The organism is Fibrobacter sp. UWR3 (assembly GCF_900143055.1).
Lineage (GTDB): Bacteria > Fibrobacterota > Fibrobacteria > Fibrobacterales > Fibrobacteraceae > Fibrobacter.
The window spans coordinates 1-57,671 of the sequence record NZ_FRCW01000007.1; the positions used below are offsets into that span (position 1 = coordinate 1).

At 54.2% G+C, this 57,671-nt stretch carries 57 protein-coding genes and 1 tRNA gene (1 of these 58 running past the window's edge); 38 read left to right on the forward strand and 20 right to left on the reverse strand.

The window, feature by feature from the left end:
- A partial coding sequence (locus tag BUA44_RS09925; RefSeq protein WP_139258098.1) for a GTP-binding protein occupies positions 1-95 on the reverse strand: 95 nt, incomplete at its 3' end.
- 544 nt (positions 96-639) lie between these two features.
- Between BUA44_RS09925 and BUA44_RS09935 the strand changes: the two genes are divergently transcribed.
- From BUA44_RS09935 to BUA44_RS09945, 3 genes are all read left to right on the forward strand, one after another.
- Positions 640-2,070: a hypothetical protein gene (locus BUA44_RS09935; RefSeq protein ID WP_072811532.1), complete on the forward strand. Its 1,431-nt coding sequence runs from the start codon at positions 640-642 to the stop codon at positions 2,068-2,070.
- A gap of 151 nt (positions 2,071-2,221) precedes the next feature.
- Positions 2,222-3,190: a D-alanyl-lipoteichoic acid biosynthesis protein DltD gene (locus BUA44_RS09940; RefSeq protein WP_072811533.1), complete on the forward strand. Its 969-nt coding sequence runs from the start codon at positions 2,222-2,224 to the stop codon at positions 3,188-3,190.
- Positions 3,190-3,774, forward strand: a complete 585-nt coding sequence (locus BUA44_RS09945; RefSeq protein ID WP_072811534.1) for a low molecular weight protein-tyrosine-phosphatase — start codon at positions 3,190-3,192, stop codon at positions 3,772-3,774. The genes BUA44_RS09940 and BUA44_RS09945 overlap by 1 nt, the downstream gene beginning before the upstream one ends.
- On the opposite strand, the gene BUA44_RS09950 is transcribed toward BUA44_RS09945, so the two are convergent.
- From BUA44_RS09950 to BUA44_RS09960, 3 genes are all read right to left on the reverse strand, one after another.
- Positions 3,746-5,149, reverse strand: coding sequence for an FISUMP domain-containing protein (locus tag BUA44_RS09950; RefSeq protein WP_072811535.1), 1,404 nt, complete (start codon positions 5,147-5,149; stop codon positions 3,746-3,748). The two genes, BUA44_RS09945 and BUA44_RS09950, sit on opposite strands and share 29 nt — an antisense overlap.
- Positions 5,150-5,284: 135 nt before the next feature.
- Positions 5,285-6,307 (reverse strand): M48 family metallopeptidase, encoded by a 1,023-nt coding sequence (locus BUA44_RS09955; protein WP_072811536.1) that lies wholly within the window; start codon positions 6,305-6,307, stop codon positions 5,285-5,287.
- Between the two features lie 86 nt (positions 6,308-6,393).
- On the reverse strand, positions 6,394-6,954 hold the full coding sequence (locus tag BUA44_RS09960) for a LemA family protein (RefSeq protein WP_072811537.1): 561 nt from the start codon (positions 6,952-6,954) through the stop codon (positions 6,394-6,396).
- A gap of 88 nt (positions 6,955-7,042) precedes the next feature.
- Here BUA44_RS09960 and BUA44_RS09965 point away from each other — a divergent pair, with 88 nt between their 5' ends.
- The 3 genes from BUA44_RS09965 to BUA44_RS09975 are packed head-to-tail and all read left to right on the forward strand — an operon-like array spanning position 7,043 to position 9,087.
- The gene (locus BUA44_RS09965) at positions 7,043-7,600 is read left to right on the forward strand and encodes a flavin reductase family protein (RefSeq protein WP_072811538.1); all 558 of its coding nucleotides are present in this window, start codon (positions 7,043-7,045) and stop codon (positions 7,598-7,600) included.
- A gap of 16 nt (positions 7,601-7,616) precedes the next feature.
- Positions 7,617-8,234 carry a hypothetical protein gene (locus BUA44_RS09970; RefSeq protein WP_255370523.1) on the forward strand — a complete coding sequence of 206 codons (618 nt, stop codon included), beginning with the start codon at positions 7,617-7,619 and terminating at the stop codon, positions 8,232-8,234.
- Positions 8,235-8,247: 13 nt separating this feature from the next.
- Positions 8,248-9,087, forward strand: coding sequence for an MBL fold metallo-hydrolase (locus BUA44_RS09975; protein ID WP_072811539.1), 840 nt, complete (start codon positions 8,248-8,250; stop codon positions 9,085-9,087).
- A gap of 30 nt (positions 9,088-9,117) precedes the next feature.
- Here BUA44_RS09975 and BUA44_RS09980 read toward each other — a convergent pair whose 3' ends face one another.
- A complete protein-coding gene (locus BUA44_RS09980; RefSeq protein ID WP_072811540.1) occupies positions 9,118-10,062 on the reverse strand; it encodes an Rpn family recombination-promoting nuclease/putative transposase in 945 nt (314 codons plus the stop codon).
- A gap of 137 nt (positions 10,063-10,199) precedes the next feature.
- Between BUA44_RS09980 and BUA44_RS15705 the strand changes: the two genes are divergently transcribed.
- Positions 10,200-10,355: a hypothetical protein gene (locus tag BUA44_RS15705; RefSeq protein ID WP_175547271.1), complete on the forward strand. Its 156-nt coding sequence runs from the start codon at positions 10,200-10,202 to the stop codon at positions 10,353-10,355.
- A gap of 151 nt (positions 10,356-10,506) precedes the next feature.
- On the opposite strand, the gene BUA44_RS09990 is transcribed toward BUA44_RS15705, so the two are convergent.
- A complete protein-coding gene (locus BUA44_RS09990; RefSeq protein WP_255370524.1) occupies positions 10,507-11,499 on the reverse strand; it encodes a hypothetical protein in 993 nt (330 codons plus the stop codon).
- Between the two features lie 133 nt (positions 11,500-11,632).
- On the opposite strand from BUA44_RS09990, the gene BUA44_RS09995 reads away from it, so the two are divergent.
- The 3 genes from BUA44_RS09995 to BUA44_RS10005 are packed head-to-tail and all read left to right on the forward strand — an operon-like array spanning position 11,633 to position 14,962.
- Positions 11,633-12,652, forward strand: a complete 1,020-nt coding sequence (locus tag BUA44_RS09995; RefSeq protein WP_143151943.1) for a hypothetical protein — start codon at positions 11,633-11,635, stop codon at positions 12,650-12,652.
- A gap of 41 nt (positions 12,653-12,693) precedes the next feature.
- Entirely contained in the window at positions 12,694-14,082 is a 1,389-nt protein-coding gene (locus BUA44_RS10000; protein ID WP_072811545.1) for a sodium:solute symporter family protein, read from the forward strand.
- A gap of 52 nt (positions 14,083-14,134) precedes the next feature.
- A complete protein-coding gene (locus tag BUA44_RS10005; RefSeq protein ID WP_072811547.1) occupies positions 14,135-14,962 on the forward strand; it encodes a hypothetical protein in 828 nt (275 codons plus the stop codon).
- Between the two features lie 85 nt (positions 14,963-15,047).
- On the opposite strand, the gene BUA44_RS10010 is transcribed toward BUA44_RS10005, so the two are convergent.
- Both BUA44_RS10010 and BUA44_RS10015 read right to left on the reverse strand, forming a co-directional pair.
- Entirely contained in the window at positions 15,048-15,626 is a 579-nt protein-coding gene (locus tag BUA44_RS10010; protein WP_143151944.1) for a M48 family metalloprotease, read from the reverse strand.
- Between the two features lie 4 nt (positions 15,627-15,630).
- Positions 15,631-17,502 carry a DUF4954 family protein gene (locus BUA44_RS10015; protein WP_072811551.1) on the reverse strand — a complete coding sequence of 624 codons (1,872 nt, stop codon included), beginning with the start codon at positions 17,500-17,502 and terminating at the stop codon, positions 15,631-15,633.
- Positions 17,503-17,532: 30 nt separating this feature from the next.
- On the opposite strand from BUA44_RS10015, the gene BUA44_RS10020 reads away from it, so the two are divergent.
- The 3 genes from BUA44_RS10020 to BUA44_RS10030 all read left to right on the forward strand — a co-directional run bounded on the left by BUA44_RS10020 (position 17,533) and on the right by BUA44_RS10030 (position 20,316).
- Positions 17,533-18,039 carry a hypothetical protein gene (locus BUA44_RS10020; RefSeq protein WP_072811553.1) on the forward strand — a complete coding sequence of 169 codons (507 nt, stop codon included), beginning with the start codon at positions 17,533-17,535 and terminating at the stop codon, positions 18,037-18,039.
- Position 18,040: 1 nt separating this feature from the next.
- Entirely contained in the window at positions 18,041-19,252 is a 1,212-nt protein-coding gene (locus BUA44_RS10025; protein WP_072811555.1) for a glycosyltransferase, read from the forward strand.
- Positions 19,253-19,359: 107 nt separating this feature from the next.
- Positions 19,360-20,316 carry a virulence RhuM family protein gene (locus BUA44_RS10030; RefSeq protein WP_072811557.1) on the forward strand — a complete coding sequence of 319 codons (957 nt, stop codon included), beginning with the start codon at positions 19,360-19,362 and terminating at the stop codon, positions 20,314-20,316.
- 20 nt (positions 20,317-20,336) lie between these two features.
- Here BUA44_RS10030 and BUA44_RS10035 read toward each other — a convergent pair whose 3' ends face one another.
- Positions 20,337-21,317, reverse strand: coding sequence for a hypothetical protein (locus BUA44_RS10035; protein ID WP_139258893.1), 981 nt, complete (start codon positions 21,315-21,317; stop codon positions 20,337-20,339).
- Between the two features lie 194 nt (positions 21,318-21,511).
- On the opposite strand from BUA44_RS10035, the gene murJ reads away from it, so the two are divergent.
- From murJ to BUA44_RS10060, 5 genes are all read left to right on the forward strand, one after another.
- Positions 21,512-23,104 (forward strand): murein biosynthesis integral membrane protein MurJ, encoded by a 1,593-nt coding sequence (murJ, locus tag BUA44_RS10040; protein WP_083579576.1) that lies wholly within the window; start codon positions 21,512-21,514, stop codon positions 23,102-23,104.
- Positions 23,105-23,147: 43 nt separating this feature from the next.
- Entirely contained in the window at positions 23,148-24,164 is a 1,017-nt protein-coding gene (nadA, locus tag BUA44_RS10045) for a quinolinate synthase NadA (protein ID WP_072811564.1), read from the forward strand.
- 37 nt (positions 24,165-24,201) lie between these two features.
- Positions 24,202-25,293 carry a tRNA 2-thiouridine(34) synthase MnmA gene (gene mnmA, locus BUA44_RS10050; protein ID WP_072811566.1) on the forward strand — a complete coding sequence of 364 codons (1,092 nt, stop codon included), beginning with the start codon at positions 24,202-24,204 and terminating at the stop codon, positions 25,291-25,293.
- A gap of 122 nt (positions 25,294-25,415) precedes the next feature.
- Complete coding sequence (locus tag BUA44_RS10055; RefSeq protein WP_143151945.1) at positions 25,416-26,225, forward strand: hypothetical protein; 810 nt, start codon at positions 25,416-25,418, stop codon at positions 26,223-26,225.
- Between the two features lie 72 nt (positions 26,226-26,297).
- Entirely contained in the window at positions 26,298-27,551 is a 1,254-nt protein-coding gene (locus tag BUA44_RS10060; protein ID WP_072811570.1) for an HD-GYP domain-containing protein, read from the forward strand.
- A 64-nt stretch (positions 27,552-27,615) separates the two neighbouring features.
- Here BUA44_RS10060 and BUA44_RS10065 read toward each other — a convergent pair whose 3' ends face one another.
- From BUA44_RS10065 to BUA44_RS10100, 6 genes are all read right to left on the reverse strand, one after another.
- Entirely contained in the window at positions 27,616-28,737 is a 1,122-nt protein-coding gene (locus BUA44_RS10065) for a hypothetical protein (RefSeq protein ID WP_143151946.1), read from the reverse strand.
- On the reverse strand, positions 28,730-29,473 hold the full coding sequence (locus tag BUA44_RS10070) for a hypothetical protein (RefSeq protein ID WP_073114817.1): 744 nt from the start codon (positions 29,471-29,473) through the stop codon (positions 28,730-28,732). Before BUA44_RS10070 ends, BUA44_RS10065 begins: the two co-directional genes overlap by 8 nt.
- Positions 29,460-30,971, reverse strand: a complete 1,512-nt coding sequence (locus tag BUA44_RS10075) for a FecR family protein (protein WP_083579577.1) — start codon at positions 30,969-30,971, stop codon at positions 29,460-29,462. Before BUA44_RS10075 ends, BUA44_RS10070 begins: the two co-directional genes overlap by 14 nt.
- A 589-nt stretch (positions 30,972-31,560) precedes the next feature.
- On the reverse strand, positions 31,561-31,959 hold the full coding sequence (locus tag BUA44_RS10090; protein WP_072811583.1) for a pyridoxamine 5'-phosphate oxidase family protein: 399 nt from the start codon (positions 31,957-31,959) through the stop codon (positions 31,561-31,563).
- Between the two features lie 85 nt (positions 31,960-32,044).
- The gene (locus BUA44_RS10095) at positions 32,045-32,428 is read right to left on the reverse strand and encodes a hypothetical protein (protein WP_143151947.1); all 384 of its coding nucleotides are present in this window, start codon (positions 32,426-32,428) and stop codon (positions 32,045-32,047) included.
- A 42-nt stretch (positions 32,429-32,470) separates the two neighbouring features.
- A complete protein-coding gene (locus BUA44_RS10100) occupies positions 32,471-32,971 on the reverse strand; it encodes an O-acetyl-ADP-ribose deacetylase (protein ID WP_072811587.1) in 501 nt (166 codons plus the stop codon).
- Positions 32,972-33,208: 237 nt separating this feature from the next.
- Between BUA44_RS10100 and BUA44_RS10105 the strand changes: the two genes are divergently transcribed.
- From BUA44_RS10105 to BUA44_RS10160, 12 genes are all read left to right on the forward strand, one after another.
- Positions 33,209-34,135: a T9SS type A sorting domain-containing protein gene (locus BUA44_RS10105; RefSeq protein WP_083579578.1), complete on the forward strand. Its 927-nt coding sequence runs from the start codon at positions 33,209-33,211 to the stop codon at positions 34,133-34,135.
- A gap of 20 nt (positions 34,136-34,155) precedes the next feature.
- A complete protein-coding gene (locus tag BUA44_RS10110) occupies positions 34,156-34,485 on the forward strand; it encodes a hypothetical protein (protein WP_143151948.1) in 330 nt (109 codons plus the stop codon).
- A gap of 45 nt (positions 34,486-34,530) precedes the next feature.
- Complete coding sequence (locus BUA44_RS10115) at positions 34,531-35,301, forward strand: hypothetical protein (RefSeq protein ID WP_072811593.1); 771 nt, start codon at positions 34,531-34,533, stop codon at positions 35,299-35,301.
- 221 nt (positions 35,302-35,522) lie between these two features.
- A complete protein-coding gene (locus BUA44_RS10120) occupies positions 35,523-36,212 on the forward strand; it encodes a 16S rRNA (guanine(527)-N(7))-methyltransferase RsmG (protein WP_143151949.1) in 690 nt (229 codons plus the stop codon).
- A complete protein-coding gene (locus tag BUA44_RS10125; RefSeq protein ID WP_072811598.1) occupies positions 36,209-36,994 on the forward strand; it encodes a ParA family protein in 786 nt (261 codons plus the stop codon). Before BUA44_RS10120 ends, BUA44_RS10125 begins: the two co-directional genes overlap by 4 nt.
- Complete coding sequence (locus BUA44_RS10130; protein ID WP_072811600.1) at positions 36,994-37,977, forward strand: ParB/RepB/Spo0J family partition protein; 984 nt, start codon at positions 36,994-36,996, stop codon at positions 37,975-37,977. The genes BUA44_RS10125 and BUA44_RS10130 overlap by 1 nt, the downstream gene beginning before the upstream one ends.
- Before the next feature lie 7 nt (positions 37,978-37,984).
- The gene (locus BUA44_RS10135; RefSeq protein ID WP_072811602.1) at positions 37,985-38,782 is read left to right on the forward strand and encodes a M23 family metallopeptidase; all 798 of its coding nucleotides are present in this window, start codon (positions 37,985-37,987) and stop codon (positions 38,780-38,782) included.
- Between the two features lie 10 nt (positions 38,783-38,792).
- Positions 38,793-39,167: a bactofilin family protein gene (locus BUA44_RS10140; protein ID WP_072811604.1), complete on the forward strand. Its 375-nt coding sequence runs from the start codon at positions 38,793-38,795 to the stop codon at positions 39,165-39,167.
- Between the two features lie 351 nt (positions 39,168-39,518).
- Complete coding sequence (locus tag BUA44_RS10145) at positions 39,519-40,250, forward strand: metallophosphoesterase (protein WP_072811607.1); 732 nt, start codon at positions 39,519-39,521, stop codon at positions 40,248-40,250.
- 58 nt (positions 40,251-40,308) lie between these two features.
- Positions 40,309-40,380 (forward strand) — tRNA-Met (locus BUA44_RS10150).
- 18 nt (positions 40,381-40,398) lie between these two features.
- Entirely contained in the window at positions 40,399-40,824 is a 426-nt protein-coding gene (locus tag BUA44_RS10155; RefSeq protein ID WP_072811609.1) for a hypothetical protein, read from the forward strand.
- Between the two features lie 93 nt (positions 40,825-40,917).
- On the forward strand, positions 40,918-42,690 hold the full coding sequence (locus tag BUA44_RS10160) for a DEAD/DEAH box helicase (RefSeq protein WP_083579579.1): 1,773 nt from the start codon (positions 40,918-40,920) through the stop codon (positions 42,688-42,690).
- 27 nt (positions 42,691-42,717) lie between these two features.
- Here the strand turns inward: BUA44_RS10160 and BUA44_RS10165 are convergent, their stop codons facing one another.
- On the reverse strand, positions 42,718-44,463 hold the full coding sequence (locus tag BUA44_RS10165; RefSeq protein WP_072811613.1) for a hypothetical protein: 1,746 nt from the start codon (positions 44,461-44,463) through the stop codon (positions 42,718-42,720).
- A 9-nt stretch (positions 44,464-44,472) separates the two neighbouring features.
- A complete protein-coding gene (locus BUA44_RS10170; RefSeq protein WP_072811616.1) occupies positions 44,473-44,793 on the reverse strand; it encodes a hypothetical protein in 321 nt (106 codons plus the stop codon).
- A gap of 214 nt (positions 44,794-45,007) precedes the next feature.
- On the opposite strand from BUA44_RS10170, the gene BUA44_RS10175 reads away from it, so the two are divergent.
- The 5 genes from BUA44_RS10175 to BUA44_RS10195 are packed head-to-tail and all read left to right on the forward strand — an operon-like array spanning position 45,008 to position 49,639.
- Complete coding sequence (locus BUA44_RS10175) at positions 45,008-45,718, forward strand: hypothetical protein (protein WP_072811618.1); 711 nt, start codon at positions 45,008-45,010, stop codon at positions 45,716-45,718.
- Between the two features lie 13 nt (positions 45,719-45,731).
- On the forward strand, positions 45,732-46,802 hold the full coding sequence (locus BUA44_RS10180; RefSeq protein ID WP_072811620.1) for an AAA family ATPase: 1,071 nt from the start codon (positions 45,732-45,734) through the stop codon (positions 46,800-46,802).
- A gap of 7 nt (positions 46,803-46,809) precedes the next feature.
- Positions 46,810-48,216 (forward strand): VWA-like domain-containing protein, encoded by a 1,407-nt coding sequence (locus tag BUA44_RS10185; protein WP_072811622.1) that lies wholly within the window; start codon positions 46,810-46,812, stop codon positions 48,214-48,216.
- Complete coding sequence (locus BUA44_RS10190) at positions 48,216-49,034, forward strand: hypothetical protein (protein WP_143151950.1); 819 nt, start codon at positions 48,216-48,218, stop codon at positions 49,032-49,034. Before BUA44_RS10185 ends, BUA44_RS10190 begins: the two co-directional genes overlap by 1 nt.
- A gap of 2 nt (positions 49,035-49,036) precedes the next feature.
- Positions 49,037-49,639, forward strand: coding sequence for a hypothetical protein (locus tag BUA44_RS10195; protein WP_072811627.1), 603 nt, complete (start codon positions 49,037-49,039; stop codon positions 49,637-49,639).
- A gap of 23 nt (positions 49,640-49,662) precedes the next feature.
- On the opposite strand, the gene BUA44_RS10200 is transcribed toward BUA44_RS10195, so the two are convergent.
- The 3 genes from BUA44_RS10200 to BUA44_RS10210 form a co-directional block, all read right to left on the reverse strand.
- Entirely contained in the window at positions 49,663-50,976 is a 1,314-nt protein-coding gene (locus BUA44_RS10200; RefSeq protein WP_072811629.1) for a type II toxin-antitoxin system HipA family toxin, read from the reverse strand.
- Between the two features lie 9 nt (positions 50,977-50,985).
- Positions 50,986-51,477, reverse strand: a complete 492-nt coding sequence (locus tag BUA44_RS10205; protein WP_072811631.1) for a helix-turn-helix domain-containing protein — start codon at positions 51,475-51,477, stop codon at positions 50,986-50,988.
- Between the two features lie 147 nt (positions 51,478-51,624).
- Positions 51,625-52,440: an ADP-ribosylglycohydrolase family protein gene (locus BUA44_RS10210; RefSeq protein ID WP_072811633.1), complete on the reverse strand. Its 816-nt coding sequence runs from the start codon at positions 52,438-52,440 to the stop codon at positions 51,625-51,627.
- Between the two features lie 141 nt (positions 52,441-52,581).
- Here BUA44_RS10210 and BUA44_RS10215 point away from each other — a divergent pair, with 141 nt between their 5' ends.
- The 3 genes in view from BUA44_RS10215 to BUA44_RS10225 are tightly spaced (at most 6 nt apart) and all read left to right on the forward strand, a layout consistent with a single transcriptional unit that may run on beyond the window.
- Entirely contained in the window at positions 52,582-54,768 is a 2,187-nt protein-coding gene (locus BUA44_RS10215) for a DUF2779 domain-containing protein (RefSeq protein WP_178348785.1), read from the forward strand.
- Positions 54,769-54,774: 6 nt separating this feature from the next.
- Entirely contained in the window at positions 54,775-56,646 is a 1,872-nt protein-coding gene (locus tag BUA44_RS10220) for an McrB family protein (RefSeq protein WP_083579580.1), read from the forward strand.
- Positions 56,646-57,671: the 5' portion of an McrC family protein gene (locus BUA44_RS10225; RefSeq protein WP_072811639.1), read on the forward strand. Its footprint extends 477 nt past the window's final position; the window shows 1,026 of its 1,503 coding nt (coding positions 1-1,026); its start codon is at positions 56,646-56,648; the stop codon falls past the right edge of the window. The genes BUA44_RS10220 and BUA44_RS10225 overlap by 1 nt, the downstream gene beginning before the upstream one ends.

The window sequence follows — 57,671 nt, forward strand, 5'->3', positions numbered from 1 at the left end:
ATTGCGGCGGTCAGGGTGGTTTTACCGTGGTCAACGTGGCCGATGGTGCCAATGTTGCAGTGCGGCTTGCTTCTGTCAAAATGTTCTTTTGCCATTTTATTCCTCTTCTTCAGCAGAAGGTTTATCGCTTCAAGTCAAGAAGCCTCAAGGACTTCCGTTAATCCGGAAAGCATAGGAAGCGGTACTCTCCGAAATTGAGCCACAAATTTAGTAAATGACATTTTTTTTGCAAGCGTTTTTTTTGTTTTTTTACGAAAAAGGGGAAAAATGCAGGGTTATCCACAATCAAAAAAGCTTCTCGCGGCACGATTTTCGACTGCGCCAGCCCGTTCCTGGCAAAATGCCGTTTTTTGCGCAATTTCAAGGTTTCAATATTTTTAACAAATGGATAGTTCCACTTTATCAACATTTAACTAACATTTATGAACCAAACCGCACGCGGGTTTCCCTTCTCCTCCGTCATTATTGTAATATTTATTTTACAATAGATTTTTTTACATTCGGTTTACATTTGCGTTTTCACCGTGTGACCGAGAACATAAAAAGAACACAATTAACGAGTTAGCGATTTTTTTACAAGGAATTCGATATCAATTAAAGTATCTTTGTCTGCGGTGTAATTAGGGTAATGAGGAAATTATGAAACATGCATTTTTGAAAGCCCTGCTCGCCGCGGGCGCAATCATGATCGCCTGGAACTGTTCCGATGAATCCACGACTGGCCCGAAGGCTCCCGAATATGCAGTAACATCTTCGGCATGGCTTCTTTCCACAGACCAGGACTACATCATCTACCTTGACGGGCGCGTCACCAACCCCGAAGGCGACATCATCGCCACCATCAAGTTCATCGATGGTTCCTCCGTGGGCGTCATCACCGACCTCGCGGGCAACGTGCTCTACGACGGAGTGGACGTGGCGGGCCTCCCCCTGCTCGAAAAGAACACCACAGTGTACGCCATTACCGGCCCGGCCTTCCACCTGGTGGACGAAACCGGCGACTACCTCATCTACCTCGCCGAAGACGGCGGTTCCATCGGCTTCGTGAAGGATTCCAACGCTACGGTCATCGGCTTCTTCAACTTCGAGACCAACACGGTTGTCGCGCCCGACGGCGTTACCGAACTCACCAAGGTCGAAGACATCCTCGACCTCCCGGTGTTGCAGCCAGGTGACAAGTTCACCAAGGAACCCGACCCGGTCATCGAATCGAGTTCCAGCGAATTCGTGCCTGGCCCCGAATCCAGTTCGGATATCGGCCCCACCCCCACAAGTTCCGCAACACCCAAGTCCAGCAGCAGCCAGCCGAAATCCTCGAGCAGCGCGCCGAAGAGCAGTTCTTCTGTCGCTCCGGCAGGCGGATGCCCGAACATCAAGGTGAAGAGCGGTGGCAGAACCGGTTCCGGCTGGGCAACCCGCTACTGGGACTGCTGTGCACCCCACTGCTCCTGGTCGGAAAATGCCGGCGGCAACACCAGCAAGACCTGCGACTCCAAGGGCAAGAACGTTGTCGGCGGCGGCGGAAGCATCTGTTCTGGCGGCTACCAGGCGACCTGCTTGAGCCAGATTCCGTTCACCGTCAACGGCTGTACCGATATGGGCTTCGCCTTCGCGGCAGTCCCGGGTGCTGACGGCGGTACCTGCGGCAAGTGCTACCAGTTGACCTTTACCGGCAAGGGCAAGTACGCAAGCGACAACAACCTGAGCGCAATCAAGGGCAAGAAGCTCATCATCATGACCACAAACATCGGCCATGACGTGGAACAGGGTCAGTTCGACATCATGATCCCGGGCGGCGGCGTGGGCGCATTCAATGGCTGCAGCCAGATGGGCTGGGGCAACCAGGGCAAACAGTACGGTGGCCTCCTCAGCGACTGCGAAGAGGAAAGCAACTACAACTCGTCCAAGACCCTCACCTGCCTCAAGAACAAGTGCAACAGCGTGTTCAGCAACGACGCGACCGCCAAGCAGGGCTGCATGTTCCTCGCCGAATTCATGCACGCGGCAGGCAACCCGCTGCACAACTACGTCGAAGTGGAATGCCCCGACGTGCTGAAGCAGAAATATTAGCAGAAAAAGCCGCAAGTTCGGCGACTCTACAAGCAATTTGATAAACGGCCCGCGAATGCGGGTCGTTTTTTGTTGTATGCGGCACACCGGCGATTTGCAAAACTGCCCGCCCGGCAAGACGGACAGGCGCTCAGGAATTTATATTATAGGCATGATGTTTGGAAAGAATAGCAAGGCTTTGGCGATTGCTTTGATGGCAGTCGCGGGAATTACATGCGCCGCAAGCGCACAGACGCGCGTGGCGTGCGTAGGCAACAGCATCACCGCGGGCTACGGGCTCGGCTGGCAAGAAGACTACCCGTTCCGGCTGCAGGAGATGCTGGGCGATAGCTACAAGGTGCAGAACTTCGGCGTTTCTTCCATGACATTCGCGAACAAGGGCTCTAGCGACAACATGAGCTACTGGAACACCGACAAGTTCAAGGCGGCCCTCGAGTTTAACCCCGAGATAGTCGTCATAGAGCTCGGGACAAACGACAGCAAGTTCTTCACGAACAACTGCATCGAGAACGGACAGCCCCAATACAACTACAACTACGGACAGTACGAGAAGGAACAGCTGTACAAGGATTACGAAGCGCTGCTCGACACCTTCATGCACCTCGCGACAAGCCCGAGGGTCGTCGCGACACTGCAGCCCTATTCCAACAACTGCGGGTGGGGAATCATGGATACCGCAATTGTGAACCAGATCAACCCCATCATCGAGGAAGTCGCGACCCGGAAGGGCGTGGAGATTATCGACCTGCATTCGCAATTCAATACGCCCGCATGGTTTTTGGCCGACAGCGTGCACCCGAACGCGACCGGCGCGAAGGAACTCGCGAGGATTATAAAGGAAGGCATCTTGAAGGTGCCGGCGGATACTTCGGGAATTACGCCCGCGGACACGGTGCCCGGGGTAAGCGATTCGACCGGGACGGGAGATTCCACGACGGCAATCCGCAGGAATGCGCAGGGTTTCGCGGGGCAGGATGCGCAGGGTTGGGGGATGCAAGACGCGCAGAGTTTGGGGTCGCAGGATGCGCGCCGGTTCGACATGCAGGGCCGCACGATGCAAAAGGAATACGGCAGGCGTAGCGCGACTCCGCTCGTGCAGAAAAGGCGCGGGGCCAACTAATGCCGAAGATCCTCTTCGTATGCCACGGCAACATCTGCCGGAGCCCGATGGCCGAATTCGTGATGAAGAAGATGGTCGCGGAACTGCAGGACGGCGCGGGTCTGGAATGTGCGGACAATGACGCTGCGGGTTCTAGAGGCGCGGACATTGACGACGCGGGTCTGAAATGCGCGGATTTTGAAATCGCGAGCGCCGCTACAAGCACCGAAGAAATCGGGAACCCGGTGTACCCGCCGGCAAGGCGCATGCTGGAACGCCACGGGATAGATTGCAGGGGCAAGACCGCCCGCCAGATGACCCTGCGGGACTACGAATACTACGACTATATCGTCCTGATGGACAGGAACAACCTGCGGAACCTCCGCTGGATACTGCCGCCCGCGATTTACGAGAGGGAAAGTGCCGGCGGACGCGCGTCGGACCTGCGCCGACCCCACAAGAAAGTTTCCCTGCTGATGGACTGGACCGGGAATTCGCGCGACGTAGCGGATCCGTGGTATACCGGAGACTTTGAGGCCACCTGGAACGACGTGAACGAGGGTTGCCGCGCGATGCTTACTTCTTTACGCAACGGACAGGCATAAAGCTCGTCTTGAGTTCGCCTTCGACCGTCTGGTCGAGATATTCCTCAAAGTGGATCTGGTACGCCTCCGCATAGCCATCTTCCGTATTGTCAGAAAGCCATACCGACGACTTTACCAGGAGCGTTTCATCGCCATCTTCCTTGTAGGGGTCGTCCACATAGTATAAGCCCGACGGCACAAACGACAGCCCGTACGCATCCGTAATTTCGAGATCGATTTCCTTGCGCATTTCGAGCGATACCACCTCGAGTACGCTGTGCGTCGCATGCCAGATATCGTAAATTTCCGCCTCGGTCGGGAGCCTCCAGCCATCCGGACACACCTCCATCGCGGCTTCCCATGTATAGAGGCGCCCCGTAGACTCGCAATTTTCTTCCAGCCCCTGCGTGCAACGGTTCGCCCCGCGGAGTTCCGGCATCGCGACAGAATCCGCATAGTTGAGGTTTTCCGCGAGCATCACGAGTCCCGCCACACGCGTCGTCTTGTAACACTGGTTATCGCGCCCGTCAATGAACACCGCATAGTTGAAATCGGGATTCAGGTGTTCCCATGACTTCTTTGCTACGGAACAGGGATTAAAGGGTTCCGAGCTGCTGGATTCCGGTTCCTCGACGGAGGAAGACGAACTGCTTACCGGCCTGAATTTCATTTCCATGAGCAGGGTATCCTTGACGCAGCGGAGCGGAGCGTAGTGCGACTTGCTCTGGTTCGAAAGTTTTACGCCATCTTCGCCAAGTATTGCATAATAGGAGTTGACACGCGTAAAGTAGTCCCTGTCCTGAATCAGGCCGTAATCCCTATCGTAATCAACATACCAGTCATCGACGGAATCTTCCACCGCCGTGTGGAAGAACGAGTAATCCGGATTATACCTGTAATAATAGATGGAATAGAAGCCCGGCTCCGTGTCCGAGAAACCGTATTTTCCTAGCGAAGAAAAACCGCCCGCATAGTCCACGAGATAGAGCCATTCGAGAGTATCGGGCACATGCCAACCTTCGGGGCAAATCCCGCGGTGACGCGGTTTCGAGACCTTCGACGAGGCGTCGCCTATAAGGAGCGACTTGTCCAGATCCATCGCCTGCGTCCAGCTATAAAGGCGACCGTGAGAATCGCAGTTGGATTCCTTGTCGTCAAGGCACCTGCTGCCATCCACATGGTACTTCAGGTTCCCCGTCATCCACACGAGGGCGCCGATTTCACTCGTTGCATAAACATTAAAGTCGCGCGTATCGCAGAACTCGCCTGCCGCAAGAGACTCCGGACATTCCGTTCGTGAGGAACTGCTCGGGACTTCCGAAGCCGAACTGTAATCATCGGAAGCGGAACTGGAGTCATCGCCACAGGCAATCAGGGCGAACGGAACCGCCAGCAAAAAAATCCTTCTTAAAATATTTACTGATTTCATGTTCCGAGAAATATAAAAAAATTTACTTTGTAGACAATATCATCCGTAAATTTGCGACAGACGGGACATTTCGGGCGATAAAGTGACCTGCGACTTCCAAAACTAGAACTGTTCCAGAAGCTTGATACGCTCCGGAGTGTCGGGGTGCGTGCAGAACAAGATGTTCGCCTTCGCGACGAGCCCCTTGAGGCCCATATCGTTGTCGAATTCCTCGTCCGGATGAATCACGTAGAGCTGCGCGATATCGTCGCGTTTTACATCGGCAAGGCCCGGATCTGCAGAAATCTTCCTGAGGGCAGAAGCGAGCGCGAGCGGGTCGCCACAGAGTTCGGCGCCACCCGCATCGGCGACGTATTCACGCTTGCGCGAGATGGCAAGGCGCGTGAGCGTGCTGAAGAGATACCCGATGGCGGCCCATACCAGCACGGCAAGCAAAATGATGATTATGCCTCCCCCGCCATTCTTGCGGCTACCCCTACTGCGCGACGAGCGCATGGCACTGCTCAGGAGCCGCAGGGAGACATTCATGAGCATCGAGAATATGCCCACGAAAACGATGCACACCACCATCAGGCGCGTATCGCGGTTCTTGATGTGCGTGAGTTCGTGCCCCACGACCGCCGAGAGTTCCGCATCGTCCAGCCTGTCTATGATGCCCGTGGTCAGCGTGACGGTGTAAGACTTTATATCGATACCGCTCGCAAACGCGTTAAGGCTCGAATCCTCGACGATGTTTATGCGCGGCATCTCGATGCCACCTGCGATGCAGAGGTTTTCTACGATGTTGTAGACGCGCACGTTCTCCTTGCGTTCCAGCGGACGCGCGTGCGTCGCATGCCGGATAATGAAGGTGTTCGTGAAGTACGCGATAACAAACCACGTTCCCGTCACCGCGAGCGTGTACGGCACCGCATCGAGGAAATACTGCCAGATGACATCCCAATGGAAGGTACCCGCCTGCAGGCCCTCGGGACAAACGCCGTTCCAGCAGAAGAACCCGAGCCAGTCCAGCAAAACGACCGTGCCGAAAACCATCCCCAGGAGGAGCAGCGGGAACATGAAAAGCAGGATAACCGTATTGCGGTTATTCCGCCAAATCTGGGTCTGGATGCCGACGTACTTCATAGCTTAGACAATAGACGAAAGACAAAGGCTTTTTTACATCGTTCCTTTCGTCTTTAGTCTATAGGACCGTAGGTCCGTTCTTTCGTCTAAAATTTCACCTCGGGAGCCTTGTTGAGGGTCTCGCGGCCTTCGGACGCCTCGTACATGGGAGCACGCCTGAAGTTGAACATGCCGGCGATGATGTTGCTCGGGAATACCTCGCAGGCGTTGTTGAACTCGCGGGTAGCGGAGTTGAAGAAGCGACGTGCGGCAGAAAGCTTGTTCTCGATATCGGAAAGTTCCGTCTGCAGCTGCAAGAAGTTCTGGTTCGCCTTGAGTTCCGGGTACGCCTCGAGGGAGACGCGGAGCCCGGCGAGCGCACCGGTAAGGGCCTTGTCGGCAGCAACCTTCTCGTCGACCGTGGTGGCACCCATCGCGGCGGCACGGGCGGATGTCACCTTATCGAGAGTTTCCTTCTCGTGGGTGGCGTAGCCCTTCACGGTATTCACCAGTTGCGGCACCAGGTCAAAGCGCTGCTTGAGCTGCACGTCGATATTCGCGAAGGCATTTTCGCGGTTGTTGCGGAGCTTCACCAGGCCATTGTACATGGAGATGAAACACACGACGAGAATGACCACGACGACGGCGATGACAATTCCGATAGTCATAAGAACTCCTTTGAAAATCGTTTTAAAGGAAAAGTATATAATTTTCGTGCAAATAGTTTTATATCTTGTAAAAAAAAGGAGTTTTCAAATGCGCAAAGATCTCGGAGTAAAAACCTACCTGTACCCGCAACCCACGCTCGTCATTGGCACCTACAACGAAGACGGTTCGCCGAACGCGATGGTCGCCGCATGGGGCTCGGTAAGCGACTCGAACCAGGTGGCTATCTACGTGGCCGCATCGCACAAGACCGTGCCGAACATCAAGGCGCGCAAGGCATTCACCGTGAGCATGGCGACCGCCAAGGACATCAAGGCCATCGACTACCTGGGCATAACCAGCGGGAACAAGGTTGCCGACAAGTTCGCCAAGTCGGGACTCACCGCAATCAAGAGTGCTCACGTGGACGCCCCGCTCATCGCGGAACTCCCGCTCGCACTCGAATGCAGGATGGTGAGCTACGACGACGATTCGGAACTCCTGCTCGGCGAAATCGTGAACGTGACCGCCGACGAATCCGTGCTGGACGCCGACGGCAAGCTTTCCGTAGAAAAACTCGCGCCGGTGTGCTACGATTCCGCAGGCCACGGCTACTACGTGATGGAACGCCGCATCGGGAACGCCTTCAGCGACGGGAAGACGCTTTAAGGAGGCGGGAGTGCTTGTGAAGAAGTTTCTGCACGGCATGAACCCTGCCGCTTTTACGGGTTTCGCGCTTGCGGGCTTGCTCGCGGGCACGCTCGCTGCCTGCGGTGACGACAGTTCCAGCAGTTCTCCCGCTCCGGAAAGTTCCGACGCAGTCATCGAATCGAGCGACGCGCTTTTGCCGGAATCGAGCAGCGCGGCCCTGCCCGCATCGAGTTCCTCGGCGGAAGCGGTTCCTGGCGATACCGTATGGAACAAGGCAAACCTCACGTGGTACACCTCCTGGCCGGAACCCGGCAGCGAGGAATGCGAGGACTACAACGGATGTACGTGGGCGGGCTGGTTCGCAGGCCTCGAAGACCAGCAGACAGAGGAATGGGTCAGCGAGCACAACATCATCGCCATCCACGAGAAGGACTGGGATACCTACAAACTCAAGACATTCAGGCTGCGCAAGAACGGCTACACCATCGACGCCGTCGTCTACGACATGTGTGCCGACAGCGACTGTGACGGCTGCTGCACCAAGAACGCGGGCAAGGTCGGGTTCCTCATCGACATCGAGAGCTACACGCGCGCCCGCTTCAACAACTACGGCTCGGGCACGGTGGAATGGACTTGCCTCGACTGCGAATAGGGCGCAAACGGCAATGAAAGTCCAGATCCTCATAGACAACATCGCAGGAACGTGCGGCCCGCGCAAGCTATTCGGCGAATGGGGACTTTCCGTTTATGTGGAATACGATGGCCACAAGGTGCTGCTCGATACGGGCGCATCGCACCTGTTCGCAAAAAACGCGAAAGTGATGGGCATCGACCTCTCGCAGGTGGATATCGGCGTGCTGAGCCACGCGCATTACGACCACGCGAACGGCATGGCGAAATTCTTTGCGCTCAATAAGACCGCACCCTTCTACCTGCGGAAGGGCGCAGGCGAAAACTGCTACCACACGCACAAGCTTTTCGGGCGATTTAGCTACCACGAATACATCGGCATTCACAAAGGATGGCTCGAGCGATTCGCGGGCCGCATCCGCTATGCGGAAGGCAATGCCGAAATTGCGCCGGGAATAACGCTCGTGCCGCATTCTACCACAGGGCTTGAACGCATCGGCGAGATGGCGCACCTGAGCGTGAAAGAGAACGGCAAGTACCGCTACGACAGTTTCGCGCACGAACAGAGCCTGGTTTTCGATACCCCGCAGGGGCTGTTCGTCATGAACAGTTGCAGCCACGCGGGAGCAGACAACATCGTGAAGGAAATCGGGGATGCCTTCCCCGGGAAAAAGATTTACGCGATTCTCGGCGGGTTCCATCTTTTCCGTTACCCGGATGCACGCGTGCGCGCCTTCGCCGAAAGGCTACGCGAACTCGACGTGCAGAAGATTTACACAGGGCACTGCACCGGCGACCGCGCCTACGGAATACTGCGGGAAGTTCTCGGCGAGCGTGCAGAGCAAATGCACACCGGAATGACAATAGGGATTTAGGGATTCCAAAAAAGGAACCCCTAATTTGATTCACTTTTGAAAAAAGCTTGAAGCTGCGTGAATTTCGGATTCCGTCAAGCCCGTAAATTCAGCAATCTCTTCGAGGGACTTGTTCTTCGCAAGCATCTTGAGTGCTATTTCGCGGGCCTTGTTGCGTTCGCCTTCGGACAGACCTTCAGTCTTGCCTTCGGAAAAACCGATTTCGTGTTCAGCCTTCAAGTCCGTCATGTTTTTCGCCTCGCAGTTGAAAAGTTCCTCTATAAAGTTAATCAATTTAACGGAATCAAGCAAGTGCCGGAACGTCTCGTTCTGCATAATCTTTTCGGGAACGGGTTCCTCCTTGACAATCACCTTGATGGCGCGGAGCCACTGCGCCGCCTCGGAGTTGTCGTTTACGGTGATGCCCGCCTTTTCGAGCTCGAAGAACTTGTCGATTTCCACGAAAATCTTCTGGATCTTGGGGAAGAACTTCCTCCCGTTGCACATTTCGTCAACGTGATGGATGTACTTCTGCGGTTCCTCGGGGAAAAGCTCGAAATCCAGGAGCCCGAGGAAGTAGATGCGCGGAAGCTCGTACTTCTCGCTGGTGTGCACCTGGTTCTCGATGACGCGGGAAATGTAGTATTCCACGCGGTCGCGGAAGAAGTCGTCGCCCTGCTGCTGCACTTCCACCAGCACCTTTTCGCCGGCGTTCGTGGTGCCAATAATGTCCAGAATGCAGTCCTTCTTGTTGAAAACGCCCGGAAATTCCTGCATTTCGAGGGTGATTTCCTTGATGGCGTCGTCGCCCTGCAGACCCAGCATCGCGTTCACGAGCGAGATGAGGAGCGAGTGGTCCTTTTCCTCGGCGAAGACAATCTTGAAGATGCCGTCACTGAGGATATAGGCGTACTTGTAAAGTTCCTGGTACTTGAGGAGGTTGCTCTTGTCGATTTCCATCGCCTTGAGCAGGGAGTAGTGTTGCGTGCGGTTCATGTTTTTTCCGTTTGTTGAAGTTGTGGTTTTGGCTTGCAAACGGAAATGCCAGGACGTAGAACACCTGCGGCACCAGACGGTTGCCGCTCGCAAACCAGTTGAATGACTGATTTTTACGTCCACCTTTACGGCAGACGGTGCTCTACGTTGATAGCCACAGGGCCGGTTCCCTGCAGGGCAACTGTCGCGATTTGCGAATTGTCAAGTCCGCAAAGGGCAACGACCTCAAGCAGATAGTTGAACTGCCTCCCCGGTTCGAAAACGCTGTCAGGAGGATTGTCGGAATCTACTGAAATGAATATACAATCTTTTTGGAAGAAAGACAAGTCCCCGAGATGATACACCATAGCCTTACTTGCGCTGGGCGCGAACGGCGGCCTGTGAGCAGCAAATGCTCCGTATTAACGGAGCATGGTTGCGAGAGTGAGCGCTTTCCGGATTGCCCTACTTGCGCTGGGCGCGAACGGCGTCAACAACGGCTTTGAGTTCTTCCTTCTTTGCCTGTTCCTCTTCCGGCGTAGGCTTCGTGTCTTCGAGAAGGCGGTCGGCCCATTCGTCCCAGAAGCGGCAGCGTTCGCCCTCGAGCTTCATCTTCGCGAACTTGACCGGCTCGGTTTCGACGGCGAGCGTCACGACCGATTCCTTGTAGGCCTGCGGGAGGCCCGCAACATGCGACATACGCTGCTTGAGTTCGGCGACAGTCGCATCCAGGATATCCACGTCGAAACGGCGTTCGATGTAACGGCGGGCAATGAACCCGAGCGCCATGAAGTAGTCACCCTGGTTGCCTTCGGCGAGATAGTTCTTCTGCCTGAGTTCCTTGAGAGCGAGTACCGCCTCCTCGTACGGCGGGAGTCGCGGAGCCTCGCCCTTCTTCGCGAATTTCTTGTGCAGGAACCACCCGAGGAACACGAGCAGCACCACCCCCAGCACGATCAGCACGATGTAGAGCCACTGCGGCAGGCGCGGGTCATCGAGCGGGTCTTCCGCTTCCAGGATATCCGTCTCCTCGCCCGTAGTGCGCATGGAAACCTTCACGGCCACCGGGTCGGTATTCACCTTCACGGTATCGCTACCCACCACGGCGTTCACCTGCTGCGGCGCAATCAAGAAGTCACCGCTCACGAACGTGTTGAGCGTCGCGAGCCATACGAATTTCGCAGTCCCCTTGGGCATGCCCTCGGTCACCTTCTCGTTCTTCATCTCCTTGACTTCAAAGCTGCCAAGGTTCCCGACAAAGCTAGGCAAATCCACGATGGCGTTCTCCGGCGCCGTGACCTGGATTTCGTAATTGAACATGTCGCCCACGAAAACCTGGGCGTTATCGACGTTCGCCTTGACACTCACATCGAAGGCGAAGGCGGGAAGTGCACAAAAAGCAAAAAGGACGGCCAATGCGGCGGGGCGGAAAAGGCTCTTACAAGAAAAAAGTGACATAAAGACCTCTGTGCCGAAGAATATACAAATTTTACCGCGAAAAAACACAGGATGTAGGCCACAGGTTGCAGCAGCCTTTTCACGAAAAACCATGCGGCAAATGCAGACCGGAGAGTTTCTATATTGTAACTTTATGTTACCCCCGTCCATTTGCAGAATCGTCCTCGTGCTCACGCTAGCCGGTGCCGTACTTGCAAGTGCGGGCGAAAAAACGAATGCGGGTGAAAAAGCGGACGCAAGGGCCGACTCGGCGACGCAGGCCATAGCCGACACGACAGAAATCTCGCAGGAGCATATCTTCAACGTGATAGGGCTCGTGCTCCCCCACAACTCGCTGCGCAATTCCAAGACGCTTCACAACTGGCCGTTCTTCGCCGTGGCCGCACCCGCCTGGGTATCGACCATCAGGCTCAAAAGGGATATCAACAGGGCTTTTACCCTCAAGGGGTTCGCCACGTACGACCTGGGGTTCAACGGAATCGGGCTCCGCATAGGCACATCGCTGGAACTTATCCACCTGCTGGAACTCGGCGTGCAGGTGAACACGGGAACGGCACTCAACTACGGCGAGACTGCGACCTTCATGGGCGTGTACGACCCCGAAAAGAGGGACTACCGCCAGGACATCATCTTCACGCAGTACGCCTACGGATTCAAGTACAATGCCACGCTGACCATCCCGCTGCTCGCGTTCCTGCCCAAGAGCAAGTGGACAAAGATTATCCTGAAGGGCACGGCGGAATACGCCTACTCGGGCTACACCGGCGCCGATGACGGCGAAGTGTGGAAGGCGGGCAGCGAGAACCTGGTGAACGGATTCAAGTACAAGTGCGGCGGCACGCTAATTTATATGCTGCCGTTCAAGCGCGTGAACATGGCCATGGTATCGGCAAACGTGAGCGGATTCAAGCACGCCTACGATTTCGACAGCGTCTACAAGGACTACAATCCCGGATTCAAGACGGTAAGCATTACCCCGATGGCGTCGGTCAAGATAAGCGAGAACTGGAACGGCATGCTGATGGCGGTCGTATCGCGCGATCGCGTGTTCGAAAACAGGCGCTACCCGACCACCGAGGAACCCTTGCAGAAACAAGTCGGGAGCGAATGGGACCTGCGCACCGTGATGTTTATCGCGAGCAGGAAATTCTAGGGCCGCCAGGGCTTTTTCGCATATTCTATCTTTGCGGTGACATGACAGCCGCCCTCACCATATACCTCATAGTCCTCGTGCTTATTGCAATCCGCAGCGCACGCAAGGTCAAGGACATTCCCGACTTCTTTGTAGCGCGGAAGGGCGCTTCGGCGCGTATGGTGGCGGGGAGCCTGGTGGCGACAATTCTCGGCGGGTCGGCCGTTATCGGCGCGATCGATTCCGGAATGAAAATCGGCGGGGCCGCCAGCTGGTTCATGCTTACGGGCGCCCTCGGGCTATTCGCCCTCATCCCATTTGCGGGTCGCGCATACAGCCACGGGAAATACACGCTCCCCGACCTGGTAGAGAACCTGTACGGCAAAGGCCCGCGGTTCGTTGCGTCGCTCGTGATACCGGTCGCGTGGACGGGTATCGTGGCGGCGCAGATTATAGCGGCGGCGAAACTCCTGATGACGTTCACCCCGATGGAATACACCACGGCCGCCGTCGTGTCGGCGGCGGTGTTCACGGGCTATACGCTCGCGGGCGGCCAGCTTTCGATTTTGCGCACGGACTTTTTGCAAGCATGCCTGATTATCGCAGGCCTGCTACTCATCGCGGGCTTCGCGCTGATTAACGGCGCGGGCGACGCGGGCGTGCTTCCGGGCAAAGAGCTTCCCTTCCCGTTCAACGCGGGCTTCTCGCCTTTCGACCTCTTCCTGCTCATCCTTACCTACGGCACAACGTACACCGCGGGCCCCGACATCTTCAGCCGCGTGTTCTGCGCGAAGGATATCGCCACCGCAAAAAAGGGAATCGCGATTGCCGCCTGCGTGCTCATCCCGGTCGCGTTCGTCATCGGGATTCTCGCGCTGTTCGGCACGAGCCTCGGTGACGTGCAGGGGGCCCGAATCACGGCCATTGCAAATGCAGTACTCCCGCCGGCGCTCGTCCCGCTGGTGGCGCTCGCGCTCCTGAGCGTCGTCCTCAGCAGCGCCGACACCACATTGCTGAGCAGCTCCGTGATACTCTGCGGGCTGTTCCGCACCGGCGCAAGCCCCAAGGAGGCTTGCGACCCGCATACCGCCGCAGGGCTCGCAAACAAAACGCTTCTCAAGGCGCGCGTCGTCATATTCCTGAACGGCATCGTGGCACTCCTGCTCGCGCTCGTATTCACCGACATCATCGGCACGCTCCTCCTCGCGCTCGCCGTCTATGCCGGCGCCTTCACCGTGCCTATCCTGTGGGGCCTCACGGGGCTCCGTTCCAGGCCGGCAAGCGTCGCCGCGGGCATAATTCTCGGCGGTGCGCTCGCCCTCGCGGGCAAGCTCTGCCCTCCCCTTCCGGGAGCTATCGGGAGCCATACCGGCGACATCCTCACCATTGCAGCCTTCATCGTGAACGGGATTTGCCTTGCCGCCGGCCGTTTAAGGCGCAAAAGCGCGTAGTCTCCGGGAATGCAGGGCCGACAGGTTCCCCGTAATATCATATCTTTTGGATATGGGTGTAAGTTTCTCCGGACATGCGGTTCACCGCCTGCTCGCCTGCATACTCGCAGTTTCGCTCGCAGGCTTGCTCACCTCGTGCGCCTCCACCAAGATGGAGTACGCCAAAGAAGTCGAGATGGACGCCTATCCCGGGCCAAATATCCAGGGCATCAACCGCCACCTCAAGGAAAATACCGTGGGCTCGCGCCTGCACGGCGGGTTCATCGTGAGCAAACTCGAACATCTCGGTGTCGACGGCGTAGAAAACAAGGACGAGTGGGATTCCGTCGACGTGGATTCGAAATACAGGATCACCTACCTGCCCGTCTACGGTTCCATCGACAAGTTCGCGAAAGGCGACCTGTTCATGATGAACATCGGGTTCGGCATCTACCACGGCATATACGCCTCCACCTCGGTCGGTATCAACACCAGGCACTTCGAGCTCGGGCTTTCCACGTTCCAGCGCTTCACCTACCAGATTATCAACTACCTCGGCTACGAAAGGGACGACGAGGGCAACCTCAACAAGCTCGAGAACTTCGACAACGAGAACAGGCTCGTGTTCCAGTACGGCGCAGGCGCCTACGCAAGCCTATTCCTCGGGCCCGTGACGCTTTCGTACAACGGCAACATCTACAGACCGAACAAGTCCGTCATTATCGACAAGCCGATTCCGCAATTCAAGTTCGCAACCCCGTACCTGTTCACGAACAACTTCCTGGTTTCGTACTGGTACAACCCCACCACGGAATTCCAGCTGGGCGTAACGAACATCCTCGTCGACTTTAACGGCGGTCACTGGTCGCTGAACGCAGGCATTTCGCTCTGGTCGTTCTAACCGTATAGATCCTCGCCTTGCTTCGACAATGCTCACTTCGACATAGCTCAGTGCAGGCAGCACAGGCCGCAAGGATGACCCATTCTTATTTGGTCGCCGTATTTACAATTGGCTTGTTCAGTATCCGCTTGCTCCGGAGAGCAACCGTCGGGTGCTCGCGGTAAATAAGCGAGAAGAGAACCGTATGCGGGTATTCGCAGCGGGCCAGTTCCTGCAGGGCATTTTTCGCAATCTTCCTGTCGGTCTTTTCCAGCGCGTAGCGGTCGCATTCATATTCCTGGTTCCAGCAGTAGAAATGGAAGAACGTGCGGAACGGGATGGCGGCCAGGTGCAGCCACAGGACCGATTCCACAATGGAGCATTCCCACCGCACCATCAGTGCGGCCATGAACCATATGGCACAGAGCGCGAAGGCGACCTTCACCAGGTTGCGCAGGATGGCGTGGTGCAACTTCGCGTGCGCCTGCTCGTGCATTTCCACGAACTTGCCCACCGTAGGCTGCTCGCGGTTTTCGGGAAGCGGCACAAGGTCGTTCACCAGCGGCAAAATCCGCATCACGGTAAAGGCGCTGAACCTGCACTGCACCGCGCGACATTCCCGGATTTCGAGAACCACCCGCGCGGCAAGTTCAACACAAAGTAATGTGACCAGCAGGAGAGACAATTTTCTACCCGAGCGACTTGAGTACGTTCGCGAGGCGCTTCACGGATTCCTCGAAGCGGGCGCGTTCCCATTCCACGAAGGCGCTGTCTACGGGGTGCGCGCTATCGTAGTCGTCGAATATCTCGCGACCGCGCTGGTTATCCTTGTCGAGCCCGTGGAACACCGACTCGAACCAGCCCTTCTCGAGCACGCGGAAGCGTTTCACCAGCTCGTCGAGCGTCTCGGGGAGCTGCACCGCACGCGCAATCTCGCGGGGCATGTCGGCAGGCAAAAGCTTGCGGAGTTCGCGCGGGGTCTGCGACAGGAGCGAGGTATCGTTTTCGACAAGCGAGATGATGCTTTCGAGCACGTAACGTTCCAGGTACTCGCCGTATGCGTGCAGTGCATTCTGGCGCACGCGCTCGCGCATAAAGTTCTCGCCGAGCCCGTCGATATGCTCGCGGGTGTAAACATCGCGCACCTGTTCCACCTGTAGGCGCATCCACGCATCGTACACATAACGCACGATGTCGGGGCTGAACAGGCTACAGAACGAGGTGCTCACGACTCCCTTGCCCCGCTGGGAATACTTGTAGAAGTTGCGGTCGAGCGCGTAGGCGTTGCGCATGTAGTTCCATGCAGGGACAATCTCGTTCAGGCGCGCAGGCACGCCCATCAGCTGCGGGTCACCCGGGCGGATGAGCGAAAACGGGAACTTGAGCCTCTGCGGGAGGGTCGTGATACCGCTTGCGACAATCGTGAACGGGGATTCACGGAAATTCGCGGGGAACTTGACGTTCACGCCGAGCCCGAAGAACATCCCGCGACCGGGCATCACCTCCTGGTCGGGCATGCGGCCCGTGTGGTTGCTACCGACATTCGCGCCGTAACCCAGGTTGCCACAGCCCTCGGGCCATAACGCCGCAATCAGGAGCGAATGATGGTGCATCTGCGTCATGGGGCCCATGTACGAGCTGTTCACCTCGCCCTCTTCGATATGGCAGCACGGGGCAATAATGGAAGATTTGACGATGGCCTTGCTCCCGACCTTCACGCGGCCCATAAGCACGCTCCCCTGCACCTCGGCGCCGGTATGTACCTTCACGCCCATCTGCAGGTTGGAATTCTCGACAATCACGGAATCGTACACGTGCGTCGATTCCTCGAGCGAACTCAGGATTACCGTATTGCGGATCTTGGAGGCACCCTCTATGCGGGCATGCGCGCCAATCCAGCTGTTGCGGACAATGTTCGTGTTGCTCACCACGGCACCCTTGCCCACCACTCCGAACGGGAGTGCCATCTCGGCGCGGAACTGCTGCAACTGCTCGTCGAACGACGCCTCCACATCGGGTTCGGCCTTGTGGAAAAGCTGCACATCGACAAGGTCCGGGGTAATGTCAGGGAACACGCGCACGCTGCGCCCGCCCATCTCGTTACCCACGGTGATGGACGTCCCTATCATGTAGTTTATCTTGCCGCTGCTCACCAGCGAGCCGACATTCTCGACAACGGCACTGCTGCGCACGAGCACGTTGCAGAGCATCGCCACCTTGTACACGAGCGCGTTCTCGATTATGCTGTTGCACACGAGGCTATCGTACACGCCCGTCGGGAACGACACGTCGCCCGGCAAAAGGAGCGTCCCGTAAAAGCCCGCGAGCTTCACGTCGCCCATGAACACCGAATTCCTGACACGGGCAGGGTCGAAATTCGCCTCGACCTGCACGCGGTTCCAGTCCTCGCACCGGTTGCCGTTACCCTCGAGGGAGGCAATCTCTTCGGGAGTGAGCGAACGGAACTTTCCGCCAGAGGCCTTAGCGGCCTTGACACCTTCGGCCAAAGTCGCCAAAACACTGTTCTTCAGCACTTTTTTCAATTTGAGCAGTCGTTGCATGTACAAAAAATAGACTAATTTTGTGGTGCGATGAAGCAAGAACTCTTCAAATTGATTAGAAAGCACCACCTAAACATTTCCATCTACACGGCGGAAATATTCGAAAGGCGGTGCCAGGAAGAAATTATCCGTAGCGACGAGGACCAGAGTTCCTTCGTCTACCTGGAATTCGAGTTCGACGAAATCAAGAAAATCGCGCAGAACGACGAGGACGCCCTGAAGTTCTGGGAAGTCATGCTCGTGGCCCTCAACAGGAACAACCGCGGGAGCGACATCCTCGGGTTCCTCGAGAACGATACCGGGCTAGGCATGCTGCTCCTCGACTCGAAAATCGAAGGCTGGATACGCGTACGCGGGCGCATACTGCAGCACGCGAACAGCGAAGGGTTCAAGAAGGCGGCAAGCATCCTGACCGCCGTCGTGAAGCCCATCGTGTACCCCACCTGCATTGCCGACGCGCAGGACCTGAAGGCAATCGAGGCCGTATCGCAGGAACTCGCCGCCCCGGTCGAAAGCACGGAATCCGCACCCGCGTAACATGAAAGTCCTCGTAATAGGCTCCGTCTACCCCAGGTTCCACGAAGACGCCGAAGTCCCGTGGCTGCGCACCTCCATAGCCCACCTGAAGCAGGCCGGAGTCGAGATACAGGTACTCGCGCCCGCATACAAGGGCCTCAAGAGCCACGAAATCGACGGCGTGAAGGTGAACCGCTTCCGCTACGCGCCCGCGGGCTTCGAATTCCTCACGCACGAAGAAGGCGCGCCCAGCAAGATGGCAAGCAAGCCCTGGCTGCAACTGCTCGCCATACCCTACATCATCAGCGGGTTCTTCAAGTGCATCGCGATATGCCGCAAGTTCAAGCCCGACGTGATACACGCCCACTGGCCGTTCCCGCACGCCTACATCGCGCTCGGCGCCGCAAAGCTTTTCCGCATCCCGCTGGTACTCAACTTCCACGGCGCGGAGCTCCTGCTCATCCGCAAAAAAAAGTGGGTGAAGCCGCTCCTGAAATTCGCCATCGGGCAGGCGCAGGCCGTGTTCGCGAACTCGAGCTTTACCGCCGGCAAAATCAAGGCCCTCCGGAACGTGGACGTGGAATGGAGCCCGTACGGAACGACGCTTGAATCGGGAGAGATTTCTGCCGAACCAACCCAAGCGCCGCACCCGGTAAACGGCAAGTTCAAGATACTTTTCGTGGGCCGCCACATCGAGCGCAAGGGAATCTGCTACCTGATAGAAGCCGCAAAATACCTGCCGCGCGACCAGTTCGAAATCCGCATCGTGGGCGTGGGTGACCTTACAGACAAACTAAAGACACAGGCCGCAGAAGTTTCCACGACACCGGACGCTGCGAACATCATCTTCACCGGAAAGCTCTCTCCCGAAGCGCTCGCGAACGAGTACAGGACGGCAAACGTATTCACGCTACCCGCCATCGTCGACAGCAAGGGCGATACCGAAGGCCTCGGCGTCGTGCTTATCGAGGCCATGGAACTCGGGCTACCCGTAGTCGCGAGCAACGTGGGAGGCATCCCCGACGTGGTCGTGGACGGCGTCTCGGGCATACTCGTCCCCGAAAAGGACCCGCAGGCACTCGCAAACGCCTACAAGCGCCTCGCCGCAGAACCCGAACTGCAAAAACAGCTGCTCGAGGGCGCACGGAAACGCATTGACGAATGCTTCAACTGGAGCAAGATTGTAGAACGGCAAATCGCGGTATACGAAAAAATCAAGAGCAAGAAGAAATAGTTCTTGTAATTTTTGTATATTATAACCAACACCAGAAAGGGTGCTATTAGAAGATCGCTATCCGCGCAAGCGGGGCGGTCTTTTTTGTTTTTGAAAATGAGGTAAAAATGGTGAAAAAAGAAGAAAAAGGCGAAATCGTACTTTATCAGCCAGAGGGAGAAGTTCGGTTGGAGGTACGAGTCGAAAACGAAACGGTGTGGCTCACGCAAGCGCAGATGGCAGTATTGTTTAATACAGACAGAACTTCCATTACAAAACACATTCGCAATATCTACCAAACCGGGGAATTAGAAGAAATCTCAACTTGTGCAAAAATTGCACAGGTTCGAATAGAAGGCGAAAGAGAAATCGCTCGAAAAATGCCCTTTTACAACCTAGACATGATAATTTCGGTTGGATACAGGGTGAATTCAATATCCGGCATAAGATTCCGTCGCTGGGCGAACCAGGTCCTGAAAGACTACATACTCAAGGGCTATGCCATACGGCAACGCAAAATTGCGACCGACTTGCAGATTGTAGACCGTTTGCAAGAGCAAAGGCAACTCATCAAGAATCAACAAACAGAAATCACAGAATTCAAGGACGAAACGGAAAAACGGCTTTCCGCCGTCGAACAACACATCGACTTCTTTGTCAAGGCCTCCCAAACGCCAACCAGCGGCATCCTTACGACCGGGACCCGTTTCGACGGGTTTGTTCTTATCGCTGACCTAGTGAAATCGGCAAAACATTCTATCGTGTTCATTGATCCATACGCCACGATTGAGGTGCTGAAGTTTGCCGCGATGCGAGCGAAGGGGGTGCAGGCGATTGTTTATTCCGCGCGTATTACTCCAGATTTCAAGGAAGCCGTTGCACTGCACAACAAGCAGTACCCAGGCTTGGAACCGAAGACGATGCGCACAATTCACGACAGGTTCCTGCTAGTGGACGATACCGTCTATCACTTCGGGGCAAGTTTCAAGGACATGGGCAACGAGATGACCGCATTCAGCATACTGGATTTCATAACCCCGACAGAAGTTATCGAAAAAATCCAGGAAAGTATGAAAGGAAAATGAGCCTGGGCGTTGCAACACAACTAGTAGTTAATGGCAATGTAGAGGCTGCCTGCACCGAAGCGGCGGCCAAAATCGCTGAAGCCGTCCCACAGGGCATCCCACGTGGCACCGAGTTCCAGCTGCATCGCGGAATTGCGGAAGAACACTATGCCCGCCTCGACTCCGCCGGCAATACCCAGCGCGAAATATTCGCTAAACTCCGCGTAGTGGTTATCCAACTGCGCGCCAAGTCCGATTCCGGCACCAAAGTACGGAGAAACCGCCCCCGACTGGATGTAGTAACGACCACCGATAAGGAATGTCTCGTGAATCTGCCAGCCCTTGCCAAACACCATATTCGTGTTGTTCAGCATGGTAATGGCGGCATGGTTCGACACCTCGAAAATCCTCGCGTAGTGGACCACGAATGACGTCGACCAGTCGCGGTCCACGTCCTTGTCGTCCTCGTTATCGGGGTCGGCAGAGTAGTCGTAGTTGTGCCACAGGGCAACGCCCAGGCCAAAACCGTTGTAGTTGCGCGTGGGGCGCTTCTTCTCGAGCGTATCCGGTGCGGGCTTTTCCTCGTACTCTACGGTAACGACAGACGTGTTCACCGGGAGCGGTTCTTTCTTCGCCTCGGCCGTACTCTCGGCAGGAGCCTGGTCGATAAGGTTTTCCTGGGGGCCCAGGAGCGCCTCCACGGTCGCCTTCTCGATAGATACATCCAGGTCGTCAACGCTCGCAGACTTCTGCTTGCTCGAAACCACAACGGCGCCACCCTTGAGCTGTTCGCAGATCACCAGGATGTAACCGCCCATGGTCATGATGCTCGTGCGGAGCTGGATTTCGGAAGAATCCTCGACGGGCGTATTGCCCGACTTGCTTACCGCCGCGCGGAGCAGGGACTTTACCACCGTCGGGGCATCATCCGAAAAGTCGGCACCCGTCGGCTCGAGTATCTGGACGTTCGCGGCGAACGAAACCACCGCGAGGGAGAAAAGCGCTGCGATAAACTTTTTCATATTCATAAAGATATAAAAAAGTGCCAAAAGTGGGCAAACCGTGCATACAACTTTCTATTTTTTTAATAAATACAGGACTAGATCCTTCGACTTCGGGCTTCGCCCTCCGCTCAGGATGACAATCCTAATGACTATTGCCCAATAACTAATGACCAATGACTATTGACTAATAACTAATGACCAATAACTAACCTATGAATAAAGCCGCCATCATCGTCGCCGTATCCATGCTCCTGAGCCGTGTCCTCGGGATTTTCCGCGAAATGTTGCTCGCCCATGCCGCAGGCGTATCGCTCGAAAAGAACGCTCTCGACCTCGCCTTCATGATTCCGGACATCCTCAACCATGTGGTGAGTACGGGCTTCCTCTCGATTATCTTCATCCCGATTTTCACGGGCTACAAGGTCGCGGGCGACGAGAAGGGCGGCTGGAAGTTCTTCAGCAACGTGCTGAACACCTTCGGGATTGCACTCCTGGTTCTCGTAGTTCCCGCCTTCATCTGGATGCAGGAACTTTTGCAGCTCTTGACCGTAGACGGAGCCACGCCGGAACTTATCGAGCGCGCCACGTACTATGGCCGCATCATCTTGCCCGGCCAGGTGTTCATCTTCGTGGGGAGCATCCTCGTGGCCGTGCAGCACACCCGCAAGCAGTTCCTTATTCCCTCCTTGACGGGCCTCATCTACAACGTGGCGATTGTCGGTGGCGGTGCCCTCGGGCTCGCGCTCGGTAAGTACACCGGCACGGATTACGGCCTGGAAGGTTTCGCCTGGGGCGTGCCGGTGGGCGCCTTCATCGGGTTCTTCGCGCTCCAGATTCTCGGCGCCCGGCGTGGCGGCGTGCACTACGAACTCCTGATACAGCCGACACACCCGGATATCGTGCGCTACTTCAAGATGATGCTCCCGATGTCGCTCGGCGTGGGTTCCATGTTCGGGCTCGAATTCATTATCCGTAGCTTCGGCGCGAACTTCGGCACGGGAGGCATCTCTAGCCTCAACTACGCCTACCGCGTCATGTACACGCTGGTAGCGGTCTTCGGGTTCTCCGTATCCGTCACGAGTTATCCCGACATGGCGCGCCTCGTGAAGGAGGGCGACTTCGGGCAACTCAACCGCAAAATCTGGAAGAGCCTTTCGCGCATGTTCTGCATCCTCATCCCGGCAGTCGTCGCCGTGTGGGCGCTCAGCTTCCCGGCGGTGCGCATCCTCTTCGAGCGCGGCGCCTTCCAGCGCGAAACGACCGAAGCCATTTCCGAAATCCTCCGCTGGTACCTGCCCGTAAGCCTCGGGCTCTGCCTGCAGGCGGTTCTCGTCCGCAGTTTCTATGCCTATGAGCGCATGTGGGTGCCGACCCTCCTCAACACCGGCATCTTCGCGGCGACCATTCCCGCGTACATCGTGCTCGGCGCTCCCGAAGCGGGGCTCGGCATCAAGAGCGTGCCCATTGTCGGCGCCACGGGCGCCATACTGCAAGTTATCTCGATGATTTTCATGTGGGCCAAGAAGAACGGCACCGACGGCATGAGGGATGCCCTCCTCAACATGCTCCGCGCGCTTATCGCCTTCGGCATCATGATTGCGGCCGCCATCGGGCTCGACCACGTCTCCGGTGAATTTGTACGTAACACAAGCCTTATCGTCCTCGTCATATATGCCTGCGCAGCGGGCATTGGGCTCTTCACGCTCACGCTCATCGTGCAGCGCTACCTGGGCAGCAAGGACGCAAAGGATATATTGAACGAACTGCTCGGCAAGGTGCTCCGCAAGCTGCACCTCGCAAGGTAGGCGCAGGGCGATTCCGCCCGTACCTTTTTCTATATTTGTAAACATGACCGCAGACGAACTTTTCAACAGACTGAACAAAATCCAGCCGGGCGCCGTGCTTTGCCACTACACCCGTGAAAAAGTCGAACAGATGCTCCCGCTGATCAACGAGATCAACGAACGCAAAAAGGACCAGGATACCGTCATCCTCGCGCACAGCTACTGCGCACCCGAAATCGTGCTCGGCGTCGCCGACTACACGGGCGACAGCTACAAGCTGAGCGAAGACGCCACCAAGGTCCCGCAGAACACCATCCTGTTCTCCGCGGTGCGGTTCATGGGCGAAACGGCCAAGATCCTGAGCCCGCAAAAGGACGTGCTTATCCCGGGAACGCTCACGGGCTGCAGCCTCGCCGACTCCATCACGGGCAAGGACGTGCAGGCACTGCGCGAAAAGTACCCGGACCACGCCTTCATCTGCTACATCAACACCACCGCCGACGTGAAGGCGGCCTGCGACGTGTGCGTCACGAGCGGCAACGTGATGAAGATTGTGGAAGCCTACCCGAACGACAAGATTTGCTTTGTGCCCGACAAGCTCATGGGCCAGAACATCATCACCGAGATGAAGAGCCGCGGCGTCAAGAAAGACATCGTGCTCTACACGGGCAGCTGCTACGTGCACGAGACATACGACGCAGAACTCATCCAGTTCTTCCGCAGCCAGAATCCGGGCCTCAAGGTGGTGAGCCACCCCGAATGCAACCCGTCCGCGGCGTTCTACAGCGACTTCGTGGGCAGTACCGGCCAGATGGTCAAGTACATCGACGGGCTGCCGCCCAAGAGCAAGGTGCTGCTCCTTACGGAATGCGGGCTCAACGCACGCATGCACTACGAGCACCCCGACATGGAATTCATCGGGAGCTGCAGCATGTGCAAGTACATGAAGTCTAACTCGCTCGAGAACATCCTCGAGACGCTCCGCCATCCCGAAAAGGCGAACCGCGTGGAACTCGACGAAGACACGCGCGTGAAGGCGAAGAAATGCATCGACGCGATGTTCCACTACGCGAACCTCTAGCGCACAACTACACAGCAACAAACAAGCAGGCACGCGCATGGCAAAGAAGGTAGCAGTCGGACTTTCCGGCGGAGTGGATTCCGCCCTCGCCGCTTTCCTACTAAAACAGCAGGGTTACGAGGTCATCGGCATGACGATGGCCACATGGGACGGTTCCATCGACATGCCGCACGTGGAAGGCCGCGAGGGCTGCTTCGGCCCGGGCGAGGATGCGAGCATCGCCGAGGCGAAGACGGTCGCCGACCGGCTCGGTATCCCGCACCACGTGGTACGCATCTCCGAAGACTACAAGCGTGAAGTTCTCGACTACTTCCGTGCCGAATACCGCGCCGGACGCACGCCGAACCCGTGCGTGCGCTGCAACCAGTTCATCAAGTTCGGCGCGCTCCAGACGGCGGCCCGCCGCATGGGAATCGCGTTCGACTACTTCGCCACCGGGCACTACGCCCGACTCGATTTCAAGAACCCCGACGTTCCCTTCCTGTACGCGGCGCTCGACCACGGCAAGGACCAGACGTACTTCCTCTCGCGCCTCACCGCAGAGCAGCTCTCGACGGTCATGTTCCCGCTGGGCGGCATGACGAAGGTCCAGGTGAAGGAACTCGCAAAGGATATCGGCTGGATAGATTTCGCCACCAAGAAAGAGAGCATGGACTTCCTCGAGTGCGGGGACTATTCCGTACTGTTCGACGAGTCCGACAACGTGCCCGGCGACTTCGTGGACCTGCAGGGCAAGGTGCTGGGCAGGCACAGGGGAATCATCCACTACACCATCGGGCAGCGCAAGGGCCTCAACATTGGCGGGCAGCCCGAGCCGCTCTTCGTGGTGGCGATAGACGTGAAGAAGAACCAGGTGGTTCTCGGGCCCCGCAGCACGCTCGACTGCACGGCGGTCGAGGGCACGGAACTCAACCTGATGGTATCGGAATCCTCCCCGCTCCTGAAGGGCGAACTCACCGCGCATATCCGTCTCGGGCACAAGGGCACCCCCGCCCGCATCGAGGCGCTCGACACGCAGAAGGGGTTCATCCGCGTGCGGTTCGACGAACCGCAGTTCGCCTCCGCACCCGGCCAGATTCTCGTGCTGTACGCCGACTCGGGCGTGGTCGCCTCCGCCATCATCGCCTAGGCCGCCCGCGACCCACCCGCACAATTCGCCCTCTTTTCTAAAAAATTACGTGCCGTAGGCCAAAAATCATAATAGATTTTACATGTAGATTTTCCCGGACCTAGGTTCCCGAGGTTTATTCGATGAAACTGTTATCGATACTGAAATCAAAGGACTTGCACTATGCCGTGGCGCTTATCACCATCGCGTTCCTCGTCAACATAATCCCCTCCAAGATAGCGATTGCGCTCGGAATCCCCGTCTTCATCGATTCCATCGGCACAATCCTCGCCGGTATGCTCGGCGGCACGCTCCCCGCGGTTATCGTGGGCTTCTGCTCCAACGCGTTCAACAGCATATCCGACCTCCCCACGCTCTACTACGGCATCATCAGCATCCTCATCGGCGCGATGGCCGCCATATTCCAGCAGAAGGGCTACTTCAGGACACTCCCCAAGATAATCGTCACGGTGCTCATGTTCGCCATCCTCGGCGGCGTACTCGGGTCCGTCCTCACCTATTTCCTCTACGGCTACGATTTCGGCGAAGGCGTCTCGGCCCCGTTCGCCATCGGCATCCACGAGCACCTCGGGCTTTCCAAGTTCACCTCGCAGCTCGTCGCCGACTTCATCATTGATGTCATCGACAAGATATTCGTCGTCGCCACGGTCATCATCACCTACCACAAGATTCCGCTGCACATAAAGACGCACTGCAGCAGGGTTTTCCTCTTCGACCCGAACCCCGTCGCCCAACTCGAAGCGGACGGCACGCGCGCCATCAAGCATTCTCTCCTGCGCAGGGTGGTCGTCATTGTCATAACGGCAGAAATCCTACTCGGTGTGCTGGCGAGTATCACGGGTTTTGTCCTCTACCGGCAGCAGTCCATCGAGAAATTCACCGACATCGCGCACGGCCTTACCGAGGCGGCATCCGTCGCCGTCGATACTTAGCGGATAGACGAGTTCATCGAGAAGGGCCGCAAAGCGGAGGGCTACATCGACATAGAACAGAAACTCTACAAGATGAGGGACGGGTTCCCGCAGGCGCTTTACCTGTACGTCTACCGCATACAGCCGGACGGCTGCCACGTGGTGTTCGATCTCGACACCAAGGACGGCGAGAAGGCGAGCCAGCCTGGCGACCTCATCGACTTCGACCCGAGTTTCGAGCCGTTCCTGCCGCAACTGCTCAAGGGCGAACCCATCGAGCCAATCATCTCCGACGACCAGTACGGCTGGCTCCTCACGGTCTACAAGCCGCTCAAGAACTCTTCCGGAAAGACGGTCGCCTACATCGCCGCCGACATTTCCATGGGCGAAATCATCACCGACCAGGCGGAATTCTTCATCAAGCTCCTTTCGATGTTCTTCGGCGTATCCATCCTCATCATGAGCATCATGCTCGAGTTCGTGAACAGGAGAATCGTGCACCCGGTGAACCGCATGGCATCGGCCGCGATTCACTTCGCCTACAACATGGAACAGGACCGTGCAAACGACATGCGCGAAATCAAGAGTCTCAACATCCACACCTCCGACGAAATCGAACACCTCTACAAGGCGTTCACCAAGACGTGCATGGATTCCATCGGGTTCATCAACAGGCTCGAGGCCGCCGCCGAACGCATCCAGCACATGCAGGACGAAATTATTATCAACTTCGCCGAAATGGTGGAGGCGCGCGACACGAGCACCGGCAACCACATCAAAAAAACCGCGTTCTACGTGGAAGCCATCGCGCGCGAACTCCTCAAGGAAGGCAAGTACAGCGACGTGCTCGACGAGAAGTACATCGAGAAGCTCAAGCGTTCCGCGCCTCTGCACGACATCGGCAAGATTGCCGTTTCCGACCTGATTCTGAACAAGCCGGGCAAGCTTACCGACGACGAATTCGCCATCATGAAGAGCCACACCACCGAGGGTACAAACATCCTCGCGAAAATCGAGGCGAACACCAACGACACGATGGACTACAACTACCTGAAGGAATCCATGGAGATGGCGCACTACCACCACGAAAAGTGGGACGGCACCGGATACCCCACGGGAATCAAGGGCGAGGAAATCCCGCTGTCGGCGCGCATCATGGCGGTCGCGGACGTGTTCGACGCCCTCGTGGCCGAGCGTGTGTACAAGAAGCCGTTCACCTACGAGAAGGCGATGGCAATCATCACGGAAGGCGCAGGCAAGCACTTCGACCCCACGGTGGTGGAAGCATTCACGAAGATCTCGCAGAAACTCTACGACGAACGCACTACGCTGAACAACAAGGTGTAGTGCCAAGGCCCGGTAACAGCCCCCCGAAAGAACAATGCAGTAATCCTGCAGGACTACGCGAAGGCTAGTAGTTCACTGCCGCGTAGAAGTTGAACGCACCGAACACCTGGTCGTTGAAGAACCCGTCCTCGACGGCATCGTACGATGCGCCCAGTTCAACCTGGTACTTGCAGTAACGGCAAATCACGAGGCCCGCATCAACATCGCCCGCGAGGTTTATCGCGAACTTGTCCGCAAACTTGCTGTAATGGTCGTCGTACTGCATGCCAAGCCCTATATGGGCGCCAATGAACGGAGACACGAACGCGCTGAACATGTAGATGCGGAAACCGAACATGGTCATGTAGCGCCAGCCCCAGTTGTGCCAGGCGTCACCGTAGTTGAATCCTAATAGATTCGAGTAGTTGAAAGCGAGCGTTCCGCCAAAGTCAATGATACCACCCCGACGGATGAGCAGCGCCTTGCTAAAATCGCGGTCAGGATTCGCATCCTCGTCCTCCCAGTTGTACCAGATGGACATGCCCACGCCGTAGCTCTTCAGCACGCGGGTCGCATGCTTCTCGTAATCGCTCAGTTCCGCGTTGTCTATCATGGAAAGCGTCCGCGTACCGAGTTCCTCGGCGTTCACGTCCTTAGGGGCAACCACACCCGAAATCACCCAGTTGCCTTTTTCGGTCACGATAACGAAGGTGCACTTGTTCTTGATGCTGTCGCTCATGCAAACGTGCCCGCGGTTCGCGGTGCGCACGACGCCCCCAATCGTAGCTGCCGCAGACGAATCGCCCGCAGGGGCCTTGAAATCCAGCATTTCCTTTTCGAGCATCTTCCAGAGTTTCACGGAATCCGGGTCGGCAGGGTCGTAGTCCTTTACGCCATCGGTCCTGAGTTTCTGCGGGGTAGTCGCCGAAACCGAGACGCTCACGCGGCCCGAGTCGCGGTAGAACGTCACCACCTTCGAATCGGCGTCCTCGTACAGTTCAAGCGCGCTCCATCCGGTATCGGCAAGCGCAATCTTCATGGGCTCGGGCGAACGAATCATGTAGTTGCCGAACACGCGCGTGAACGTCATGTTCATGGCAGGCGCCGCATCTTCTTTAGGCGTGAACCGGAATAAACCCGCACAGCCTTCGAGCACAGTCGAAAGCACAAGTAAAAATGCAAGCAAGGGCATGGTCAGTCTATTCATCGAATTTCGCCTCCTGGATTTCGCGCGCCGCCTTCTCGATTTCGCGCTCGCGCAAGACCTCGTCCACCTTCGCGCGCAGGACATCTTCCTCGTGAAGTTTGTAGAGCATGTTTCCCTGCTCCACGCAGGGGCGCAACACGCGCAAGTAGCTCACCATAAGCCCGACCATCGCGGCACATGCCGCAAAACAGCCAGACCAGGAATCTGCAATCTCGGCGAATGCCACCACGATGCCGACAAGAATGAAGGCAAGGAAAATAACGAGGTCGCGCCCGGTCACGGGCGTGTATTGAATACCGCGCCCGTCAAGCAGCTTCTGTTGCCGCCGTGCGATATCGCGCAAGATGAACACATCGAAAATATGCCCGATGTAGGGGAGGAGCACCGAACAAACAACCGCAACGTTCGGAGAGAAGGTCGTCGTCGTGAGGCAGCGCAAGTTCCTTATGGCACGGTAAAGCCACAATATCCAGTAGACGAAAAAAAGCCAGAACACGACAAAGCATACGGCCATAGTTCCAATCATCGGAACCAAGGCTGCCAAGAACAGATAGTAGAGATGCCGGGCGGTATCCGCATCCGTCACGGCCCCGCTCGCCATATAGCCCGTAACCTGGATGACGGTATTGCACAGCACCAGGAATACGACGATAATGATATACAAGAATTTCAGGAAGAACATGGCGCGTGCGCCGCGCCGGGAATTATCTTCCAGACGCACGCTACCTGAACTCATACACCTTGGTCGCGAGCACGGTCTCGCCGCTAAGCATGCTGACCTTGATCTTCACTGTGGTCATCTTACCGCGCTGAATCTGCACCGTGGCGCTGTAGCCGATACCCGTTTCGGAGGGCACGTACTTCGTCTCGTACGTCTTGCCGCCAACACTGACCTCGACCGACTTGATCTGTGCGGGGTCGTTGTTCACGATGTGCTCCACGTCGAACAGGAGCTCGGGGTAGAGCGAGGCTCCCTGCGAAACCTTCTTCTTGAAGACTTCCTTCGCACCGCCGCGCACCTTCACCTTCACGCCCGTCTTGGGGAAGCAAGCGAACTCGCGCTCGATGCTGGCATCGACACCTTCCACGTTCTCGGGCACGAACTTGTACTTGAACGTACCCGGCAACAGCTTGAAAGTTGCCGCGCAGTCCCTATCCAGCGTGACTTCCTTGAGGAGGCTGTCGTGCGCAAAGATAGAGAGCTTGCCCTCGTTGTCCCTGAACCCGGACGTGGTGTAGAGCACCTCGCACTTGGTCACGTCGGACTTGATAACCTTCACGCTGCGGTCGAACCTGTAGACAAACGAAATGTTGCCACATACAAACGAATTGTGTTCGGCAGTGCATATCGCCTCGAACTTCTTCGGACCAAGCGCGGCACGGCTCCAGGTGGGCACAAAGCGCATGCGCTTGCCGTCGGAGGTGTAGCGTTCGGGGCCAATCGCCACCTGCATGCCTTCGGTACAGGTCGCAAAGATTTCGATGCTGTCGGCGTTCACCAGCGTGGGAACGGGCTCGAACCGGCATTCGTACTTGGACCGCAGGTCCTCATTGCGCTTCTCGATAGTCTCGTCGATTTCCTTCGCCTGCTTCTGGATATCCTCGACGGACTTCGTCGTATCGTCCACGGCCTCGCTTATCTTCTTCGCGAAGTCCGGATCGCCCGCATTCTTCGCCTCGACAACCACGGGCGGCTTGCCCTTGCGGAAGGCGACAAACTGCTGCGCGTGAACCGCGACTTCCTGGCCGTCCTGTTCCATCACCATCTCGCCCGAGTTGAGCGAACCGAACGACTGCCCGCCGTTGGTCACGCCGATGGTGCCGTCCGTACCGCGAATCGATGCGGTCATGGTCCCGGTCTTGAACTTGAACTGGCTCTTCTTGCCGGTCTGCTTCTGCGCGTTGAAGCGCAATAGGCCCTTCTTGATATTGACTTCGGAAATCTGCGAATCCTTGATGAACAGCACCTGCGTAAACTCGACAAGCGCGTTCTCCTCGATGGAAATCGTGCTGCCCTCGGGCATCGAGATGAGCACGCCGGATTCCACATCCGTCTGGATGAGGTCCTTGTCCTGGACCTTTGCGCCTACGCGCAAGCTAGCCCAGTCGCCATTACCCTTCTTCTTGAACGAGACGTCGCCAAGAACAGAACGTACCTTGGCGCTCTGCGGGGCAGCCATCGTGAAGGTGACCGCCAAAACCACCCAAACCGTTAAGCTCCTGAATATAGACATAGGACCTCTCGGAAACAAAAAACACTACGCCACAGGGCGCAACACAAACATAAATATAGACTATAATTTTCAAAAAAGCACGCGCCGCTTTATTCCAAAGCGGTATAATCAAGCCTATCACGGCGACAATGCAATTCCGCGTGACGCGAACGACTACTTTTTTCCAGCAGTCGATTGCGGAATTGTCAAGTCATCCTGGCTCCGGGAAGGTCATATTTTCAACATGGCATCCGTATACGTAACGTTAATTCAATGTTAATATTATGTTGATTTATGATTTGCGATAGTAATTCGTAATTTCCAAACCGCACAAGTTATCCACATGAGCAACCCGCGTTTCACGTGAAACATCCCAAAAATTGAAATCAATCCAAAATTTATTCACGAATATAAAAGTCAACTTCTGCGCTTCCATGCATTTTGTTAATAGAATGTTTACAATATAATTAACAGAGCAAGGGCTTCTTACAATATAAAATGCCCCGACGATGAGGTCGTCGAGGCAAATTTTTCTGCCAGCCGCGCCGTCCAAAAGATTTCGGGTCAAACCCGGAAGACGCGTGGAAGGTCTTTCTTGTAAAACAGGCGCCTAGAACTTCACGGTGCGGGGAGCCGCCGTAAAGCTGTAGAACGTAGCGGTCGCATCCTTGAAGTAGAGCGTCTCGGTGTTGTCGTCGTCGGGCGAGTACATCGACTTGAGCTCGGGGTAGTGCTCCAGCATGTCGACCTTCGGTTCGCGGCGGTCGTCGCGGACCAGGGTACCGGCAATGCGGACCCACTCGTTACCGGCCTTGTTCATGGCACAGATTTCGACCTTGCCGTTCTTCTGGATCTGCTTGGAGCAGTCCTTGGACTTGCCGGTCTGGATATAGAGCTTGCCCTCGAAAATGTTGGCAGTACCGAACGGGCGGACGCGCGGCTGGTCGCCGTCGGCCGTCGCGAGGAAATACGCACCGCATGCCTTGAGAAATTTTACGACTTCTTCCATTTTATTCTTTTCCTTTTAACGTTATATATATAATATACAAAAAGAAGATGTTTTCTTCGGTGTTTATTTCTTTAACATAACAAAACTATTTCTTTATACAGAAATCCTTGCCGCATCTTTTCACAAAAAAATACTCTTCTTTGGACCCATAAGAAATTATGCAAGCCCCTTCCTCAGTCAATCTCAGATTACCCTTTTCCTTTTTGCACTTACCAGAGAATTTCGGTTCAATCGAAATAAAAACATCTTTAAACACAGTCGACGTATCGGTACCACATACATAAGTATCGATTCTATGCTGCACCATTTTGTACGAACATAAAGAATTTTCACACTTTCCCGCAGAAAAGGATGTGTCTATAATATTTTTTAGTATCCTTTTATTAGGGCAATCAAATTCTTTCCAAAACCCGTTTTCTGCACAAGCTATAGATGAAATAATCAAAACGAATACGACAAGCCTATTCATCTGCAGCGCCCTCTGTAGTTTCTCTTTGAAGATATCATTCACCTATTTCCGGTACGCGTCCCGATAAATTTTCAACATCTGTTCACCGAAACAGCAGAAGACCACCTTCTTGAGGCATTTTGCAGGGTACTTATCAACAGTTCGGATTGCAATCTCGGTAGCGGCCTCCCAGGGGTAGCCATAAACTCCACAAGAAATAGCAGGGAAGGCGACCGTCTCGCAGCCGTTCTCCTCGGCCAAATCGAGGCAACTTTTGTAGCAGGATTCCAGCAGTTCGGGTTCGCCGTGCAGGCCATCCCGGTAGATGGGGCCCGGAGTATGGATGACGAACTTTGCCGGAAGCCTGAACCCGGGGGTGATTTTCGCCTTGCCCGTCTCGCAACCGTTCAGGGGGATGCACGCCTGCAACAGTTCCGGACCTGCCGCCCGGTGGATTGCGCCGTCCACACCACCGCCACCCAGCAGGGAACAGTTCGCCGCATTCACGATGGCATCCACCGCAAGTTTAGTGATGTCGCCCTGGATAATCTCGATTTCTACCATATAGGCCTCCGGCATAAATATACTATTTATACCACATGATAAGCAGAACCGTTATGAAAATTGCCGCGATGAGGGAACACATGGGAACCTCCCTGGAATGGTCCTGCCGGCAATATATAAACATTTGATGACAAAGAATGTCAATAATAAAAAAATATCTCAAATAAACGAATTTTTCGCGAAAACTGAATATATATTTGGGTATCAGGGATTAAGCCCTCCTTAAAAGGAGAAAATATGGATAGGAGAATGATTTTCATGGCGCTCGCCTGCGCCGCTACAACTGCACTTGCGGCAAATACCGCCAGCCCGACATTTTTGTGGCTCGCCTCGACCGACACCATAGGCCGAGTCGAAACCGGGTCACCCGACTCTACGTCCGGCTGGTGGTTCGATTACACCGATGCAGCTGATAGCGGAAATTCCACTATCACGTTCCCTTCTGATATCAAACCGAACGCATACGGCAATTTCTATGGTCCGCTCATTGAAAACTACAACGGTATCCAGGCCAGTGTAAAAATGGGCGATGGCTACGAGTTCCCCTATGCCGGAATCGGTTTCAATGTCTGGAACGAGCAAAAGGAAGGCGCAGACATTTCCGCCTGGGGAGGCTTTTGCCTCGAGTACCAGTCCACAATCGGTTTCAGCATCGAACTCGTTCCCGAAAATGAAGAGGACGTGACCGCATTCAACAACTACAAGGCAACTGTCGCGAAGGCGGCATCCATGAATACCACGAATTTTCGATGGGATAAATTCAGGCAGGAGACCGGATGGGGCAAGGAAGCCAACCTGGATTCCGTACTTGCAAAGACGGCCTCCGTCAAGCTGGCATTTAATGAACGGGCGGGAACTGAGGGGGATTTCCTGATTTATATGGTCGGTTCCTTCGGCATGTGTTCATGTTGCGGTCCAATGCCCGACAGAATCGGGAGCGACCCCACCACGATTCCCGTCAAGGCGACCCTTTCGGGCCGCATACTGCAACTTACCGGAGCGGCAGCCCTCGGGAAGGCAACCGTCGTCGATCTCCAGGGGAATGTCGTGATGTCGGCACCAGCTACCGGCATAATGAATCTGTCCGCACTCAGGGCCGGCATGTACATGCTCCGCATCGAGGGTCCGGGAGTCAACCACACGCAGAAGATTCTCCTGAAGTAAGACAACAGGGGTGGTTTCACGTGAAACACTATATATTCGTCATATTGCTCGTAATGATTGCCGGCGGGATATCGTTCGCCCAGCTACTGCCACAAAAGCAGGCAGAGGACTTGCCGAAAATCGACCGCGCCATGATATTCAAGGTGGACTATAGCGACGAGGTAGAGATACCCGCCGATACTTCCAGGACCATCAATCAGCCGGTACGAAGCGCAGAAAAGAGCGAACTTGCAAACAATACGCTGTTTATAAATACGCTCTGCGCGACAGGGGCGGTGCTCGGGGCAGTCCTTGGCGGGAACGGAACCGCCGGTTGCTTCGTGATACCCAGCAGCAAACTGAAGTTCTGATGTTCCACGTGAAACATTCTGTATTGATTTATATATATTAGCGATATGAGGAGAATATTAGCCATACTCGCACTTCTAGCCTTGAGCGCATATGCGGTCGACTGCATCCGCGCCAAGTTCGACATCTTTGTCGCACAGTACGAGGCACTCAACGATAATTACACAGGACTGGTCATCGACAGCACAAGTTCCGAATATACCCAGGAAAAATATACCTTTTCAAACGACCATACCTACCTATGGACCTGGTACACACGCATGAGTCCGGATGGCGAATTCAAGAAATATGAACATCAACAGATGAGTTACAAAGCGGAAATCTCCCAAGAAGGAGACTTCAAGATATATGACCGTGGCCCCCTAGTGTACAGGGTATTCCACACGGAAGATTCCATTTACGTCGAGAAGTTATCAAACGAACGCTCCGATACGACTATAATAATTTGGCACATCCGGAACGACACCCTCTACGAAAACTCCTCATTCATAGTTACATACGATCCCGGATTCGAAAACAGGTGCTTCCAGACCAAGACGAATGACAGTTCCTATAAGGAACTGTACGAATACGAAACCAAGGGGGATACCCTCGTGGAATATGATGGTGCACTCCTAGGGAATGTGGGCTATCCTTCGGGACACAGCAAAGCTACCGACAGCGTTTGGACCAAAACCTTCTACGTACCATTCAACACCGAACAGCCTCTGGAGATTTTCCAGACACCACGCCCGACTAACATCTCTAAAAAGGCAAGACACTTCGACCTCCTCGGACGCCCTGCAAGAGGAAAGTACACCGTGAAGTTTTCAAGGTAAGTTCACACTATTTCAACATTTATCAAAAAGTTATTAACGGATATTTTAAAAAAGTGAAAGGGCGCCGATGTCGGCGTTCTCTTTTTTTCATAAGATATACTAAATTGTTCCACGTGAAACCATACAATGGTTCCACGTGGAACATTGTTTATCGAAGATCCCCGTGATTCTATCGCCCCTATGGGGCTCCAGAATGACAGCGGGGATGACGTTAGGAAAAATTGAGTTACAGAACAAACATAGAGCAGCAGAATCTCCTGAACCAGTTCCTGAAGGAACATATTCTCTCTGAGTTGTCCAAAGAGCAAATGGACAAGCTCTATGACTTTGCCGATCTGGTGGTGGAAACCAAGCAATTCGGCAACTTGATTTCAGCGAAGGATTCCGAGAAGTTTCTCAGCAGGCACATCGCCGACTCGCTGATGCCATATTTTCACTGTTGTCAAGCTAGCTTTATAGAAGATGTAAAGCCTCTTCCCAGCACCTTCAAGACACCGCATATCAATGACCGTTGGGCTGATATGGGTGCTGGTGCAGGCTGTCCGGTTTTCCCGCTCGCCATCGCGATGCCCGAGGTGCAGTTCTATGCGGTGGAGCCCCGCCACATGCGCGTGGAGTTCATGAACTACGCGAAGGAAAAACTCGGACTCAAGAACCTGACCGTAGTGGGCAAGCGCTTCGAGACTTCGGGCCTTGCCGACCTGGACTTTATCAGCTGCCGCGCCCTCTCGACTTTCGAAAACGACTGGGAAAGTGCACAGCCCGCCCTCAAGAAGGGTGGACTCTTCCTCACATTAAAAAGTTTCAATAGCATTTCACACCTGGAAAACGACCCGGCAGTCAACATCTGGAAATACAAGCTGCCGAACGAAGAACAGGATTACGCCTTAGTCACTCGAGGTAATAAATGAGTAAAGTGATAGCAGTATGCAACCAGAAGGGCGGCGTGGGCAAGACCACGACAGCCGTCAACCTGGCTGCAAGTTTTGCCGCTCTCGAAAAGAAGACTCTCCTTATCGACATGGACCCGCAGGGGAACGCGTCGCAGGGTCTCGGCTTCAACGAATCCCAGGAAGTGGATATCCACGAGGTTTTGGACCTGGCGGAAAACCCGGACAACATGACGCTCGAGAACATCGCGCCCGCCGTCATGGACACGAGCCTCGACTACCTGAAGGTCATTACCTCTGGCCCGGACCTCGCCGTCATGGAAATCGAACTGGTGAACGCGATGAGCCGCGAACACAGGCTCGAACGAATCATCAACGTGCTCAAGAACGAATACGAGTTCATCATCATCGACGCACCACCGAGCCTGAACCTGCTCACTCTGAACGTGCTCACCGCCGCGACGAGCGTGCTTATCCCTATCCAGTGCGAATACTACGCCCTGCAGGGTATGACCGAACTTTTCAAGACCATCCGTGAAGTGCAGAAGAACCTGAACGCGAACCTCAAGATCGAGGGTGCGCTCCTCACGATGTACTCCGCAAACCTGAGCCTCTCGAAGCAGGTCGCCGCCGAAGTCCGCGAAAACCTTTCCGACACGGTATTCCAGACGATGATTCCGAGAAACGTCCGCCTGAGCGAAGCCCCCAGCCACGGAAAGCCGGTCATTTTGTACGACGTGCAGAGCACCGGCTCGCAGGCATACATGAAACTCGCCGAGGAAATTCTGAACAAGGGTAAGTAATGGGAAAGAAATCTTTTGCACTGGGTCGCGGCCTCGCCGCCATCATGAAGGACCACGACATCAATTTTAAAGGTGAACAGGCGAACACTATCAACAATCCTGCCGAAACTTCCGAAAAATTCGAGAAGATTGTTGAAATCTCGATTGACCTTATCGACCCGAACCCCTTCCAGCCGCGCAAGGCGTTCGACGACGAGGAACTTTCCGAACTTGCCGACTCCATCAAGCAGCAGGGTCTTATCCAGCCGATCGCTCTGCGCAAGGTGGGCGACCGTTACCAGATTATCAGCGGCGAACGCCGTACCCGCGCGACCAGGATTGCAGGTCTCCCGACAATCAAGGCGCAAGTCTTCGAGAACCTCGACGACAAGGCGATGGCGGAATGGGCGCTCATCGAGAATATCCAGCGCGTCGACCTGAACCCGGTCGAAATTGCACGTTCCTATCAACAACTTATCGATAAGCACGGCTACAAGCACGAAGACCTGGCCAAGATTGTGAGTAAGTCGCGCTCCGCGATTACCAACAGCCTGCGCCTCCTCAAGCTCCCGGAACAGGTGCTCGTTTGGATAGAGGAAGGAAAGTTGAACAGCGGTGCCGCCCGCGCACTCTGCAGCGACAAGATCGGCGACCCCGAATCGCTTGCGGAACGCATTATCGAGGAAGGCCTGAACGTTCGCCAGATCGAGGCGATTATCCGCGGCGACGACGATGGTTCGACTAATTCGACAGGCTCATCAACCGGCTCACCAACCGAAAACGTCAAGGTCCCTGAGCCTGCCGAAGGGCCCGAGACGCCCGCGAAGCCCAAGCCGGAACTGAGCGCCGACATGAAACAGTTCGAGACAAGGCTCGAGACGTTCTTCGGCACGAAGGTGCAGCTCAACCCGAGCAGCTCCGGCAAGCCGGAAGGCACCATCGTCATCAAGTACTACAGCATGGACGACCTGACCCGCATCCAGGAAATCATGGAAAACCGCTAGGCAGCTCATGAAAAAGAAGTACTACACAGTACAGATTATCCCGGAAGACTCGCACGAAATCAAAAAGTTCAAGGTTTCGACGAGGTGGTTCCTTTTCGGGAAGATTTTTCTGGTAATTTTCATAATTGTTCTCGGTGCTTTCTGCTACAATCTGGCAAAAATCAACCGGATTGTCGCAAGTTACGAGAAAATCCGCGTGGTCAATGCCCAACTTATCAAGAAAGACAAGAACTACGAGGAAATGTTCGAGCGCCTTGACTCTCTCTGGATACTGGAACAGCGTATCCAGAACATATTCGAGACGTTTATCGAGAACGACTCCAACAAAATCAACAGTATTATAGACAGGAACAGGTTCGCACACTCGCCTTCCGAGAAAAACGAAATCGATTTCGAAGGACACGGGTGGAAAACCCTCGAGGAAAAGTTAAAAATCGAGAAAATTCCGGATATCGTACCTGTCGTGGGTATCGTGAGCAAGAAATTCAGCGGGGAAAGCGGCCATCTCGGTACGGACTTCTCGGCTAACCCGGGTAACCCGGTCTTCGCTACCGGAACGGGAACCGTGGAATTCGCAGGCAAGAAGGGCGAACTCGGGAACACCATCGAAATCAACCACGGGAACGGCTACGTCACTACCTACTCGCACTTGATGAACATCAAGACGAGAAAGGGGAGCCCCGTTCACAAGGGCGACATCATCGGATCGGTAGGTGCCACGGGTACCACGAACGGACCGCACCTGCATTATACTATTATTAAAGACGGGGTCCCGCAGGACCCGGAAACCTATATCAACTACTAAGAGGTTAAAAATGGCTACAAAAGGCGAACAGGAAATTACCCAGATTGGCGGAAGCATCACCATCAAGGGTGACATCAGCGGCAAGAGCGACGTGCGTGTTGCCGGCAACGTGAACGGCAGCATCAACATCGAAGGCGAGCTCATCATCGAGCGCAGCGGCTACATCGAAGGCGAAATCAAGGCCACCAACGCCGTTGTCGCCGGTAGCGTGAAGGGCAATATCGACGTGTCCGAAAAGCTCATCCTCGAGAGCTCCTCCAAGTTCGTGGGCAACATCAAGACCAAGCAGCTCATTATCCAGGAAGGCGCAATGTTCCAGGGCAACTGCCAGATGGGCATGCCGGCACAGGCTGCAACACCTGCCAAGAAAGAGGAAAAGGCCTAATCCACCACCATATCATAGTTATCTATTTATTTATATATATAGTAATAACTATGATGCTGTTTATAGTGGATAAGTTTTCCGGCTATTTTGCATAAGGCGATGATGGTCAATAGGTTATGAAGAAATGTTGAAGGTTGAGAAATGTTGAAAAGTTTATAGTCTCTCAACTTTTTTCAATGTTTACAAGTGTTGAACCTTACTTTTCAATGGCTGTGAACAACTATTCACCACCCCCTTATTGAAGAATCCGGGAACCTGCAGGTCTGTGAATATGCGAAATATCACACTCAGTGCAGATAAATTCTTTTTTCTTGTATAAACGGCAGTTAATATTTTATATTAAAGGCACTAATGTCGTCTAAAGTATTGAAGATAGGTCAGATAACGGATATCCATATCGGTGAGGATGAAAACCTTGTCCAAGGGATCGATGTTCGCAAGAACTTCCTTACCGCGTTGAATTCCGAATCCATGAAGGATATTGACCTTCTCGTGCTTTCGGGCGACCTCGCGAACGAGAACGCCGAGCCGGGCGCCTACCGCTATATCGCGGAACAGCTCAAGGGGGTCAAGTGCCCCGTGTGCATTATCCCCGGCAACCACGACAGCCTCGACGTGATGGTGAAGTTCTTCGACATGCCGGTGAAGAACGGCAAGTGCTATTTCCGCTACGACCTCGAAGGCAGGTCCATGTTCTTCCTGGACAGTGCAATCGGTGAGGTTTCCCGCGACCAGCTCGACTGGCTCGAGGAAGAAGTCCCGAAGGTCGACGGCGAAGTTATACTGTTCATGCACCACCCGCCCTGCTTTTGCGGGCACAAGTTCATGGACCTGCACTACCACCTGAGGAACATGGTGGAGGTGCAGCAGGTTCTCTCGAAGTTCAAGAACCTGAAACACGTTTTCTGCGGGCACTACCACAGCGAGCACCAGATGAAGTTCTCGCACATCCACGTGCATGCCGCTCCGCCGACGCAGATGCAGATTGACGCCGACAGGCCGTACTTCAAGTTGAAGAGCACCGAGCCCGGTTGGCAGGTTATTTACTGGGGCGATTCCGTCAAAACCGAGGTACATTACTAGTTTTTTTCGGGAAATCCCTTGAAATTGCTCGACTACTATGCTATATTTGCCCCTACGTGGCGGTTTAGCTCAGTGGTAGAGCACTGGAATCATAATCCATTGGTCCGGGGTTCAAATCCCTGAACCGCTATTAAAAAAAGAGGCGCATATGTCGAAACGAATTCTTGCAATTTCAATTCTGGCTATCGCCTCTTTTTTTGTTGCCTGTGAAAACGACGATGGCGACCAGCCGCAGATGCAGCAGGTGCAGGCGAACCTCCCGAAATCCGTACCCATAGTGAACGTCGACCCGTTCACCGCCCCTGCAGAACCCATAGTGACGCAGGACCAGGCGAACAAGTACGTGAAGGCGAGCGCCGCACTCGTGGAACTCGGCGTGAGCTGGTCCAAGAAAATCGAGGAAGCGAAGGAAGGCGAGAAGGTCCAGATTCTCGACGCCTACAACGTGGCCCGCGACCAGCTGTGCGCACGCATTGGCCTCAAGGGCATCGCCGAATACAACTGGATTACCGAGGTGGCGCTCCCCAACCCGCGCAACATCCCGTTCTTCGAGGCGGCAGGCCTCAAGAAGTAGCGAAAGCCCGCAAGAAAAAATTTGCAGAAGACCGCCCGCTGGGGCGTTTTTTTTTATAGATATATGTTGTCAACCTTTATGCCGGAGATCTAGATGCCGATTCGTATTACTATCAACCCGAATTCAGAATCCAGCGCGGAGTGGGCCATTTTCCATATGGCAGAAACACTCGGACCCGCGTGGGACGTGTGGATGAACCGCCACCTTGTTTTCAACAGCCGTGCGTGTGGCGCCATGAACAGGGAGGTTGACTGCATTCTGTACCACCGTGAGTACGGCATGCTTATTGTGGAATGCAAGGGCGGCAAGATTTGGACAAGGTATAACGAGAAATCAAAGGCCACGGAATGGTTCAGTGGCAATAACCCGCTGGTGCCGCCGCCGAGCGAGCAAGTGGGTTCGCTTATTTCTCCCCTGCACGAATACATGAAGGAAATCCTCGAGCCCGCACGCGAAGGGAAGATGCGCAAGGTGCGCGTGCAGTGGGCGGTATGCTTTAGCGACATGGACAGCATGGAAGGGATTCCCGGTTCGGAAATCCCGAGGAAGCGCGCGCTGCTGCGGCCAGACGTTCTCAACGCGAAACGTTTCGAGAAGCGAATCATCGAGATTCTCGAAACTCCTGTACAGGCGAACGGCAACATGCCGTTCATGAACGAGTACCTCGACGAGGATTCGCTCTTTAGGCTCAGGAACTTCCTTGACGGCCAGGGCGAAAAACCCGATGCGGCAGAAATCATTAAGAGCAGTTACGAGAACTGCTTCCAGGAGGCGACCGAGATGCAGCAGATGATGATGGAATCCATCTCGCGCAACCCGCGCATGCGCATCGAGGGAGTGGCCGGTTCTGGGAAGTCGCACATGGTAGTGTGGGATGCGCTTCGCCTTTCGCGCATAGGCAAGAACGTGGCGATAGCCTGCTATAACGACTTGCTGGCAACAGAACTCAAGCACGATGTAGACAAGGTAATAAGCAAGGACCGCATAGGTGTCGAAAAGAAGTATGCGCAGGACGGCGGCGTGAGTTACGGGCGCGTAGATGTGCTTGCCTATTCCGAATGGTGCGAGAAATATGTACGCGCCGCGAAGGTGAAGGTAGCGAAGAGTGGCGACAGGTCGCTGTATTTTGACAAGGAACTCCCCCAGGCATTCGTGAAGGCGCAGAAGATTCTGGCGAAAGACAAGAAAACGCGCGAGAAGTTCTTTTACGATGCGGTAATCATCGACGAAGGGCAGGACTTCGCGAGCGAATGGGTAGACTCATTCCTCGGGCTATTGCACAACGAGGAACACGGCACCGTGAGGTTCTTCTACGATCCGGCGCAACGCCTGTATGCAAGCCGCAACGGTATCGACAACGCGCAGGTCGAGGCGATGCCCGTGATGGTGCTGAACCGCGGATTCCGCAGCACGAAGCGCATTCTCGAATGGGTGCGCAGGAATACCGGGTTCAGGCTACAGGCTTTCGACAACATAGTGCTTGGTGAAGCTGTCAAGGAAATGCAGTACAGGGACGGTGCAGAGCAGGCGCAGATGCTGCGCGCGCGTATCGACGAACTCATAAAGAAGAAGCACCTTTCCGTTTCGGATATCCTCGTGGTATCGATGAAGAGCGACAAGAGTTCTGCGCTCAAGGGTATTTCTGATGACCGCATCGTATGGAATGCGGGGGGCGACAAGTCCCTGATTAAGGACAAGGTAAATATCGTGAGCGTCTACCGTATCAAGGGTCTTGATTCTACGGCGGTAATACTTACCGACATCGAGGAACCCGCCGAGGCGAGCAGGCACGAAGACTGGAAACGCTGCCTGCTCGTAGGCGCCACCCGCGCGAAATCGCTCCTTACAGTTTTCAGGAAGAAGTAGCGAGCGCCTTGCCGCGCGGGCTATAAGCTACCACGCGAAATCGACTACGATACGCCAGTAGTTGTCGGTATCGAACCTGTGCGAGTGCCCGCTGCCGCCTACGCCGAAGTTGAACTGGTATTCGGCGGAGAAGTGGCGCGTAATCTGCAGGCCAATCCCGAGCCACACGGAGAACGTGAGGTCCTTCACTCCGTTGAAGCGCGTCTCGATATCGTCGAGGAACCCGAGCCCGAGCTGGTCCTTCGCCGCATCCTTGACTTCTTCTTCCTTGCTCAGTTCCTTCTCGGATTCCGGAGCCTCCACCTTGTATATCTCGAAGATGGGCTTGTGGAAGTTGAAGGTCTGGCTTATGAACGGCTTGAATATGGGAATGTAGGGCACGCCTAGCCTGAACGATATCGGGATATCGAGCCCGATGTTGTGATAGTATATATCTACTTTGTCTGTAAGAGCGAGGGTATCTTCGAGGGTGAATTTCTTGTAGTGGTAGAACGTGCCCATGCCTATGCTGAACGCGCCGCCGTCGTAGAAGTACCAGCGCAGGTAATAGGTGAGCCCGCCCTCGTATCCGGTTTCGTCGTCAAGGTTGCGGATGCGTCCGTAGCCCTTCTGGTAGTAGCTGTGCTCGCCGAAGTTGCCGTACGTGAATTCCATGACCTTGTAGAAAATGCGGTCCTTCTTCTTTGTGGAATCGGCAGGGGCAGATTCGGCGGCTTGCGGGCAGGCCGCGGGCGCGGGCTGCGCGGCCGTGGTGTCGGCAGGTGCGCTTGCGGGCGCCTGCTCTACTGCGGGCGCCTGCTCTACTGCGGGTGCCGCCTTCGCGGTATCCGCGGGTGCTGCGACCGCTACCGGCTTGGGTTCTTCGGTCGGGTGCATCTCGAGGATGGCGAATTCAGCGCTCGTGAACGTGACGGTATAACTGCACTTGCCTTCCACGTTGCAATGCGCCTGCACGGAATCCGCGATGGCGCGGGCCATCTCTTCGCGCAGGAGCTTTGTACGGAACTTGAGGAGGCTGTCGGCGTATGCTGTCTTTTCGGCAATCTCCTTGTCGATGGCGATGATGTCGCGGGTGTTCTGCTCGTGCGCCTTGCACTGGCACGAGGATTCCGCAAGCTGGCAGAACGCCTTGAGTTCGGCTTCGGCCTTCGCGGCGGAATCGGCGCGGGCGATAGAATCTGCGTGTGCCTTCGCGAGCGCCGCGGAATCGGGCGGCGTTGCAATTTCTGGTTCTTGCTCAATGAGAATCACGTCGCCTGCGGGCTGTGCAGCGAGCGCGCAAGTGTTGCAGCGGTCGGTGCATTCCTGCGACATCGGCGCGATGGGCAGCAGGCTACGGCGCCTCTGGAGCGAATCGACCGTAGCGTTTGCGGCGCGGATAGCCTGGGGCTGCATCTTGAGGGCGCGTTCGCTTGCGTCGGACGTACCCGAGAGCAGCTGGAACTTCGTGAGCGTGGTGCGGCCCTTGTCCATCGACTTGTAGTATCCGTTCTCGAACGTGATGCTGCGGGCACATGCGGCCTTGTCGCAGCCTGCGAGAATCGCCTCGGTGAGCTTGCGCTTGCCGAGTTCCACGCCCATGTTCTTGGATTTCGCGCTGTCGATGACGAACGGGCAGTTGCAGGTGGATTCTATCTTGTCGCAGTTCTCGGCGCGTGTTTCGCCGTGGCACGATACGCACAGGTCATAGCACATCGAGTCGGCGAGGGCGCCAGTCGCGAGGAAGCAGGCGAGGAATGCAATTGCAGGAAAAATCTTGAAAATGTTTCGCATGGTAGCCCCCTAGAAGATGATGGCGAGGACGATGAAGGCGACTGTACCGATGGCCGACATTACGATGGGGAATATCGGGATGCTGCTTTCCGGCTTGGCGGTATTGTCGCATTCGGGGTTGGACTGCGCAGGTGCGGCTTCTTCTTTTGCAGGGGCGGCGCTCTCGGCCCCTTCGGCCTTTGCCTCGGGTGCCTTCGCGTTGTCTTCGTCGATGAGTGCGGCATCGTTCTTGTCGGTGCGGCCGGAAGCGGGTGCGGCCACGGAATAGCATGCCAACAAGCCCACGAGCAGGGCGATGGCGGAAAGAGTCGAAAATCTAGACGTATTCATGCGCAGAATCCTCTGTACCTATATAACATAATTTAACACCTTTTGCGCGCTAGCGTACCGGGTAATTCGCGTTTTTCCCTATTACTCGGCTTTTTTTTGACAAAATTTCGGTATAAAACGATAAAATAATGCATTCGTCGGGAATTTTTCGGCCAATTTCCAAAGCGACATTATTTGTCGCAGTTGGGTGCTATATTATGCACAGGACGCTATTATGGTTAATAAGAACAAGGACCGTTCTTTTGAACGGATTGCGTACAGGTATTGGGAAAAGCTGGTTGGCGGGATTCTTGTCCCCGGTGAGCGGGGGTATGTGCCTTCCGAAGGGGAGGTGCTTTGCGCTTATAACGAGCTGAAGGAACGGCACCTTGAATGTGATTGCATTGTACTTAGGACTGGTACACATTCGGGGGAATTCTACCAGCAAGGCGATAAAATCGCTGGTGTCAGAATTGTCCGGCAGCTTGATTCGGTCGGTACTATCGAATTCCGTTTGTCGACCGATTTCCATGTGCGCCTCGATATCGAAGGGCTTTCACCATTATCCCGGACGGAAGCGAATTGCGATCTGACGCAGACAATAAGCAACTTTGAAAATTTCATCGACAATTTCCCGCGGTACATGGAAGGGCTCGAACGAAAGAAACTTGAATTCGAGAAAAATAAGAAGCTGGAGGAGATGGCGAAGGGCAGTATCCGGACGACCGTATCGCAGATTCTTCCGCCGCTGGGGTACCGTTGGGACCTGGTAGAACGGGGCAGGGATTACCTGCTCAAGGTTGGAGGGCATGGAACCTGGATGGAGTTTACGCTCAACCGCAGGAACTTTTCCAAGCGTCTGGCGGAGTTGCCCGATGTGCTCAGGCAGATAGAAACCCTGAGCAAGAACATGACCTTTCCGATGAAAATAGAGATAATAAAGTAGGCAAGAGGAATATATGGCGGTAAGAATAAACGCGAATGAATTGGAAAAGCTGCTGGCGGCGACACCCGCATCGCAGAACATAATGCTCACGGGCAAGCACGGGATTGGCAAGTCGCAGATCCTGGAGAGGTTCTTCACGTCGCGTGGCGAGCGCGTGGTGATTCTGTTCCTCGGGCAGATGAGCGATCCGGGCGATTTGATAGGCCTCCCGCGGCTCGACGAGTTGAGCGGCAAGACGCATTTTATGCCGCCGTACTGGTTCCCGACGGACGGCAAGCCCGTGGTACTTTTTTTGGACGAACTGAACCGCGCCCGCCCGGAAGTTTTGCAGACCATCATGGACCTGACGCTCAACCGGACTCTTGCGGGCCGCAAATTGCCCGAGGGCTCCCGCGTGATTAGCGCGGTGAACGACGGCGAGGAATACCAGCTCACGGATTTGGACCCGGCACTCGTGAGCCGCTTCAACATCTACGAATTCAAGCCCACCGCGCAGGAATGGCTCCTGTGGGCGGCAAAGGCGGGGCTCGATTCCCGCGTCATCGACTTCATCTCGGAAAACCCGGATATGCTCGACGGTGCCGCCTTTACCCGCGAGGACCAGGGGCTCGAAAAGTCGCCCGATAGGCGCGGGTGGGAACGCGTCTCGAAGGTGTTACAGACAAACGAAGTGACGGCGCTCTTAAAGACCGTAATTGCGGGCATCATCGGGATGCCTGCCGCATCGAAGTTCTTCGCGACTATCAACCAGAAAAAGCTCCCGAGCGCGAAGAATATTTTGCTCGGCGATTTCGCGAAGCAGAAGGCGGCAATCAAGAAATGCACCACGCCGGAACTTGCCTCCGTGAACGAGTCCGTGTTCCGCTTTATCGAGACGAAGGGCTACGACGCGAAGGACGAGGCGAAGGTGATAGAGAACTTCGCCGCATACTTTGAATTCCTTTCGGGCGAAAAGTTCCGCGAGGCGCAGGCGCATTTCGCGAACCTGTATTCCTCCTCGATGTACCCGGCCGCCATGACGCTTGTCATCATGAAGTGCCCCGAGCTGTACAAGAAAATCACGCAGTTTGTCCAGTCAATTTAAGGTCGGCATGAACGCCTTGGACAGAATAAAGAAAATCAGCGAGCGGTGGTTCCTGACGGAGCCGCTGCTGTTTGCGGTTTACTGCAGTCACGAATTCGTGGAGAACAGTGCGATTGAAGTACCGATGAGAACCGGCAACATGAAGATTGAATTCGCTCCAAAAATTCTGGACAAGATTGCAGACGATGTGCTGGTGGAATACCTGAAAATCGAGATGTTTCGCATATTGCTCAAGCACCCCTACCAGCGACAGCCCTCTTTCGCCGCGAAGGCCCTGCTGACCATGGCGAGCAATATAACGATTGCGGACGTGTACGATGTATCGCGCGAGGTGAAGAAGCAGATGAGCGGTACGGAGCAGAAACTCCCCGGCGGGCTGTGTTTCGAGGAATACTACAATCTGCTCCTGCAAAATACGACCCCGAATTCGGGAAAGTCTGGCGGCGAGCCGCAGAAAACGGATAGTGGCCCCGGTCAGGGCGACAAGTCTGGGCAGGGTGGCGATGACTCCGGCAACGGCAATCAGGAAGGCGGCGAATCCGGACAACAGGGTGGTGACGGGAGCGGCGCAGATTCTGGCGACGCTTCCGGTGACTCGCGCGGCAATGGCAGCGGTTCGAAAGGCAATTCGCGCGGGAGTTCTGGCCGAGACGGCGGCGGCTCCGGTGGCAAGGGTTCGGGCGCTTCGGGTAATTCCGGCGCCGGCAATTCGCAGGAACATCGCGACTCGCAAATCTCGGAACTCTGGGAAGATAACGAGGAGGCCTGCTGCAACATAAACGAGTTTATCGAAGTCGCCACCGCGAGCAACAACTGGGGCACCGTCGCGGGCAAGTTGCAGGGGCTCATCAAGGCAAGCCTGAAAGTTGACATGGACTACCGCAAGATGCTCAGTTTGTTCAAAACCTCGGTCATCTCGAGCAGGCGCCGCCTCACGCGCATGCGGCCCAACCGCCGCTCCGGTTTCGACGCGATGGGTAGCCGCTACGAACTTTCGACGAACTTGCTTATCGCTGTTGACGTGAGCGGGTCCGTTACCGACAAGAGCCTGCAATTTTTCTTCTCGGTCATTAACCGCCTTTTCAAATACGGAGTCGAGAAACTGGACGTATTGCAGTTCGACGCCCAAATTCAGGGCGAAATCGAGCCGCTCAAGAAGGCGCGCAAGACCGTGAAGATTATGGGCCGCGGCGGTACGAGTTTCCAGCCCGCTGCCGACTATTACTGCGAACACCCCGAATACGACGGGCTTATCTACTTTACCGACGGTTACGCCCCGCCTCCTGTATTCAACACCAAGCGCCCCATCGATGTGCTGTGGGTCATTTGCAGCAGGCAGTGCTACGCGGAGAATGCCGAGTGGATCCGCAAGATGAAACGCAATCGCGTCACCTTTATTCCGAGGAGTGAATGATGAAAAAAAAGAAACTTCTAGAGACCTCGTGCCATTTCTTGATGGCTGAGTTCTGGCGCGGGCTCACCCTGGGGCTCGGCAGGTCGCGCGAAGACGGGAAGGACCCCTACTGCAGGGATTACAAGATGGCGGCCTTCAAAATGACCGTCTTTGCGAATGGTGTCAAGGGTTATTTTAACGATGTGACCAGGCGCCTCAAGGACTCGTGTGTTGGAATTGAGTTCAGGCCTAAGGCATGGAGGGACCGCTCGAAAATGTGCATTGCACTTTCCGTCAATTTTGTGACGGGAATAGGGCATGTGTTTTTCCAAAGCAAGATCGGCCTGCTCAAGGGCGATCACGTGCACCTGATGTCGGAAGAAATCCGGGACGTGGATATCCTTGCCTCGCTGGAAGACATACGCGCATTTCTTGAGAAGTATCCGGAATACGAGAAGGCGGCCGAGGCGATTGCAGAGGAGAAGAGGACCGAGGAGATAAAGCAGCATAAGCTTGCCGAGATGGCGTCTCAGAGTATCGAGACGATTGTGCCGCAGATTATGTCGCAGTCGGGTTACGAGTGGATTCTGGAAAGTGTGTACAAGGGGTGGGGCCGCGGTGGAATTCCGGAGAGCTACATTCTGCGCGTCAAGACGAAAAAGCACAAGATGATAGAAATCACCCTGAACAAGAACAATTTCGCGGAGAAGATTCCCGAAATCCTGAATGTGGTCAAGCAGATCGAGCAACTGCTGGAACAGACACCCTTCGCCGTAAACATCGTCAATTACGGCCCGGGTACCCGCTGGATCAAGGGCACGGAAAACGTGAAGGAGTAAGCATGAAAAAAGCAGAACAAACAAAAAGTATTTTCATCCTAGAGGTTTACGAGTTCGCACCCTGCGAAAGGCGTGCTTACCAGGTCTACAAAGAAAGATGGAGCCGCTGTACCGGTCCCTGCGCCCTCACCTGGAAAAGAGGAGTCGGGTATTTCGAGACATTGCGTGATGCCGAAAAGTGCATCAAGAAAATTGTTCGTCGCAAGCGCGATGACGTCTATGGGTTTGTCATCAAGGAAATGCCGCGGGATTGCGTTGTTAACGTGTATATGCCCCTTTCGATTCGGCGCTATCTAAAAGACGGTTCACTATGGTGCACGGGCAGCGACAAGACTGCAAAATTCAAGGAAGGCGACCTCGTCGAGATAGCCTATGACGACTATGTTGAACTTGGGATTGTTCAAGGCTTTGACAATGCTGACTGCTCCTATACCGTGGTCACCTATAACCTGGACGAAAACGCTCCCTCCGAATTTTGCGGCCGTTTTGGCAATACGGCTTATGTACTCCCGCCCTCGTTCCCTGTCCAGAAAAAGTACGCCGCGGCACTCCGTCGCGGGCTCAAGCAGGCGGAGAAGGAATCTATAGACGATCTTCCGTTTTAGGGAATGGTATTTGCCGCGATTGTCTAGCGAAGCATGAATTCGTGAACGCCTGCGATTGCGCGGATGACGCTTGCGGGGACGCCGTTCTTTTTGGCGAGTTTCGGCCAGCGTTTTACCGCGCTTTCGACTTCGGCGAGAATTTTCTTGTAGCGGCCCTGCCTTAGTCCTGCGAACTTCGCGACCGCATGGAAATCGTCCAGCGTAAATTTTTCGCGCTTGCCGTTGAACGTCATCTGGTGCGTGCCGGTCCATGTGCCCTGCGGGTTGTAGGCGTACGTCATGTCGAAAGCGGGCGCGAGGCTCCACACTCCGCGCTTGTCCATCAGGAATCCGATGTTTTTCGCGTGGTCGTCCTGGTTGCGTGCGCAGATGTTGAATGCCGCCCTGCGGAACATTTCTTCGAGAGCGTCGTAGCCGAGGCCGAGCCGCCTGACAATATCGAGCGCCTGCTCGTAGCTGTATGCGCCCGGCATGTTGAAGTCGTAGTGGGCGAGCGCGCAGAGCGACTGGTAGTGCAGTTTCTTGCCGCCCGCGAGGCGGTCGAAACGCCGCGTCATAAAATGCCTGTGACCCGCGCATTCGTAAAGCCTGCATTCCGTCATGTCGATGCCCGCGAGTTTAGCCATTTGCGAGTACGTGTACTCGATGGCTCCGTACCCGAACAGGTCGGCGCCTTCCTTGTCGCTGTTATTTTGTACGTCGTCAAGTTTTAGGAGCCAGTAACCGAACCGCGGGTCTGTCGCCACCTGCCCCGAGCGCATTTCGCCGGTGGCTTCGTCGTATGCCACGAGAATCTTTGCACGCGCGCCGCCCGCCGACGTGCCCACCCGAAGGATTTCCTCGAAGGCCTTGCCGTTCTTCTTGGAGAGTGGCCTGCCCTTGATGTTCCTTACCGAAAAGCGCTTGCGCTGGTTCAGCACCTCGGCGGCAAATTTTCGCAGGTTTTCTACGTCCAGCGAGTCGTCGCCTGCGGAGTCGGGCCCCTGCAACGGCAGGAACTCCAGCGCGCCCATGCCGCGGTTTCCCGTGTAGCACAGGCGTTCGAGCGCGGTGAAGCTTTCGGGCGTGCGGCCCTGTTGCAGGAGCCACGCATCGATTACCCTGTTGCCGAACTTGTCGGGAAGGCTATCTGCAAAAAGCCCGGGCAGCCCGTGGAACGTTCCGGAAAGCTGCGGGAAGGTGTAGATGCGGTTGGAAACGGGCATCGCGATGGGCGCAGGCTCGACGCCCGCGCCGATTAATTCAGGTGCGTACTCGAAACGCGCGACCGATTCGCCCTCGAGCATGGAGAGCGCCCCGATGGTCGTACCCCAGAGTTTTACCTCTACCGCGATCATGGCGAGCCCCTACTTGTCTTCGCCCCAGACCCAGGGCGTTTTGCGTTTAGTTTTTGCGGCAGATGTTTTGCCTTTCGTGCTAGACGCTACGCCGCCTGCAACATAATCCGCGGAATTTTCGGCGACTGAATTCGCGCTGGCGCTTGTTGCGCCGGTATTGCGCGGGGCGTTTGTGCCCAGCGAGTTATTTGCGCTGCGCGGGGTGCGGACGCGCTTGCGCGCCTTGACCTCGCCCATCCGCAGGATTTGCATGGGCGACGGCGAGTCGTCGGGGAATATGGCGAGGAACGCTTCGAGCATGCCGCATACCCGCAGGACCTTGATGAGGTTCAGCACCTGCACGGAATCGCCCCGCTCGATGTGCTCGACGGTGCCCTTGCTCACGCCCGCCTGTTCGGCGAGCTGGGCCTGCGTCCAGTTGCGGCGGATACGGAATGCCGCCATGCGCCTGCCGAGCAGGGCAAGCGCGGATTTGTCGGTCTGTGCGGAATATGTAGCCATGAACCCTCCCGGTACCTGTATTGAATATAGTAAAAAGTCCCGGAAAAGTCAAATATTATTTCATAAAATTTAGTGAATTGTAGCGTGAATTGCGTGATAATTCACAAGATAATGTGAATTAAATTTTGCCAATATTCAAGCCAAAATCTAAATCACCCTGTTGCCATATTTCTTCTCGAATTCGACGAGCAGCTTTTGCAACTTCGGGAAAAGGGCCTTGAGGATGTTCACTTCGTGCTTGTACATCGCCTGCGAGACACCGAACAGGGGTTCCGCGATGCTCCCCGCAATGCACGCGAGCGTATCGCTGTCGCCGCCGAGCGAGATTGCGTTCCGGATGGCGTCCTCGAAATCCGTAGCCTCCAGCACGCAGCGGATTGCCTGCGGAACGGTCCCCTGGCATTGCTCCGCCCCGTAATAATCCCATCCGTATATGGGTCGTAGTTCGTCGAGGGTAAAGTCAAGACCATAGCCGAACTCGCTTTCCACGAATTTCTTGATGTCGGCTTTGTCGGCGCCTTTGCGGGCTAGCAGGATTGATGCGGCGGTCGCTTGTGCTCCCTTGATTCCTTCGGGATGGTTGTGTGAACATTCCGCAGATACCTTCGCCCATTCGAGAACCTCGTCCATGGTATCGAACGCCCAGCCGACAGGCCCCACCCGCATTGCGGAACCGTTTCCGCAGCTGTTGTAGGGTTGCGATTTTTTGCCCCTGCGCGCGTTCGCGACGAACTGCAAGAACCCGGAGCCGTACTCGCCCATGGGGTTGTCGTATTCGGTAGCGAAATCGCAGTAGTGCCGCCACGCCTCGCCACCGTGCAAAAGCCAGTTTGCCGTTGCGAAGGTCAGCACGCTGTCGTCGGTCGGCTCGATGCCCTCGCCCCAGAAATCGAAATCCTTGGTCTTGATGTTGTCGAATTCGTAAATCGACCCGATGGTATCGCCGATAATCGCACCTATCATTTTTCCTCCATTTTGGCCTTTTTTCGGTAAATATAGCCCCGCAGCGCGACAAATGTAGCCGCATGAAAAAAATGTTTTCTCGGGCCGTTTTTTTTGAAAATTTCAGTATATATTCTTTTACGAGGATACAAAATGCCCGAGATGCCAGAAGTTCTTTTTACCAAATCCGCGTTCAAGATTGCAACCCACTGCCCGATGCAGGCTTATTATTACCGTAATTCCAAGGGCAAAAATTTGGAATACGAGAACCAGTCCGCTATGGACGAGTTCCTGAAATCCATGGCCGAGGGCGGTTTTCAGGTTGGTGAACTGGCAAAAATCTATGGCGAGGTTCCACCAGAGAATGACTTGGAAGGTTGCTATGGCTATGACGAGCCCCTTAAGCGCACTCGTGAACTCTTTGAACAGGAAAACGTGAACATCGCAGAAGCGGCGTTCCGTTTCGGTGATTGCTTTGTCCGTGCCGATGTGGTGAAAAAGCAGGGCAATTTTATTGACCTGATAGAGGTGAAGGCTAAAAGTTGGGACCCGAAAGATGCTTTCGTGAATACGCCGACTAGGGGCGCCAATGCGGGAAAGCGTGTCGTGAATTCAGGCATTCGTGACTACCTTTACGATGTTGCGTTCCAGAAGTGGGTTGTCGAGAACGCTCTGAAGAATGACTACCCAGGCAAGACATTTACAGTGCGCGCTTACTTGATGATGGCGGACAAGAGCAAGGTGAATTCCATCCCGCGATTGAACAGCCTTTTCCGTGTCAAGAAGAGCGTGGGGAGCGACGGCGAAAAACGTGCCTATGCCGAAGTTGCGCCTGAGGCTATTGAGGTGTTGAAGAATCCGCATGAGCATGTTCTGACTCCGTTCTATGTTGATGATGAATGCAAACAGATTATCGAAGGCAAGACGGCCGAACAGGCGGACGTGCTAGGCATGCCGTTTGTCTCGTTCATTGAAGAGAAATCAAAGTGGTTCGTGAACAACGAGAAACGTTATTGCCTTCTAGGCAGCAAGTGTTTTAAGTGCCCCTTCCAGCTTTCGGAAGAAGGCAAGGCCAAGGGCTTGAAAAGCGGTTACGAGGAATGTTGGCGCAAAGTAGCCGGCTTCAAGGACGAAGATTTCGAAAAACCGTTGCTTAAGGAATTGAGCGGGACCGGTATAAAGAGAGATGACTGGATTCGTAGCGGGATTTATTTTATAAAGGATATTACGGAAGCGGTGTATCCCCGCAAAAATGACGGAACGGGGGCAGGCTGGACTATCAATGAACGCAAGTGGGTCCAGATTGACAGAACGAATAGCGGTTGCAAGGACCCCGTTATCCTGAAGGACGAACTTCGCGCCGAGATGGCAACGTGGAAGTTTCCGCTCCACATGATCGATTTCGAGACGACGAACTCCGCATTGCCCTACTTTGAAAAACAACGTCCTTATGAACAGGTTGCTTTCCAGTTCTCGCACCACGTTATTTATGAAAATGGTCGCATAGAGCATAAGGGACAGTTCCTGGAAACTCGCCCGGGATATTTCCCGAACTTTAAATTTGTTCGTGAACTCAAAGAACAATTAGGTGCAAAAGGCTCGGTATTCCGCTATGCCACCCACGAAAACACCATCTTGAATGCGATTCGCGTGCAACTCATGGAATCAAAGGTAAAAGACAAGGATGAACTGATCGAATTTATCGAAAGCATTACGCATAGGGGCAAGAAGAAAAAGGACGGTCATTACGAACACGAAGGCGAACGCGACATGATTGACCTCTGCGAAGTCGTCAAGCGGTTCTACTGGCACCCGATTATGAAGGGCTCCAATTCCATCAAGCAGGTACTGCCCGCCGTACTTAACAGCGGAATGTACTTGCAGGAAAAATACGGCAAGCCCATTTACGGAAGTGAAATCAAGAGCTGCAATTACACGCCAGAAGAGCCATTCGCCTTGATTACCAGGGACGAGGCCGGTGGCGTGAAGAACCCGTACAAGATTCTGCCGCAGCTTAAGGAAATTGAGGACAAGCTCATTGACGAGATTGCGGGCCAGGGAATGGATAAGGATGAACTTGCCCAATATGTGCAGAATACAAGCGATGCGGAGATGGATTCCGATGGTGATACGCAAATCAACAACGGCGGCTTGCCACTAGTGCTGTTCCGCAGCTTCCAGGCGCTTGATCCGAAGGTAGACTGGGAAAAGGAACTGACCGCAGCCAATCTAACACCCGACGCGCTGAAGTACAAGGCAATCCGCGAAGGCTTGCTCAAGTACTGCGAACTCGACACCATGGCGATGGTGCTCGTGTGGGAATATTTTAACAATGCATGCAAGGAGTAAGGATAGATGACAAATGAAGAATTTAAAAAAATTGTAGAAGACTGGATTAAGGAAAAAAATCAAAATAAAAATGATGATGAAAAATGGGAAAAAAGACCTTCCGTAAAAGTGGATGATCGTATTCTTCTGAATAAGGGTTGGATTAATAAAAAATCGAATTGGGTCAATACGATTGCCTATACCTTATTAAATTGTGATGGAAAACCGAGGAATGGTACTTCAATAAGGATTTCTCTTGATTATAGAAAAGATCTAAATAAACTAAGTAAATCTAATAAATTGCAAGTTTTGAATAATTTACAAGAGAAACTTAAAATTGTGTTTTCAGAAAAATATGAGATTTGTAATTCTGGTGGAACGGAAGCGCCTACCCAAAGTGGAATCTATCTTATTTTTGGTCAACCCGAAGAGGGGAAAACATGGGACAAGGATTCCCTGAATGAAGCACTTGAAAAAATGCATTCGTTTAGCGAAAATAACATAAATGAATATCGAAGCATTGTTGAGCAATGCGAAAATGATTTTTTAACAAAAATTGATGGAGATGACCAAATGCCTGAAAAAGAATCCAACATAGAAGACGTAACTAGGCTCCTACTTGACAACTACAACATCATTCTTCATGGTGCGCCGGGAACAGGGAAAACTTACCTAGCGCAACAGATTGCCAAAAAAATGATATTTGGGGATTCTTTTGATACGAAAAGAGATTTGACAAAGGAAGAGCAAGAGCAGTTTGATGAGCAATATGTACTTGTCCAGTTTCATCAATCCTATGACTATACGGACTTTGTTGAGGGATTGCGTCCAAAAAATGACGTTGATGGAAAAATTGGCTTTGCGCGAAAAGATGGCGTGTTTAAGGAATTTTGTTCAAAGGCGATTGGTGCCCATTTTTCAAATTTTGAGTCTGCCTATAAAAATTTTGTAGATGTATTGAACAAGAATAAAGAAATGAAACTGCAGACCATAAAACAAAAGAAAACATTTAGCGTTCGCGTGAATAGCAATGGCAACTTGTATGCGACTCCTAATACGAAAGCTGCTACAGATATGCCCATAACAAAGGAATTGCTAAAAACATACATAGAAACGGGTGAGATAAAAGATTGGAAACCTTATGTTACTGCAATCGGAGAGTATTTAAAAGAAAATTATTTTTTGGGTGATTTGTCAGTTGATGATTCTCAAAAAAACAAAAAATACATCATTGTTATAGACGAAATTAATCGTGGTGAAATGTCAAAAATTTTTGGTGAATTGTTTTTCTCTATTGATCCAGGATATCGAGGAATAAAAGGAAAAATTAGAACTCAATATCAGAATTTGATTGAAGAAAAGAATGTGTTCACAGATGGCTTTTATGTCCCCGAAAATGTATATATCATTGGCACGATGAATGATATTGACCGCAGTGTCGAAAGCATGGACTTCGCTATGCGTCGTAGATTCGCGTTTAAGGAAATTACTGCCAAAGATACCCAGAAGTCGATGTTTGGGGATGGAACCGAATGGAAAAATGGTAATGATGAGAAAATAGATGTTTCATCCTGCCTTGGCGACATAAAGCGTCGAATGAACGATCTGAACAATGCCATTCTGAATAAAGAGCTTAATTTAGGTCAGGCATATCAGATTGGTGGAGCTTATTTCTTAAAATTTGCCAATTACTGTAAAATAGACGAAAATAAAAAGGCTTATAAATCTCAAGATGAAGCGTACGGATCTCTTTGGGAAAACCATCTTGAATGCGTGCTGCGTGAATATCTCCGCGGTATGGATCCCGATAATGATAAGTTGAGAACTCTCGCACGTGCATATGGTTTTTCAGAAGAAGAAACACTCAAGATGTATCCGAAAAATGAAGAGAAAGCATAATGCGGATTTCTCTTGCAGACAATCAGTACAAGGCAAAGTCTTGGAACGAGGTTTCCAATGGCGTTTCTTGGAATAAAGATTTTAAAGAGTCACTAGAAGAAATAAGCGGGAAATCCCTTCAAGATTTACGGAAGAACAAGAAATTCCTCTTTTTCCCATCCGATGAGGCTAAGGCAGATTTAGACAACCGTAATAACTTTGTCTATAAACTTTCGTGGAAACAAAACGAACCTCCGTCCTTTCAGACGGGGAATGTCATGGGATTCTTGGGCGTTGACGATGATTTGCAAATGCAAATTATATCCCGATTTGATCAGCCAGATTCGAAGGATGGTACACAATGTCATAAAAATTTCTTTTTACATTATATGCTTCAGAGGGTGTGTAATGTTGCCTTCGCCCCGCAAACCAATTCTGCCGAAGATGATTTTTTTGAATTCCTATATTACTTGTTTCCTAGTTATTTAAGAAAAGCGTGTGCTCAGGGTATTTTTCGTGCGTATGTGACTCGGGAATATAACGACGCCAATGTTCGTGGACCAATTGATGTTTCGCGTCATATTCGTTATAATATTCCTTTCAATGGGAAAATTGCCTACCACACCCGCGAATACACGACCGATAACAAGGTGACTCAACTAATTCGGCACACTATTGAATATATCCGTAGTTTGAGCGTGGGTAGTTCTATTCTTGATGCAGATATAGATACGCGCAATGATGTGAATGCGATTGTCGCAGCAACCACAACCTACTCTCGAAATGCGAGAATGCAGGTAATTGCTAAAAATTTGCATCCCGTAACACATCCTTATTATACTGAATATGAGGAACTGCGGAAAATTTGCATAGCCATATTGCAACATAAGAAATTGAGTTATGGCGATAGCGATAAACCAATTGCGGGAATTCTGTTTGATGGGGCAAGCCTTTGGGAAGAATATCTGGCGAAGGTGTTTGAAGATAATGGAGTGAATTTAATTCATTCTAATAATAGAACTAGGGATGACGGAATTCCGTTGCTG

Coding starts and splice junctions, on each gene's coding strand:
- BUA44_RS09935 (WP_072811532.1), top strand. CDS start 640: ATGAAACATGCATTTTTGAAAGCCCTGCTCGCCGCGGGCGCAATCATG.
- BUA44_RS09940 (WP_072811533.1), top strand. CDS start 2,222: ATGATGTTTGGAAAGAATAGCAAGGCTTTGGCGATTGCTTTGATGGCA.
- BUA44_RS09945 (WP_072811534.1), top strand. CDS start 3,190: ATGCCGAAGATCCTCTTCGTATGCCACGGCAACATCTGCCGGAGCCCG.
- BUA44_RS09955 (WP_072811536.1), bottom strand. CDS start 6,307: ATGAAGTACGTCGGCATCCAGACCCAGATTTGGCGGAATAACCGCAAT.
- BUA44_RS09960 (WP_072811537.1), bottom strand. CDS start 6,954: ATGACTATCGGAATTGTCATCGCCGTCGTCGTGGTCATTCTCGTCGTG.
- BUA44_RS09965 (WP_072811538.1), top strand. CDS start 7,043: ATGCGCAAAGATCTCGGAGTAAAAACCTACCTGTACCCGCAACCCACG.
- BUA44_RS09975 (WP_072811539.1), top strand. CDS start 8,248: ATGAAAGTCCAGATCCTCATAGACAACATCGCAGGAACGTGCGGCCCG.
- BUA44_RS09980 (WP_072811540.1), bottom strand. CDS start 10,062: ATGAACCGCACGCAACACTACTCCCTGCTCAAGGCGATGGAAATCGAC.
- BUA44_RS09990 (WP_255370524.1), bottom strand. CDS start 11,499: ATGTCACTTTTTTCTTGTAAGAGCCTTTTCCGCCCCGCCGCATTGGCC.
- BUA44_RS09995 (WP_143151943.1), top strand. CDS start 11,633: ATGTTACCCCCGTCCATTTGCAGAATCGTCCTCGTGCTCACGCTAGCC.
- BUA44_RS10000 (WP_072811545.1), top strand. CDS start 12,694: ATGACAGCCGCCCTCACCATATACCTCATAGTCCTCGTGCTTATTGCA.
- BUA44_RS10005 (WP_072811547.1), top strand. CDS start 14,135: ATGGGTGTAAGTTTCTCCGGACATGCGGTTCACCGCCTGCTCGCCTGC.
- BUA44_RS10015 (WP_072811551.1), bottom strand. CDS start 17,502: ATGCAACGACTGCTCAAATTGAAAAAAGTGCTGAAGAACAGTGTTTTG.
- BUA44_RS10020 (WP_072811553.1), top strand. CDS start 17,533: ATGAAGCAAGAACTCTTCAAATTGATTAGAAAGCACCACCTAAACATT.
- BUA44_RS10025 (WP_072811555.1), top strand. CDS start 18,041: ATGAAAGTCCTCGTAATAGGCTCCGTCTACCCCAGGTTCCACGAAGAC.
- BUA44_RS10030 (WP_072811557.1), top strand. CDS start 19,360: ATGGTGAAAAAAGAAGAAAAAGGCGAAATCGTACTTTATCAGCCAGAG.
- BUA44_RS10035 (WP_139258893.1), bottom strand. CDS start 21,317: ATGAAAAAGTTTATCGCAGCGCTTTTCTCCCTCGCGGTGGTTTCGTTC.
- murJ (WP_083579576.1), top strand. CDS start 21,512: ATGAATAAAGCCGCCATCATCGTCGCCGTATCCATGCTCCTGAGCCGT.
- nadA (WP_072811564.1), top strand. CDS start 23,148: ATGACCGCAGACGAACTTTTCAACAGACTGAACAAAATCCAGCCGGGC.
- mnmA (WP_072811566.1), top strand. CDS start 24,202: ATGGCAAAGAAGGTAGCAGTCGGACTTTCCGGCGGAGTGGATTCCGCC.
- BUA44_RS10055 (WP_143151945.1), top strand. CDS start 25,416: ATGAAACTGTTATCGATACTGAAATCAAAGGACTTGCACTATGCCGTG.
- BUA44_RS10060 (WP_072811570.1), top strand. CDS start 26,298: ATGAGGGACGGGTTCCCGCAGGCGCTTTACCTGTACGTCTACCGCATA.
- BUA44_RS10065 (WP_143151946.1), bottom strand. CDS start 28,737: ATGAATAGACTGACCATGCCCTTGCTTGCATTTTTACTTGTGCTTTCG.
- BUA44_RS10070 (WP_073114817.1), bottom strand. CDS start 29,473: ATGAGTTCAGGTAGCGTGCGTCTGGAAGATAATTCCCGGCGCGGCGCA.
- BUA44_RS10075 (WP_083579577.1), bottom strand. CDS start 30,971: ATGTCTATATTCAGGAGCTTAACGGTTTGGGTGGTTTTGGCGGTCACC.
- BUA44_RS10090 (WP_072811583.1), bottom strand. CDS start 31,959: ATGGAAGAAGTCGTAAAATTTCTCAAGGCATGCGGTGCGTATTTCCTC.
- BUA44_RS10095 (WP_143151947.1), bottom strand. CDS start 32,428: ATGAATAGGCTTGTCGTATTCGTTTTGATTATTTCATCTATAGCTTGT.
- BUA44_RS10100 (WP_072811587.1), bottom strand. CDS start 32,971: ATGGTAGAAATCGAGATTATCCAGGGCGACATCACTAAACTTGCGGTG.
- BUA44_RS10105 (WP_083579578.1), top strand. CDS start 33,209: ATGGATAGGAGAATGATTTTCATGGCGCTCGCCTGCGCCGCTACAACT.
- BUA44_RS10115 (WP_072811593.1), top strand. CDS start 34,531: ATGAGGAGAATATTAGCCATACTCGCACTTCTAGCCTTGAGCGCATAT.
- BUA44_RS10125 (WP_072811598.1), top strand. CDS start 36,209: ATGAGTAAAGTGATAGCAGTATGCAACCAGAAGGGCGGCGTGGGCAAG.
- BUA44_RS10130 (WP_072811600.1), top strand. CDS start 36,994: ATGGGAAAGAAATCTTTTGCACTGGGTCGCGGCCTCGCCGCCATCATG.
- BUA44_RS10135 (WP_072811602.1), top strand. CDS start 37,985: ATGAAAAAGAAGTACTACACAGTACAGATTATCCCGGAAGACTCGCAC.
- BUA44_RS10140 (WP_072811604.1), top strand. CDS start 38,793: ATGGCTACAAAAGGCGAACAGGAAATTACCCAGATTGGCGGAAGCATC.
- BUA44_RS10145 (WP_072811607.1), top strand. CDS start 39,519: ATGTCGTCTAAAGTATTGAAGATAGGTCAGATAACGGATATCCATATC.
- BUA44_RS10155 (WP_072811609.1), top strand. CDS start 40,399: ATGTCGAAACGAATTCTTGCAATTTCAATTCTGGCTATCGCCTCTTTT.
- BUA44_RS10160 (WP_083579579.1), top strand. CDS start 40,918: ATGCCGATTCGTATTACTATCAACCCGAATTCAGAATCCAGCGCGGAG.
- BUA44_RS10165 (WP_072811613.1), bottom strand. CDS start 44,463: ATGCGAAACATTTTCAAGATTTTTCCTGCAATTGCATTCCTCGCCTGC.
- BUA44_RS10170 (WP_072811616.1), bottom strand. CDS start 44,793: ATGAATACGTCTAGATTTTCGACTCTTTCCGCCATCGCCCTGCTCGTG.
- BUA44_RS10175 (WP_072811618.1), top strand. CDS start 45,008: ATGGTTAATAAGAACAAGGACCGTTCTTTTGAACGGATTGCGTACAGG.
- BUA44_RS10180 (WP_072811620.1), top strand. CDS start 45,732: ATGGCGGTAAGAATAAACGCGAATGAATTGGAAAAGCTGCTGGCGGCG.
- BUA44_RS10185 (WP_072811622.1), top strand. CDS start 46,810: ATGAACGCCTTGGACAGAATAAAGAAAATCAGCGAGCGGTGGTTCCTG.
- BUA44_RS10190 (WP_143151950.1), top strand. CDS start 48,216: ATGAAAAAAAAGAAACTTCTAGAGACCTCGTGCCATTTCTTGATGGCT.
- BUA44_RS10195 (WP_072811627.1), top strand. CDS start 49,037: ATGAAAAAAGCAGAACAAACAAAAAGTATTTTCATCCTAGAGGTTTAC.
- BUA44_RS10200 (WP_072811629.1), bottom strand. CDS start 50,976: ATGATCGCGGTAGAGGTAAAACTCTGGGGTACGACCATCGGGGCGCTC.
- BUA44_RS10205 (WP_072811631.1), bottom strand. CDS start 51,477: ATGGCTACATATTCCGCACAGACCGACAAATCCGCGCTTGCCCTGCTC.
- BUA44_RS10210 (WP_072811633.1), bottom strand. CDS start 52,440: ATGATAGGTGCGATTATCGGCGATACCATCGGGTCGATTTACGAATTC.
- BUA44_RS10215 (WP_178348785.1), top strand. CDS start 52,582: ATGCCAGAAGTTCTTTTTACCAAATCCGCGTTCAAGATTGCAACCCAC.
- BUA44_RS10220 (WP_083579580.1), top strand. CDS start 54,775: ATGACAAATGAAGAATTTAAAAAAATTGTAGAAGACTGGATTAAGGAA.